The organism is Streptomyces sp. NPDC044044 (genome assembly GCF_056434405.1).
Map to the genome: position 1 here is coordinate 446871 of NZ_JBWKFG010000003.1, position 57048 is coordinate 503918.

Here is a 57048-nt window from a genome sequence, read left to right on the forward strand (position 1 = left end):
GGATCGCCCACTCCGGCCCGAAGATGCTCCGGCGCGCCGGGCGCGAACTCGACGGCTGGATGCCCACGTCCACCACCCCCGAGAAGTACGGCGACGGCTGGCGGCAGGTGGCGGCGGCGCGTGACGAGGCCGGACGGAGCGGTGACGCCGTCACCGGCGCCGTCTATCTGTCCGTCGCGGTGGACGACACGAGACAACGGGCCGAGGACACCCTGTCGTCGTACTTCGGCGCCTATTACAACCTGCCCCTCACCACCATGCGCACCACGCAGGGCATCTTCGGCGGCACCCGCGACGAGGTCGCCGACCGGCTGGCGCGGTACGTCGAGAACGGCGCACGCCACCTCATCCTCCGGCTGCCCACGGACGAGCTGACGGAGCCGAAGTACCGGTCCGCGGTGCACCGCACGGCCGAGGAGCTGCTGCCGCTCCTCCGCGACCTGTGACCCGCCGTGCGGAGGCGCGGGCGTGGGACGTGTGGGCCGCGGCATGGCCGATCACCGTCGTGTTCATGCTGTCCAACATCCCCACCCCGCTGCTCGGTGTGTGGCAGGAGCGCATCGGCTTCTCCACCGGCATGACGACGGTCGTCTTCGCTGCCTACATCGCGGGACTGCTCATCGCCCTGCCGTTCGCCGGAGTCCTGGCCGACCGGTTCGGGCGCCGCAAGGTCCTCGTTCCCGCGCTCGCCGCGGCACTCGCCGCCTGTCTGCTGTTCATGACGGCGGGGCATGTCGTCGACCTCCTCGTCGCACGCGTCCTGACCGGCCTTGCCGTGGGAGCGGCGGTCTCTGCGGGAACCGCGGCCGTCGTGGACGTCGCCGGACCCGACCGCCGGGGCACGGCGGCGCTGGCGGGTTCGGCGGCCATCGGGCTCGGACTCGCCGTCGGCCCGCTCCTCGGCGGGAGCGTCTCGGAGTACTGGGCGGCGCCCACCGTCACCGTGTTCGCCGTCGAGATGCTCCTGATCCTGTCGGCGTTCGCCGTCGTCCTCACCGTCCTGCCCCCGGCCGAAGGGCACTCGGGGCAGCGCGGCTGGGTCCGGGTGCCGTCGGTGCCCCGGGCGAACCGGCGGAGCCTCACGACGAGCCTGTTGGCGTACATGCCGGGGATGACGGGCACCTCGCTGCTCCTCGCCCTCGGCCCGGCCCTGTTGGGCACCCTGCTGCACACCACCGACCGTCTGGTGACCGGCGGCATCGGATTCCTGATGTTCGGGACCTCGACCTGCGTGCAGTTCGCGGTCAGGGCGCTGCCGACGCGACGGGTCCTTGCCACGGCAGGGCTCCTGACGGGGGCCGGGATGCTGGGCGTGGTCGCCGCCGTCGGCACGCGGTCGCTGATGCTGCTGGCCGCCGCGGCGGCCCTCGCGGGAGCCGGGCAGGGGATGGGCCAGTTCGGCGGGTTCTCCCTCCTCAACTCCTATGTCGCCAAGCACCGTCTGGCGGAGGCGAACGCGGCGCTGAGCGCGGGTGGTTACGCCTTCGCGGGCGTGCTGCCCATCGCGACCGGCTATCTGAGCGACGCCACCGGGATCACCACGTCCGCCACCGTGTTCGCCACGGTGACGGCGGCAGCGGCTCTGACCGGAGCCCTGATGATCCGGCAGGTACGGGCGTGACGGCCCACCACACCACCATCCACTGAAGAGGAAGTCATGCCGCTTGCACTACTGGCCCTGGCTGTCGGGGCTTTCGGAATCGGGACCAACGAGTTCCTGATCATGGGCTTGCTGCCCGACATAGCGACAGACATGTCCGTCTCCATCCCCACGGCCGGACTGCTGATCTCCGGCTACGCGCTCGGTGTGGCCGTGGGGGCACCGATCATCATCGCGTTCACGATGCGGGTGAGCCGCAAGCACGTGCTGCTGGGGCTCCTCGGGCTTTTCATGATCGGCAACGCCGTGGGGGCGATCGCGCCGAACTACAGCCTTCTCATGACGGGCCGCATCATCTCGGCCCTGTGCCACGGTGCGTTCTTCGGCATCGGCTCGGTCGTCGCCGCTTCGCTGGTGGCCCCCACGAAGCAGGCGAGCGCCGTCGCGATGATGTTCAGCGGCCTGACGATCGCCAATGTCGTCGGCGTCCCGCTCGGCACGTGGCTCGGCCAGGTGGCCAGCTGGCGGGTCGCCTTCTGGGCGGTGACCGGGCTCGGCGTGATCGGCTTCATCATCGTGGCGGCGCTGCTGCCGAGTCAGCCCGCGGATCCCGACGCCTCGCTGCGACAGGAGCTCGCGGCATTCAAGCGTCCCCAGGTCTGGCTCGCTCTGGCCATGACCACGCTGGGCTTCAGCGGCCTGTTCGCCTCGTACAGTTACGTCACCCCGATGATGACCGACGTCACCGGGTTCGCGGCGGGCAGCGTCATGTGGCTCCTGGTGCTGTTCGGCTGCGGCTTCGTGGTCGGCAACTCGCTCGGCGGCCGGGCCGCGAACCGCAACGCGATGGCGACGATCCTGGTGCTCTTCACCGCGTTGACCGTCGTGCTCGCGACCTTCACCTTCACGGCCCACCACAAGCCGCTCGCGGCCGTCTGGCTCTTCCTGCTCGGCGCGATCGTGTTCGGCACCGTTCCGCCGCTGCAGACCCGTGTGATGCAGGAGGCGCCGGGAGCGGGCACCCTCGCATCCGCCGCCAACATCGCGGGATTCAACCTCGGCAATGCGATCGGCGCCTGGGCGGGAGGCCTGGCCATCAGCGGCGGCCTCGCGTACAACCACACGAACTGGGTCGGCGCGCTGCTCAGCGGCGGCGGACTCGTGCTCGCGGTGATCACCGCACTCACCTCCCGCCGCGGAAAGTCGGATTCCGGTTCCAGCGACCTGGCTACCCACCCGGCTACCGATGCTGCTTCGCAAGATCCTGATGGAATCGAGCAAGAACTTCACCTTCAGGGCGGCCGGTGAAGAATCCCTCTGGTCACTGAGGTCACCTCCTTGGGCAGGGCTGAGGCGCCAGGGCGGGCAGTGGATTCCGAACTGCCCTGGCCTGCTGCGGAGTTGAGGGGCGTGTGCGAAGCGTTGACATTCCTGGGGCGTGCGGCAAATCTGTGCTCCTGTAGGCGCAAGAAATCGACTGGACTCGGCAAATTCCTCATAGAGCCATGCGAGGTGTGAGTTCAGGCCGGGTGGTCCAACCGCCCGTGACGCACGCCCCCGCTCCTCCCCGCGGTGCGTCGGCAAGGCGTACCGCGGTACCGCAGCCCCCGTGGAACAGAGGACGCCCCATGAGATGGAAGCAACGCAGCCGGCGGCTGATCACCGTCGCGCTCAGTGCCGGACTGATGGCCCTCGGGCTCGTGCCCGCCGGTGTCGGATCGGCCACCGCGCGGCCCGCCGCCGAGCCCGTGGCTCGACCCGCGGCCAGACCCGCCGCCGAGCCCGTCAACCTCGCCCTCAACAAGCCGATCGAGGCGTCCTCGTCGACGCAGAACTACTTCGCCCCGAACGCCAACGACAACAGCACGAGCACCTATTGGGAGTCGAGCGGCCATCCGTCGACGCTGACCGTGAAGCTCGGTGCCAACGCCGATCTCGCATCCGTCGTCGTCAAGCTCAACCCCGACGCCGCCTGGTCGACACGTACGCAGAGCATCGAGGTGCTCGGGCGCGAGCAGGCGGCTCAGGGCTTCAAGTCGCTCAAGGCGCGCGCTGATTACACCTTCAACCCCTCCGCGGGTGACCGGAACTCCGTGACCATTCCCGTCACGGGCCGGTACGCGGATGTCCAGCTGAAGGTCTTCGGCAACAGCTCCGGATACGGGGCCCAGGCCGCCGAGTTCCAGGTGATGGGGACCCCGGCGCCCAATCCCGATCTGACCGTCTCGAACCTCACCTGGGATCCCGCCAAGCCCTCCGAGAGCGATGAGATCGGCGTCGACGCCACGGTGCGCAACACCGGCAGCGCCGCCGCGGGCGCCACCACCGTGAACGTCAGCCTCGGCGGCACGGTCGCGGGCACCGCCCCCGTGCCCGCGCTCGGCGCCGGCGAGTCCGCCACCGTCAAGGTCGGCATCGGCAAACGGGCGCAAGGAAGTTACACCGTCTCCGCGGTCGTCGACCCCAGCGACACCGTCGACGAGCAGAACGACGACAACAACAGCCGTACTGCTGCAGACAAGTTGACGGTCGGTCAGAGTCCCGGGCCCGACCTTGAGGTCACCGGCATCACATCGAACCCGGCGAACCCCGCCGTGGGCGCGAAGGTCACCTTCACCGCCAAGGTCCACAACCGCGGCACCACCGGCGTGAGCGCCGGGTCCGTGACCCGGCTGACCGTGGGCGGCGCCACCCTCAACGGCACCACTCCAGCCATCGCCGCAGGCGAGACGGCCACGGTCGGCATCGGCGGCGACTGGACCGCTGCCAGCGGTGGCGCCACGCTCACCGCCACCGCCGACGCCACGAACACGGTCACCGAGACCAACGAGAACAACAACGTCTTCGCGCGCTCCATCGTCGTCGGGCGCGGAGCCGCCGTGCCGTACGTCGAGTACGAGGCGGAGGACGCCAAGTACGAAGGCACCTTGCTCGAAGCCGACGCCGTGCGCACCTTCGGGCACACCAATTACGCCACCGAGTCCTCGGGGCGCAAGTCCGTTCGCCTCAACTCCACAGGCCAGTACGTCGAGTTCAGCTCCACCAGCGCCGCCAACTCCATCGTCGTACGCAACTCCATACCCGACGCGCCGGGCGGCGGCGGTCAGTCGAAGACCCTCAGCCTCTACGCGGACGGCAAGTTCGTGCAGAAGCTGAACCTCTCCTCCAAGCACAGCTGGCTGTACGGCAACACCGACCAGCCCGAGGGTCTGACCAACACCCCCGGCGGCGACGCGCGGCGGCTCTTCGACGAGTCGCACGCGCTGCTCACGCAGACGTATCCGCAGGGCACCAAGTTCAAGCTGCAGCGCGACGCCGGTGACGACGCCGCGTTCTACATCGTCGACCTGATCGACCTGGAGCAGGTGGCACCCGCGGCGAGCAAGCCCGCCGAGTGCACATCGATCACCACGTACGGAGCCGTCCCGAACGACGGCATCGACGACACCACCGCGATCCAGCGGGCCGTGACCGCCGACCAGAACGGCGACATCGCGTGCGTGTGGATCCCGGCGGGACAGTGGCGCCAGGAGCAGAAGATCCTCACCGACGACCCGCTGAACCGCGGGCAGTTCAACCAGGTGGGCATCCGTGACGTCACGATCCGCGGCGCGGGCATGTGGCACTCCCAGCTCTACACGCTGACCCCGCCGCACGAGGCGGGCGGCATCAACCATCCGCACGAGGGCAACTTCGGCTTCGACATCGACGACAACACCAAGATCTCCGGTATCGCCATCTTCGGCTCGGGAGCGATCCGGGGCGGCGACGGCAACGCGGAGGGCGGCGTCGGTCTCAACGGCCGCTTCGGCAAGAACACCAAGATCGACGACGTGTGGATCGAGCACGCCAACGTGGGTGCGTGGGTCGGTCGCGACTACAGCAACATCCCGGAGCTGTGGGGGCCCGGCGACGGGCTCGAATTCAACGGGATGCGCATCCGCAACACGTACGCGGACGGCGTGAACTTCACCAACGGCACCCGGAATTCCACCGTCTTCAACTCGTCCTTCCGCAACACCGGTGACGACGCCCTCGCCGTGTGGGCCAGCAAGTACGTCAAGGACACGTCGGTGGACGTCGGCCACGACAACGCCTTCCGCAACAACACCGTTCAGCTGCCCTGGCGCGCCAACGGCATCGCGGTGTACGGCGGTTACGGCAACAAGATCGAGAACAACCTCGTGTACGACACCATGAACTACCCCGGCATCATGCTCGCGACCGACCACGACCCGATTCCCTTCACCGGGCAGACGCTGATCGCGAACAACGGGCTCTACCGCACGGGCGGCGCTTTCTGGAACGAGGACCAGGAGTTCGGCGCCATCACGCTGTTCGCGCAGGGTCCGTCCATCCCCGGTGTCACGATCCGCGACACCGACATCCATGACTCGACGTACGACGGCATCCAGTTCAAGACGGGTGGCGGCGCCATGCCGGACGTGAAGATCTCCGACGTGACGATCTCCAAGTCCAACAACGGCTCCGGCATCCTCGCCATGGGCGGCGCGCGCGGCAGCGCGACGCTCACGGACGTGACGATCAGCGACTCGCGCGACGGGAACATCCTGATCGAGCCCGGGTCGCAGTTCGTGATCAATGGAGGGGGTGCCAAGAAATCCGCCACCCGGGCGTTCTCCGCCCGGTAGCCCGCCTCGTCCCGCAGGCCGCCCGCACCCCGCACGCCGGGTGCGGGCGGCTCACGCGGGTGGCTTGGCCGGGTACGGGCGGCTCACCCGTTCTCCAGCACCCGCTCCGCCGCCGCCCGCCCCGTCGCGACACAGGCGGCGACCCCCACTCCCTCGTACAGCGCCCCGCACAGTTCGATCCCGGGCAGCTTGCCGACCGCCTCGCGGACCGCGGCGACGCGGTCGCCATGGCCCACCTCGTACTGCGGAAGACCCTGCGGCCAGCGGGTGACCTTGGAGGCCAGCAGCTCACCCAACGGGCCCATCGCGTCCGTCAGTTCAGCTGCCGCGAGCCCGGTCAGGTGGTCGTCGTCGAGGTCGAGCAGGTGCTCTTCGCCCACCCGCCCCACCGAAGCGCGCAGGATCAGTCTCGACGGCGCCTCGTCACGCTGCCAGGCCCACTTGTGGGAGAGGATCGTGGCCGCCTTGATCGTGCGGCCGTCCACCGGGGGTACGAGGAAGCCGTTGAGGTCCGGCGCCGGACCGGGCCGCGTGCGCGTGAACGCCATGGTGATCACGGCCGATCCGGCGTACCGGACTCCGTCGAGCTCGGCCTGTGCGGCAGGGGAGTGCGGGCCCAGGAGCGTGGCCGCGGCGGGCGCGGGCAGCGCGACGATCACCGCGTCGGCGTCCAGCGCCGCCGGACCGTGGCCGGTGGCCGCGTGCACCCGCCAGCGGTTGCCCGGGATGCGCTCCAGGGCGAGGGCGGTGCTGTGGGTGAGGACACGCGCGCCGCTCGCGGCGGCCACCGCGCGGGGAAGTCGGCCGGTGCCGCCGACGATGCCCCTGACCACGCTCGGCCTCGGGCCCGCCGCCGGGCCCCGACTCTCCCGGCGGCGGCGCAAGGTGGCGAGCAAGGAGTCGCCCGATGCGGCGACGGGGGCCAGGAACGGCATGGCCGAGCGCAGGGAGAGCTGGTCGGTGCGGCCCGCGTAGATCCCGCCCAGGAGGGGTTCCACGAGGCGGTCCACCGCTTCCTGGCCGATCCTGGGGACGAGATAGCCCGCGATGCTGATGTCCCGTCCGTCTGCTCCGTCTGTTCCGTTCGCGCCGCCGTCCGCTCCGTTCGCGCCGTCCCCTACGTGCCCTACGTGCCCTACGTGCCCTCCGTCCCCGCCGCCCGTGAGGACGGGGCTCGCGGGGAGCGCCTCCTCCTGGGCGAGCCTGGCGAGCCCTTCGGCGGACAGCAGGCCGGTGCCGGTGAGCGCGGCGGGGTCCGCGGGGATGCCCATGACGTGCCCCGCGGGCAGCGGGCGCAGGGCGTCCCGGGTCCAGAAGGTGACCGGGGCGGGCGCCGGGTCGCACAGGCTGTCCCCGAGACCGACCTCCTCCGCGAGCCGTACGGCTTCGGGGCGCAGCGCCATGACGGACTCCGCGCCCTCGTCGACGGGCGTCCCGGCCAGGGACCCTGTGCGCAGCTTGCCGCCCACGCGGTCGCCGGCCTCCAGGACGGTGACCTCGGCCTTGCCGCGCAGTTCCCAGGCCGCGGCGAGACCGCTGATGCCTCCGCCGATGACGATCACTGAGCGCACGGGGACTCCTCCGGGGACTCCTCGGGGACGGGAGGACGGGCAGGCGGTTCATACGCGCACCACGGGTCCTCGGCCAGGTGGTCGCCCGTGACGGCGTACGCCCGCGAGCGCGAACCGCCGCACAGCGACCGGTACTCGCAGCGGCCGCACTTGCCGCGCAGCAGCTCGGGGTCGCGCAACTGCGTGAAGAGCGGGGACGCGCGGTAGATGTCGGTCAGCGGGCGCTGCTTGGTGTTGCCCGCCGACAGCGGCAGGAAGCCGCTCGGCGTGACCTCGCCCGTGTGGGAGACGAAGACGAAGCCGCGCCCCGACGAGACGTCCATGGGCGGACGGCGGACCGCCCGCCGCTCGCCGTCGAAGAGGCCGAGCGCGGCGGCACGTCCCGTGAGGCGGGCGTGCAGTTCTCCGGTGCGGGGGACCTCACCGCGTTCGGCGATGGCGGTCCGCTGGAGCACGACGCGCCGGAAGGGATGGCCCTCCGTGGTCTTGGTGGCCATGAACGCCCCGCAGTCGTAGAGGAAGTGCAGCACGTCCTCGGTCTCCGCGGCGGTGAGCGAGGCGAGGTCGGCGCCGCGCCCGGTGGGCACAAGGAGGAAACCGGACCAGAGCATGGCCCCCTCCCGGCGGACGAGAGCCGCGATGTCGGCCAGGTCGTCGAGGCTGTGCCGCGAGACCGTGGTGTTGATCTGCACCTTCAGTCCGAGCTCGCGGGCGGTCCGCCAGCCCCGCAGCGTGAGGTCGAAGACCCCGTCGACGCCCCGGAAGGCATCGTGGCGTGCGGCGGTGGACGCGTCCACGCTGAGCGAGAGGGCGACGGCACCCGCGTCGCGCACCGCCGTCAGGTTCTCCCGTGTGAGGGTGGGCGTGCCCGACGGCGACACGGCGACCCGCAGGCCCAAGTCCGCTCCGTAGGCGATGAGTTCGGAAAGGTCCGGCCGCTGGAAGGGGTCGCCCCCGGTGATGACGAACAGCGGGTGGGGGCGGCCGAAGGCGGCGATCTGGTCCATCAGGGCACGGGCCTGCGCCCCGTCCAGCTCATGCGGACTGCGCCGGGTGTCGGCCTCGGCCCGGCAGTGCAGACAGGCGAGGGGGCAGGCCCGCGTCGCCTCCCAGATGACCAGGAAAGGGCGGTCGGCGACCGCGTGCCGAGGCGTGCGCACCAGCTTGCCGGGGGCCGCCGTCCTCGGGGGTCCGAGGACATCGGCCGTCATCGGACCCGCTCCCAGCCGCGCCGGTCCGGGCGCGCGGTGAGCCGCTCGGGATCCCGGCCGCGGTAGACGACGAAGGGCCGGAAGACGTACCGCACCGGTGCGCTGAACATGTGCACGAGACGCGAGTACGGAATGAGCGCGAACAGGGTGAAGCCGAACAGGATGTGCAGCTTGAAGGCGAGCGGCGCGCCCGCCATCAGCGTGTAGTCGGGCGAGAAGGTGAACAGCGAGCGGAACCACGGGGAGATGCCCTCGCGATAGTTGTAACCGTCCGTCGCCCCGGTGGAGTTGAGGATCGTGGCGAGGAGCCCGAGGACGATCGCGCCGAGCAGGAAGGTGTACATCAGGTGGTCGCTGCGCAGGGTGGCCCGGCGTACGGCGGGCACCGTCAGGCGGCGGTGGACGAGCACCCCGATCCCGATGACGGCCGCGGCGCCCGCGACGGCACCGGTCCCGACCGCCACCAGGTGGTATGTGTGGTCGCTGACGCCGACCGCGTCGGTCCAGCTCTGCGGGATCAACAGGCCCACCACATGGCCGAGTACGACGAACAGCATCCCGAAGTGGAACAGCGGCGAACCGATCCGCAGCAGCCGCGACTCGTGCAGCTGCGAGGAGTGGCTCGTCCTGCCGAACCGGTCGTAGCGGGCGCGCCAGACGGTGCCCGAGATCAGCAGCGCGATCGAGACGTAGGGCAGCACGCCCCACAGGAGCAGATCGGTCATGCCGAGGGCCTTTCGGTGACAGTGCTGACGGTGGGCCGACCGGGCCAGGGCAGGTCGACGCGGGACCCGAACGGCTCCAGCGCGGTGTCGATGCCGACGAGCTCCTGCGGCGGCCCCTTGCGCGCCATCGCCTTGGCCTCCTCCCTGGTCCGCGGGGAAGGGCCGGGCAGCGTGGTGCAGAGCGCTTCGAGGACCGACGCGTAGGGGGTGTCCGCCGCCGCGACCGCAAGCCGCAGCAGTTCAAGTCCGACCCGGTGCTCCTCAAGGAGGTCCGTTCCCGCATCCGGGCGGCGGACGGCGAAGTCGAGGACGACGGGCAGGAAGTCGGGCAGTTCCTCGTCGGCGTACCGCAGGCCGTGTTCGCGGTAGATCTGCTTGACGCGTACGAGGGACATGCCGCGCCTGCGGGTGTCCCCGTCCGCCCACCACGTGAGGTAGAGGCAGCGGCGGTTACGGGTGTCGAAGGTGGCCGTGTAGTGCGCGCACAGGTCGAGGGGCTCGGTGGCGGCGACATGGTCGAGGAACCCGGCGAGGAGCGCGGCGGCCTCGGGCGGCGCCTCGTCGAGGGCCGCGCGCAGGGCGGGCAGATCCTCGTACAGCCGGGTCTCGGGGTACTCCAGGCAGCGGCCGACGATGAGCCGCGTGACGTCGTCGGCGGCGACCGGCGTGGTGGTGCGCGGCGGGGCCGGCGTACTCGTGCGGTTGTTCGTGCGGGTGTTCGTGCGGATGCTCATGCGGTCCTCCGCGTGGCCCCGAGGTTGAGCAGCACGCGCGCCGGGGACCCGGCGGCATCGGGGAGCCCCGCGACCGGGCAGCCCACCTGGGCGGGATCCGCTGCGTCCTCCAGGGGATGGGCCTCCACCAGCGCGTCCGCATCCCCGCGCGCCGCGCTCGGCACCACGAAACGGTCCTCCAGCTTGGCGATGGCCAGCAGCCGGAACATGTCCCGCATCTCGACCCCGGTCAGGCCGACCGCCCCGGCGATGCTCTCGTCGGGCTCGTCGCCGAGGTTGATCCGCCGCATGTAGGCGCGCATGGCGGCCATCCGGTGCAGGACGGCGTCGACGACGGCCGTGTCACCGGCGGTGAGGATCTGCGCCAGGTACTCGACGGGGATGCGCATCGCGTCGATCGCCCCGAAGAGATTGCCCGCGTCCTCGCCGTCGTGCCCGGACGCGGCGACGGCCTCGACCACGGGGGAGAGCGGCGGCACGTACCAGACCATCGGCATCGTGCGGTACTCCGGATGCAGCGGCAGCGCGACCTGGTAGGTGGCGATGAGGTCGTACACGGGGGAGCGGCGGGCTGCCGCGAGCCACTCGTCGGTGATGCCGGACGCGCGGGCCGCGGCCTGTACGGCCGGGTCGTGCGGGTCGAGAAAGCACTCCAACTGGCCCGGATACAGGTCGTGTTCGTCCTCGACGGCCGCCGCTTCGGCGACCTTGTCGGCGTCGTAGAGCATGACCCCGAGGTAGCGCATGCGGCCCACGCAGGTCTCCGAGCAGACCGTGGGCATGCCGACCTCGACGCGCGGGAAGCAGAAGGTGCACTTCTCGGCCTTGCCGGTGGCGTGGTTGAAGTAGACCTTCTTGTACGGGCAGCCGCTCACGCACATCCGCCAGCCACGGCAGGTGTCCTGGTCGACCAGGACGATGCCGTCCTCGGACCGCTTGTACATCGCGCCGGAGGGGCACGCGGACACGCACGCGGGGTTGAGGCAGTGCTCGCAGATGCGCGGCAGGTAGAACATGAAGGACTGCTCGAACTCGAAGCGGATCTTCTCGCCCACCTCGTCGCGGATCTTCTCCACGATCGGGTCGCGCGGCCCGTGCTCGGGCGCGCCGCCCAGGTTGTCGTCCCAGTTCGGACCCCATTCGATCTTCTCCATGGGGGCGCCGGTGACCTGTGAGACGGGCCGGGCGGTGGGCAGGTCGTCGCCCGCCGGGGCCTCGGTGAGGTTCTTGTACTCGTAACTCCACGGCTGGTAGTAGTCGTCCAGCCCCGGCAGGTCCGGGTTGGCGAAGAGGTTGCCCAGGCGCTTGGCGCGGCTGCCGGAGCGCAGCCGCAGCTTGCCGGAGCGGGTGCGCTCCCAGCCGCCCTTCCACTTCTCCTGGTCCTCCCAGCGGCGGGGGTAGCCCTGGCCGGGGAGCGTCTCGACGTTGTTGAACCAGACGTACTCGGTGCCCTGCCGGTTGGTCCACGTCTGCTTGCACGTGACCGAGCAGGTGTGGCAGCCGATGCACTTGTCGAGGTTCATCACCATGGCGATCTGGGCCATCACGCGCATCAGTACGTCACCTCTTGGTTGCGGCGGCGGATGACCGTCACCTCGTCGCGCTGGTTCCCGGTCGGGCCCAGGTAGTTGAACGCCCAGGTCAACTGGGCGTACCCGCCGATGAGATGGGTGGGCTTGAGCATCACGCGGGTGAGCGAGTTGTGGATGCCGCCGCGCTTGCCCGTCTTCTCGGTGCGTGGGACGCCGACGGTGCGCTCCTGGGCGTGGTTCATGTAGACGGTGCCCGGCGGCATCTTGTGGGAGACGATCGCGCGGGCGGTGACGACGCCGTTGCGGTTGACCGCCTCGATCCAGTCGTTGTCCGCCACGCCGATCGCTGCGGCGTCCTGCGGGGACATCCAGATCGTCTGCCCGCCCCGGCCGAGCGACATCATGTACAGGTTGTCCTGGTACATGGAGTGCACGGCCCACTTGTTGTGCGGGGTGAGGTAGCGCACGGCGACCGTCTTCTCGTCGACCTGGCCCAACTGCGGTTCTCCGTACAGGCGATGCATGTTGAGCGGCGGTTTGTAGACGGGCAGTGCCTCGCCGACCTCGTGGATCCAGTCGTGGTCGAGGAAGAAGTGCTGGCGCCCTGTGAGGGTGTGCCAGGGCTTGAGGTGCTCGGTGTTGACGGTGAACGCGGTGTAGCGCCGGCCGCCGGACTCGCTGCCCGACCACTCGGGCGAGGTGATGACAGGGACGGGGCGGGCCTGGGTGTCGGCGAAGGTGACCCGCTTGCCCTCGGCCTCGGCGGCCAGATGCGCCATCTCGGTCCCGACCTGCTTCTCCAGGGTCTCGAAACCCTGCGTGGCCAGGCGTCCGTTGGAGGTCCCGGAGAGCGAGAGGATCGCCTCGCAGGCGCGCTGTGCGGTGTCGATGCGGGGCCGTCCGTCGGCGACACCGCCTCGCACGGTCCCGTTCTTCTCGCCGAGGTATCCGACCTCCTCGCCCACGTCGAAGGTGATGGCCTTGGTGGTGACGCCGAGGGTGTCGACGAGCGGGCCGAGCGCGGCGAACTTCTCGCCGACGGCGCCGTAGTCACGCTCCACGACCGCCAGGTTGTACATGGTGCGCCCCGGCACCGGCTCGCACTCGCCCTTCGACCAGTCGAGCGCGACCCCGCCGGGCTGGGCCATCTCCCCGCCCGGGGTGTCGTGTTGAAGGGCCGTCGCCACCACGTCCTTGCGTACGCCGAGGTGCTCGGCGGCCAGCTCGCTGAACCTGCGGGCGAGCGTGAGGAAGGCGTCGAAGTCGGAGCGGGCCTGCCAGGGCGGGTCTACGGCCGGGGTGAAGGCGTGCAGGAAGGGGTGCATGTCCGTGGAGGACAGGTCGTGCTTCTCGTACCAGGTGGCGGCAGGGAACACGACGTCGGCGAGCAGCGTCGTGGACGTCATGCGGAAGTCCATGGCGAGCAGCAGGTCGAGCTTGCCCTCGACGTCCTTGGGGTGCCAGGTGACGTCGCGCGGAGCGCAACGCGGGCCGTCGTCGGGGAGGTTGGAGTGGGTGCCGAGCAGATGCTTGAGGAAGTACTCGTTGCCCTTGGAGCTGGAGCCGAGGAGATTGGCCCGCCACACGGTCAGCACGCGCGGCCAGTTGCCCGGCGCGTCCGGGTCCTCGCCCGCGAACTTCAGGCGTCCCGCCTTGAGTTCGTCGACGGTTTGCTGAACGGGATCGTCGGCGTCCCCCAGTTCCAGAGGGTTGCGGTCGAAGGTGGGGTACGAGGGCATCCAGCCCATGCGGGCGGATGCGGCAAGGCAGTCGGCGCCGCTCATGCCCTCGAAGTGCCCGTCGGCCAGCGGGGAGGCGAGGGACTCGGCGGGCAGGGTGTCGTAGCGCCACTGGTCGGTGTGCAGATAGAACCAGCCCGCGCCGATCATGTGCCGTGGCGGCCGGTTCCAGTCGGAGCCGCTGGCCAGCGTGGCCCAGCCGGTGACCGGGCGGCACTTCTCCTGGCCCACGTAATGGCCCCAGCCGCCGCCGTTGCGGCCCTGGCAGCCGGTGAGGGTGAGCAGGGCCAGGAAGGCGCGGTAGATGGTCTCGGAGTGGAACCAGTGGTTGGTCCCGGCCCCCATCAGGATCATGCAGCGGCCCTTCGACTGCTCGGCCGTCTGCCCGAACTCCCTTGCCACGCGCGCTGCTTGGGCGGCCGGTACGGAGGTGAGGGTCTCCTGCCAGGCAGGGGTGCCGGGCTGCGAGGCGTCGTCGTACGACGTGGGCCACTGGCCGGGCAGTCCGTCGCGGGCGACGCCGTACTGGGCCAGCATCAGGTCGAAGACGGTGGTGACGAGGTGCTCGCCGATCCGCCGCACCGGCACGCCGCGCCGCACGGTGGCGTCCGCGTCCTCCTCGAAGCGGGGAAGGACGATCTCGGCGGTGTCCGCGCCCGCCTCGCCGTGCAGGGTGAGACGGGGGACGGTGTCGCCGAGGTCGAGGTTCCACTCGGGGGTCTCGTTGCTGCCCCAGCGGTGGCCGAGGGTGCCGTTCGGGACGACGGGCTCGCCGGTGGTGTCGTCGACCAGGACGGTCTTCCAGCGGGCGTTCTCGGTGGCCTCGCCGAGGCCGGGGTCGAGGTCGGCGGCATTCAGGAACTTGTGCGGGACCAGCCCTTGATCGCTTTGGCGCAGGGTGACCAGGAACGGCAGGTCGGTGTATTGGCGTACGTAATCGGTGAAGAAGTCCGTCTGCCGGTCGACGAAGAATTCCTTGAGGATGACGTGGCCCATCGCGAGGGCCAGCGCGCCGTCCGTTCCGGGGTGCGGATGCATCCACTCGTCGGCGAATTTGGTGTTGTCCGCGAAATCGGGGGACACGGTGACGACTTTCTGGCCGCGATAGCGCGCCTCCGCCATCCAGTGCGCGTCCGGCGTGCGCGTCACCGGCACATTGGAGCCCCACATCATCAGATACGCGGCGTCCCACCAGTCACCCGACTCCGGTACGTCGGTCTGGTCGCCGAACACCTGCGGCGATGCGACCGGCAGGTCCGCGTACCAGTCGTAGAAGGAGAGCATCGGCGCGCCGATGAGGGAGTGGAAGCGGGCCCCCGCGGCATGCGAGGCCATCGACATGGCGGGGATGGGGGAGAAGCCCGCCACCCGGTCGGGCCCGTGCTCCTTGATGGTGTGCACGTGCGCGGCGGCGGCGATCTCCACCGCCTCCTCCCAGCTCGCCCGGACGAGACCGCCCTTGCCCCGCGCCTGCTGGTAGGTGCGCCTGCGCACCGGGTCGCGCTGGATGTCGGCCCAGGCGAGGACGGGATCCTTCAGGCGCTTCTTCGCCTCCCGGTACATCGTGAGGAGGGTGCCGCGCACGTAGGGGTGGCGCACCCGCGTCGGCGAGTAGCTGTACCAGGAGAAGGAGGCGCCGCGCGGGCAGCCGCGCGGCTCGTACTCGGGGCGGTCCGGGCCGACCGAGGGGTAGTCGGTCGCCTGGGTCTCCCAGGTGATGATCCCGTCCTTGACGAAGACCTTCCAGCGGCAGGAGCCGGTGCAGTTCACGCCGTGGGTGGAGTGCACCACCTTGTCGTGGCTCCAGCGGTCCCGGTAGAAGGCCTCGCCGTCCCGCCCGCCGGTGTGGTGCACCGACCGCAGGTCATCGGAAACGTCGGCACGGCTGAAATACCGTCCGGCCTTGAGCAGCGTCTCCGCGGCGCCGCGCTGATTCTGCCGCAACTTGACCCTCCGAAATGGAAAAGACTCCGGCCGTGACTTGCCGACAACTCGCCGGGAAATTCGGTGGCCTGTTGCGAGCCTATGCCCGCTGACCAGGCAGAACCCGGGGACTTAAGTCCCAGCGGGCAGTGACCTAATTCCGCAATGTGCTTCCCGTGTACGTGACATGGTGGAACTCCGGGCCAAATAGCGCACCGGAAAGGGCTTTTGGCCCGCCGGTGTCCGCTCCGGTCGGGCGCCGGTCGCTCCTGGGAAGGCTTGTCTCTCATGAACAGCAGGGCGCCCGCCCGCTCCAAGTGGATACCCGACCAGCACGGCGCCTGGGCCATGCTCGCCGTCCCGTTCGCGGCAGGCACCTTCCTGGGCGATCCGCGGTGGCTGCACTTGCCGCTCTTCGTGTGCTGGCTGCTGGCCTACGCCACCGCCTTCCACCTCCAGCAGCACATCCGGCTGCGCCGCTGCTCCCGCAACCCCCGCGCCGCCGAGCGCCACGTCCGCCCGTTCCTCACTTTCGCGACCGCGCTGATCCTGCTCGGCACACCGCTCCTCGTGCTGCGGCCCTGGCTGGCCGTGGCGGTGGCCGCCGCACTGCCGTTCTTCGCGGTGAACACTCTCTACGCGCTGCGCAACCGCGAAAGGGCGCTGATCAACGGCCTGGTCGCGATCGTGCCCGCGTGCGCCATGCTGCTGGTCGCGCTGCGCGTCGGCGGCGGGACGCCGGGCGAGGGAATGGCCCCGTTCGCCGCCTGCCTCCTCTACTTCGGCGGCACGGTCCTCTACGTGAAGTCCATGATCCGCGAGCGCCGCAACCGCCGCTTCCGGATCGGCTCGATCGCCTACCACTGCGCGGCACTGCTCTGCGCGACGCTCCTGCACCCGCTGCTCGCGGTGCCGTTCACCCTGTGCCTCCTGCGCGCCGCGCTGCTGCCGGGCCGGGGCCTGCGGATCCGCACCGTGGGCCTGATCGAGGTGGGCCTTTCGGCGGCCCTGCTCGTGACGCTGCTCGCTCTCTGAGAACCGAGGACGACAAGGGTCGAAGGACCCTCCGGCAGGGGTCCTTCGCCGTGGTCTCGGCGGGCGGCAGTGGCCCAGACTGGCTACGGGCGGAACCTACGGTTCCGTAGGTTCCAGAGCTCGAGCAGCGAGGTTGAGCGCTATGCCGAAGACCGTTGTGCGCAAGGCGAGAGTGGGCGGGGCGGAAGTGCGCCGGGCGCTGCCTCAGGTCATCCAGGGCGGCATGGGCGTCGGCGTCTCCGACTGGCGCCTCGCCCGCGCCGTCTCCCGCGCCGGACAGCTCGGCGTCGTCTCCGGCACGGCGCTCGACGCCGTTCTCGCGCGCCGCCTCCAGCTCGGTGACCCGGGCGGCCACGTGCGGCGCGCCCTCGCGGCGTTCCCCGTACCGGAGTTGGCGGCGGAGGTCATCGACCGCTTCTACGTCGAGGGAGGCATCGGTGAGCACGAACGCTTCCGTACGGTGCCGATGCTGCGGGCCGAGCGGGGCCGCCCCGCCGAGCTGCTGACCATGCTCGGCAACTTCGTCGAGGTGTGGCTGGCCAAGGAGGGGCACGAGGAGCACGACGATCGCGAGGGGCGCGACGGTCACGAGGAGCACGACGATCGCGAGGAGCGCCACGCGCACGAGGAGCACGAAGGCCGCGTAGGCATCAACTACCTGGGGAAGGTCGAACTGGGCCTCGCGCCCGCCATGTTCGGGGCGATCCTCGCGGGCGTCGACTGCGTCCTCGTCGGCGCAGGCGTCCCCGGCCACGTCCCGGAGCTGGCCTCACGCCTTGCCCGCGCGGAGCCCGTGACGGTCGCTGTCACGGTGGAGGGGGACGACGAGGCGTACGCCCACCCCTTCGACCCGGGAGCGGCCCTGACCGGCGGCGGCGCCCCGGCCAAGGAAGCCCGCTGCGACGGCGGATCCGGCGCCTGCGCCTGTGGCGGTGAGGGCGGGCCGGGAGACTCCGGGGGAACAGGGAGAACAGGGGGAACAGGGGGAACAGGCAGGGGAACGAGCCGCGTGCAGGAGGTCCGGATCGACGGACTGCGCGCAGGACGCCCCTCAACTCCCGCCCTCCCCAGGGGCGTTGTCGACCCCGTCGTGACAGGCCTCCGCAGGCCCGACGTGCTCGCCATCGTCTCGCTGCCCGTGCTCGCCTCGTACCTCGCCAGGGACGAGGTCACCCGGCCCGACGGCTTCGTCATCGAGACCCACGGCGCGGGCGGGCACAGCGCACCGCCGCGCGGCAGGCTGCGGCTCGACCCGGACGGCGATCCGGTCTACGGCCCCCGCGACCACCCCGACCTGGCCAGGATGGCCGCACTCGGCATCCCCTTCTGGCTGGCCGGCGGCACCGCCCACCCCGACCGCCTCGCGGCGGCCCGCGCGGCCGGGGCCACGGGGGTGCAGGTCGGCAGCGCGTTCGCGCTCAGCGAGGACTCCGGACTCGACCCGGAACTGCGCAAGGAGCTGACGGAGCGGGCCCGGGCCGGGGCCCTCACGGTGCGCAACGACCCCCTGGCATCACCGACCGGCTTCCCCTTCAAGGTCGCGAAGCTGCCGGGCACCCTCTCCGACCCCGGCGTCATCGCGGACCGTCGCCGCGTCTGCGACCTCGGATATCTGCGGACGCCCTACCGCACCCCCAAGGGAACCATCGGCTACCGCTGCCCCGCCGAACCCGAGGCGGCCTACCTGCGCAAGGGCGGCGACCCGGCCGCCACCGAGGGACGGCTGTGCCTGTGCAACGGACTGCTCGCCACGGTCGGACTCGGCCAGCGACGCCCCCACGGCGGCATCGAACCGCTCATCGCCACGCTCGGCCAGGACCTCGGCTTCCTGTACGAGCTGAGCCCGGACGGCGCACCCTACGGCGCGGTCGACGTGGTGCGGTGGCTGGTGGGCTCCGCCCAGCGGCACAGCTGAAAGGGGGGCACGCCCCTAAGAGCGTGCCCCCATTCCCGCCTACCGGCCGAGCACCCCGGCCGAAACCCCCGTGGGCACGGAGGCGTAACCCATCGGCCGCGTCGTGAACGTGCCACGCCCCTGCGTACGGCTACGCAGGCGCGACGCGTAGCCGAACAGCTCGGCCAGCGGCACCGTCGCCGTGACCACGGCAGTGCCGGAGCGCGTGGCCGAGTCGGTGACCCGGCCACGTCGTGCCGCCAGGTCGCCGAGCACGCCGCCGACCGCTTCGTCCGGCACCGTCGCCGTCAACTCGACCACCGGTTCCAGGAGTTCCATCGCAGCCGCGCGCAAGGCTTCGCGCAGCGCGAATCTGCCCGCCGTACGGAACGCCATCTCCGAGGAGTCCTTGGAGTGGGTCGCCCCGTCGGTCAGCGTGACCCGCAGCCCGGTCACCGGGTGGCCGCCGAGGGGGCCCTCGGCGAGAGCGTCCCGGCACCCGGCCTCCACCGCGCGGACGTACTCCTGCGGCACCCTGCCGCCGGTGACGGTGGAGCCGAAGACGAAGGCATGAGCCGCGCCCTCCCGCGCCTCCAGCCGTTCGACGTCCAGCACCACGTGCGCGAACTGGCCCGCGCCGCCGTCCTGTTTGACGTGCCGGTGGACCAGACCCGAGACGCCGCGCACGACCGTCTCGCGGTAGGCCACCTGCGGCCGTCCCACGCCGACCTCGATGCCGTGGGCACGGCGGATCTTCTCCACCGCGACCTCCAGATGCAGCTCGCCCATGCCGGAGAGCACCGTCTGACCGGTCTCGCGGTCAACCCGTACCGCCAGCGAAGGATCCTCCTCGACCAGGCGCGCCAGAGCCGACGACAGCCGGCCGGTGTCCACGCTCCTGTGGGCCTCGACCGCCACCGAGACCACCGACGCGGCCACCGTGGGCGGTTCGAGGACCAGCGGTGCCGTGGGCGAGCACAGCGTGGTGCCGGCGCGGGCCGTCTTCAGGCCCACCACGGCCACGATGTCCCCGGCGGTCGCCCGGTCCAGTTCCGCGTGCCGGTCGGCCTGCACGCGCAGAATCCGGCCGATCCGTTCGCTGCGGCCCGTGCCCGCGTCCATCACTGTCTCTCCCTTCGTGATCGTTCCCGAGTACACGCGTACGTACGTCAGCCGTCCCGTCGCGGTCGCGTTCACCTTGAAGGCGAGCCCGGCGAACGGCGCCACGGGGTCGGCGGCGCGCTCCTGCACGGTGTCGCCATGGGTCCCGCGCACCGCGGGGACATCCACCGGCGACGGCAGGTAGGACACGACGGCCTCGAGCAGCGGCTCGATCCCGCGGTTGCGGTAGGCGGAGCCGCACAGCACGACCACGCCCTCACCGCTGAGGGTGAGGTCGCGCAGCGCGGCGGCCAGGGCAGGGGTGGAGAGCGCCGACGTCGTGCAGTACTCCTCCATCGCGCCCACGTGCAGCTCCGCCACCGTCTCCTCAAGGGTGTGCCTGCGCCGGAGCGCCTCCTCGCGCAGGGCATCGGGGACCGGAACGACGTCGTACGTGTCACGGCCCGTGTGCCAGACCAGGGCACGCATCCGCAGCAGGTCCACGACGCCGCTGAACTCGTCCTCGCGCCCGATCGGCAGCTGCACCACCAGCGGGACCGTGTGCAACCGGTCCCGTATCGACGCGACCGCCGTGTCGAGATCGGCGCCCGCACGGTCGAGCTTGTTGATGAAGGCGATCCGCGGCACGTCGTACCGATCGGCCTGACGCCACACCGACTCGCTCTGCGGCTCGACCCCCGCGACGGCGTCGAACACCGCGACCGCGCCGTCGAGCACCCGCAGCGAGCGCTCCACCTCGTCGGCGAAGTCGACGTGGCCCGGAGTGTCGATCAGGTTGATCCGGTGGCCGTCCCACGCGCAGCTGACGGCCGCGGCGAAGATGGTGATCCCGCGGTCGCGTTCCTGCGCGTCGAAGTCGGTGACAGTCGTGCCGTCATGGACCTCACCTCTCTTGTGGGTGGCGCCGGTCAGGAACAGGATCCGTTCGGTGACGGTGGTCTTTCCGGCGTCGACGTGGGCGAGGATGCCGAGATTGCGTACGTCGGCGGATGGACGGGCGGACAGGTGTCGGATGTTGGTGCGCACGGCCCGGGGCCTTTCGGTGTGATGCGGGGCAGGGCAGCGCGATTTCCGTGCGTACTCAGGATGGGGTCAGAGTTTCGCCACGGATGCTCAGTGACGGCCGCGCAGCCGGCACCGCGCACGCCAAGACACCAGGATCACGTCGAACCGTGACAGGGGGCTGCGGGCAGATGTGCGGCAACGCATGGCCCGGCCCCCTCACTTGACTGAACGGCTGCAACACCTGACATGGCTGCAGCGGCTGACGGGGCGAGTCTAGGGACCCGGACCCCGCGGGGTCACCGGAATAAAACGACTCCGGGGCCGAGCCCTCATGGGCCCGACCCCGGTGTGCGAGTGGCGCGTGACTACTGCACCGAGGGCAGCACGCCCGTGACCGGTGCGGCCAGGTCGGTCAGCTGGTGCAGCTGCTGGAGCTCGTAGAGGCCGTTGAGGCCGTTGAGCTGGCTCGTGACGGACGGCACCTCGGCGCGGTGCTCCTCCGGGATCGACGACGCGGCGAGCGAGTCGATCGTTTCGGTGGGGGAGATGGCGGAGGCGCTCGCGGCGGGTGCGGCCAGGGCGGTGGCACCGGCGGCGAGAGCGAGGGCGGCGGCCATGCGGCGTGTTGAGATCATGTGATGCGCAACGGCTCCGGAGAGCACTGGACACGGGGTCCCGGTCGATTTCACCAATGATGTACCGATGAGTGCCGTTACCTGGTGACCTTGTCGCCGTTGAAGGGACAGTACGGCCGCGTGCATGCGGCGGTACTCGTCAATTCAAAGGAGAACGTGATGTCTCGCATCGCGAAGGCAGCCGCTGTTGCCCTCGGCACGGGCGCCGTGGTGCTCAGTGGCACCGGTATGGCCATGGCGGACGCGGGCGCCGAGGGTGCGGCCGTCGGCTCGCCCGGCGTCCTTTCCGGCAACCTCGTCCAGGTTCCGGTCCACGTCCCGGTCAACGTGTGTGGCAACACTGTCGACGTCATCGGGCTGCTGAACCCGGCGTTCGGCAACACGTGCGTCAACGCCGACGGCGGCCACGGCAAGCCCGGCCACCCCGGTGGTCCCGGCGGCTACGGCGGCTGATCCCCCCTGTGCGAAAGCCCCCGGCGGTCCTGGACCGCCGGGGGCTTTGTCATGCGTAGCGGTAGATGCCGCGATGGCTGAGCAGCTCGTCGGGCTTCGCGCCCCAGGGAGGCATCGGCTCGTGGAGAGAGGCGATGCTGCCGTGCAGCGGGCCGCTGCCCGGTCCCGGCGGCTTCTCGGGCAGGAAGGGCGCGGATCTCGGGTGCCGTGCCTGCCAGCGGTCCCACAGCAGGTCCACGAAGGCGTGGTTCAGCCAGAACACGGGGTCGTTGACCGACGCGCCGCCGAGCATGTGCCCGCCGACCCAGCGGTGCACACGGTTGTGGTTGCGCCACTTGTCGTTGCCGACGCCGGACGTCCACCCCTCCAGCTTGTTGCGGTAGCCGTCCGACGAGGTGGAGTCCCAGGGCGGTGTGTCGTACACCGGGTCGCGCAGGGCCCAGGCCAGCTGCTCCTCGGTGGGCAGCTCGATCGGGTCCTGCGGCCGGCCGAAGTCGCGCATGAGGAAGTCGCCGTCCGTCTCCCCCTCCTTGATGACCCAGTCGCCGTTCTTGCGCGCGAACGGACCGGTCATGACCTGCCGGTCGGAGCGCCGCCCGTTGCCGCCCATGAGGCCGCCGCCCCAGAGCGAGGCGCCTGCTGTCCTGTCCACCGTCCAGTCCCAGTACGGGACGGACACCGCGGGGTCCACCCGCCGCAGCGCCCGCTCGAACTCCAGGAGGAACCTGCGGTGCCAGGGCAGGAACGTGGGCGTCATATGGGCCACCCGCAGTCCGCTGTCCCCGTCGGACACGTAGTGCTCGATGTGCGTCCGGACGAACTCGTCGTACTCGCCCTTGCGTTTGAGCTCCAGCAGCGCGTTGACGAAGCGCCGCTTCTCGGCGCTGGTCAGCCGGGCCTGGTTCTTGCGCGTGTAGACCACTTCGGTTCGCTCCTCCGGTCCGGTGTGCCGATGTGCCGATGTGCGGGGCAGTGATCAGGTGCCGGTGTCGCGCAGCTGCCGGCCGCGGCCGAGTTCGTCCACTGCCCTGCGGGTGGCGATGAGGGGCGTCGGATACGACTGGTAGTGGTCGATCATGCTCAGATAGCCGCCGTCGGCGCGCCGCATGAGATGGAGCGGGCGGCCGTCGACCGTGACGTCCCAACCGGCTCCGGGGTGTTGATGGCCGGGGGCGGCGGCCCTTGCGCCGCGGATGTGCCGGCCCTCGTACATCTCGTCGAACGCGCCTTCACCGAGATCGTCGGACGGAGGCCGGTGAGCCGCTCTCCGGGTCGACCAGAGGAGAGCGGCCGGCGCCGTCACGGCGGCGAAGCCGAATCCGACGAGATTCCACATCGTCGCCCGGCGCGTGAACCGCCCCGCGCTCGGGCCTTCGGCCGCTGCTCCTTTGACCACAGGTGATGCCTCCTTGCGCGTGATGCCTTACGAGAGGCCGAGATCGGCCCCCGGTTGTGCCTGCAACAGCGGTGCGTGCAGGGCGGCTTGGGGAAGAGCCGCCCCCGGAAGCCCGAAGTGCTCGGGCCGCGGCCCTGTCGCCGGGGCGTTCAGCGAGGCCCCCGGTGTCGAGGTCCGCACGTCCGACTCCCGCGTCGCGACGTCCATGCGGTCGAACCCGACCTCGCCCAGGGCGTCGTCGAGCGGGGTCACCACCCGGGTCGCGGGCAGATCGGTGGAGACGGGGAACTGCGGGAGCTCGCGCTCGGGAAGGAGCCGGTCCTCGTCGAACCGCGGCTGGTCGGGCCCTCCGGGGATGGGGATCGGTACGCCCGTGCTGACCTCGGGAGCCTGGGTGTCCAGGGCCCACTCCAGGCCGTTGAGCGGGATGGCCACGGGGGCGTGCTCCGCGGCCTGTGCGGGAGCCGCCGTCGCGGCGGAGACACCGGCCACCAGGGCCGCGAGCGCTACTCGGGTTGTCGTCTTCATGACCGGGAAACGATCCTGTGAGCATCCCAGCGCAGAATTCCACCGTCCGCAGCAATGGTCCGATAGTCGGCATCGTCGGCCCCGCAGCGTCAGCTGGTCCAGAAGTCCCACCAGCGCGTGAGGATCAGCATGCCGATGATGCCGACGTGCAGCACCGGGAACACCCAGGTGAATTCGCCGAGGAACGTACGCAGTCCGGCGGGCGCGGGCAGCAGGCCGTTGCGGACGTTGAACGAGGTCACGTACCAGAACATGGTGATCGTGGCGACCCAGGCCAGGCAGCACCACAGGCACAGCGAGTTGATCTCGTAGAGCGACTGGTACTGCAGCCAGGTGCAGAAGCCGACCCCGAAGAGCGTGCCCGCGTTCAGCGTCAGCCAGTACCAGCGCGGGAAACGCGCCCGGCCCAGCAGGCTCATGCCGACACAGATCACGACGGCGTACGCGGCGATGCCCAGCATCGGGTTCGGGAACCCGAAGGCCGACGCCTGCTCGCTCTTCATGATGTTGCCGCAGGAGACCACCGGATTGAGGCTGCAGCCCGGGGTGAAGTCCGGGTCCTCCAGGAGCTTGAACTTGTCCAGCGTGATGACCCACGCCGCGAGCAGACCTGCCGCACCCGTGATCACCAGAAGCAGCGCGAACGCACGGCTCCCGCCGGTACCACCGGATGGCGGGTCCACAGGCCCTAAAGAGGATTCGGGCGTACGGGCTTTCGGCAGAGGCGTCTTGGTGGTCATCGGCTGGGTCCTCACTGGGTTCGCGGGCGGCGGGGGTCGGCACCCTTTTGCAGTAGTCGTGCATCTCTCGGCAGGACAGGTTCTGTGGGGCTGATTAGCGTCGGTCGCGTCCCCAACGGATCTAGGAGATCCCCCATGAAGATCACGCTTCGTCGTGCCGCGGCGACCGCCATGCTGACCCTGGCCGTGGCGGTGCCGCTGACAACTGCCGCTCAGGCGGCGGAAGTTCCCACGCAGAAGGCGGCGGCCTCCCACCCGTGCGACCACGGTGGCTGCTGGGACCATCACCACCACCACGGCCACGACCACGGCCTGCTGGACCTGGACCTCGGTCTTCTCTGACGCGATGCGCTGAACCACCGCGTCACGGAGCGCTGGGGCCCGCCGGTCCGTCCCGACCGGCGGGCCCCAGCCACGTGCGGGGCCGCCGACGGCCGCTCCTAGCCGCGCAGGCTCTTCGCGGTGAGCAGGCAGTGCGCGGCGTTGGTCATGGTCTCCTCGGCGCCCGCGAAGGCCGCGAGGTCCTCCTCGGCGAGCGGAACGCCGGGCTTGGCATCGGGCCAGGGGCGCGTGGTGAACATGAAGTAGGCGTGCCCACGCTCGCCCACCGCGGCGAGCCACTCCGGCGGTACGACGCACTGGGCGTTGAGGTGCGGCATGTTCAGGACGGCCTGGCCGGCCTCGACGAGGAGGGTGAGGGGCAGGCTCGGGTTGCGGGAGCTCTCCACGACGGGGCCGCCGATGGGGAGCCCGGTGTTGCGCAGCAGGTGCTCGATGGCTTCGGTCGCGGCCTCGGGGCCGCCTTCGCCGTCGCCCAGCGAGTAGGCGAGCAGGAAGGGCATGTCCTTCTCGTCCTCGGGGTGTTCACCACTCCAGGCGACCACGGTGAGGGTGCCCAGATCGGCGGGTCGGAAGGCGCGGGTTTCGCTCGATGTCGAGGTCATCCCGGAACGGTATCGATGCGACCTGGTGTCCCGGACCCGCCTGTCACTTGACTGGGTGAGTGCGGGCGAGCGATCACACGATCGGGGCACGCGCCGGTCGAACTCCGGGACCCTTCAGTCGAACTGAGGCCCTGCGGAGGCGGGAAGGGCCGGGAAGGCCCGAGGGCCGGTTCCGCAGAATGCGTCTGCGGAACCGGCCCTCACTGCTGCGTGCCGTGTGCTCGCGGCAGTACTTCTCGGGGGGGTGTGTCAGCTGTTGACGGCCGTGTTGCCGAACGCCGGGTTCAGGGCGCCGATCAGGTTGGCCGTGTTGCCCGAGACGTTCACCGGTACGTGGACCGGGACCTCGGCCAGGTTGCCGGAGAGGACGCCGGGCGAGCCGACAGCCGCGCCCTCGGCGGAGGAACCGCTGCCGTCGGTGGCGAAGGCGCTGCCTGCGGCGGCACCCGCGGCGAGACCGGCGGTGGCAAGGACGAGAGCAGCCTTCTTGGCAGTGTTCATAATCAAACCTTCCCTTCGGATTTCTTTACCCTATGGACCTGTCAGCGGAAGCCTCAGCAGGAACACGCCCAGGTAATCGCTTCCTTCATTCGGCGCAATGCGCCGTCCGGAAGGAGCAAGAAGAGTTTTACTTCGCGATGGGAAGTCCGCCGAGAAGCTTGCCGGGTGAACCGCCGCCCGCGTGCAGGTCGTCAGCGGCACCTGACACGCTGTTGACGACCGAGTCCTTGTTCTCGGAGTCGAGGGCGTTGGTGGCCACCGGGGCCGCGTCGAGCGTCGGCTGGCTGGTGATCGTGTCCAGGGCACCGTTCAGGCTGGTGGGCGTGAGGTCGGCGGCAAAGGCGGGTGCGGCGGCACCTGCGATGACCAGGGATCCGGCAACGACGGCGGCAGCCTTCAGGGGCTTCATCGTGTTCCTTTCTTCGGCGACGGACGGTCGCCAGAGGGGATTTGCACTTCGCCATGGGTAACGAGCGCTGTGTACGGCGGAAACTCTGTGCGGCGGAAAATCCCGGAACCCACCCGAACGAAGGCGGTGTCTCATTCTCGTATGAGATGGACGCGCAAATGCCCGTCGCGCCGGCCCTGAGGACCGGCGCGACGGGCACTGACAGAGGCTCAGGAAAGCCCGGGTGCCTGCGGCAGGCCGGGCGCGGCCGGCAGCTTGGGCAGGGCCGGCAGACCTGCCAGGTCGGGTGCGGGGAGACCGCCGCCGAGCAGCGTGGCGGCGAGGAGGTTGACCAGGCCGGTGAGCACGGGCGGAACCGCGCCCGCCACCGCGGTGACGTCGCCGCCGGTGGCCGCCTTGACCAGGGCGTCGACCGCGGTCTGCAGTGCCTTCAGGGCGTCGGCCTTAGGGTCGGCGGCCGCGGCCTTGGAGTCGTCCGACAGTGCCTTCGGGAGGGCAGGGGCCTCCGGGAGCGCCGGGGTGTCGGGAGCCGCCGGGGTCTCGGGGAGTTCGGGCGCCTTGGGGGCCGCGGCCGAGGCCTTCGTGATGGCCTCCTTCACCGGGTCGGCGAGCTTCGTGGCGTCCGCGGCGGGGAGTTGGCCCTTGTCGGCCTTGAGCACGGCGGTGAGCAGGTCGGTGACCGGGGTGAGTACACCACCGGCGTCGCCCAGGGTCTTGGCCTGGGCGAGCAGCGCGTCCGCCCCGGGGACCGGCGCGCGGGCCGCTTCCTGGGCGCTGGTGCTGTGAGAGTCGCTCTCGGCGGCGATGACGGGACCGGCCGTCCCGATGAGAAGTGAAGCGCAGAGGACGGTGGTCGCGATACGCCGTACGGGCAGAGCGCGCATGGATGTTCCCTTCGGTGATGCGTCGGATCTTGTGTTCACCGTGAAAGCGGTGGACACCGTCCGCAACCGAGCGACTGCCATTTGGGGCATGGCCGCCGTTCGGGGCACTCGCGGGAACGCACGACGGCCGTCCTCCTCGGGGGAGAACGGCCGTCGCTGACTGCGTGCTGCTGAGGTGTCAGGCGTTGACGCAGGTGTTGCCGAACGCCGGGTTCAGCAGACCGATGACGTTCACGGTGTTGCCGCAGGCGTTGACCGGGACGTGGACCGGCACCTGGACGGCGTTGCCCGAGCCGACGCCGGGGGAGTGGGTGGCGGCCCCCTGGGCGCCGGCGTCGGCGGCGGCGATGCCGGCGCTGCCGGCCATGGCGGCCACGGCAACGGTGGAGAGGGCGAGGGCCTTCGCGGTACGCGACATGGAGAGTTGCTCCTTGGTCAGTTGATGCATCGGCAGGGCGGGGTGCCCGGCCCATGGATCAACGGACTTCGCCCGCAGGAGTTGTGGGCCCAAAAGGGTGATCTGCTGGCGCACGGTTAACGCGGTGGCCCTCGGCCCGTGCTCCGGGCAGGCCCCGAGCGTTACGCACTTCACGATTCCGACACACTTGTCAGCCTTCCTGGATTAATGCGGAAAGCGGCTAGTGTTGCTCTCCTCCTGAAGCCATTTGAAAGAACAAATGCGGGAAGTTACGGGCCGAGTGTGACTTTCGCATTTACCTTCTCCCTCCTGGTTCGGAACCTTTCCCGAAAGGGCAACGCCGGTCATGCGTAATTCCCTGGGCCCCCTTCTGCGTCGCGTGACGCTGTGTGCCTTTTCCCTCGCGGTCGTCGCCGCGCCCGGCGGCCCCGCCGTGGCCGCCGCGCCCGCACCCCCCGCCGCCGAGGCGTCGAGCATCACGTTCGCGCAGCGCTATCACGCCCTCCAGCACGGCGGAATCACCCGCGCCGCCAACACGGCCATCACATGCCGCAAGCCGATGGTGGTCCGCGCGGTGTCGTGCCCTTCCGCGCGCGGGGGCAAGGCGGCCGCCAACAACGACTTCGACATGTTCTACGTCGACGTCGACAAGGACCCGAACACCTACAACTCCAGCCGCGGCGAGGTCCGGATCCCGCGGGGCTCCCGGGTGTCCTACGCCCGCCTGTACTGGGGCGGCAACCTCCGCGTCGGTGAGCAGAAGCCGCCCAAGGACAACGGCAAGGCCCTGATCGCCGAACCCGGCGGCAGCTACCAGGACGTGAAGGCCGACACCCTGGTCGGGCACCGCACCGCCAACGGAGCGGACGCCTTCCAGGCATCGGCCGACGTCACGAACCTCGTCAGGGCCAGCGGCTCCGGGATGTACACCGTCGCCCAGGTCAACGTGGCGATGGGCCACTCCAAGGCCGGGGCATGGGGCGGCTGGACGCTGGTCGTCGCGTACGAGAACGAGGCCGCGCCGCTGCGGCATCTGACCGTGTGGGACGGCTTCGACTCCTTCGACGCGCGCGGGCGCAGCCAGAAGGTACGGCTCGGCGGCATGCCGGTCCCGGCCCGTGCCAAGGGCAGCGTCGGCATGGTCGCGTACAACGGCGACCGCGGAACGGCCGGCGACACGCTCACCGTGTCCACCGGCGGGAGCAGGCCCGTGCGGCTCTCCGACGCGGCCAACCCCGCCCGCGACGTCCTGAACTCGACCATCAGCGAGCCGGGCAGGCAGAGCGCGAGGACGCCCGCGTACGCCAACACGCTCGGATACGACTCCGACATCTTCCGCCTCGACGGGGGCCTCAAGGCCGACCGAAAGGGCCTGCTCATCCGTCTCGCCTCGCAGCGAGAGTCCGCGTGGGCCGGTGTGCTCTTCGCCGCTGTGGACGCGAAGCGGTAGCGCACCACCTCCCCCCTGAGCAAGGCGCCGTGCATGCAACTGTCAGCAACAGACCACCGGCTGAGCGTCCTTCATGTCGCCCAGCCCGTCGACGGCGGAGTGGCCCGCGTGGTCACCGACCTGGTGAAGTCCCAGCTGTCCGCCGGGATGCGGGTCGACGTGGCGTGCCCGGACAGCGGCTGCCTGCCGGACGCCGTGCGCGGCCTGGGCAGCGGTGTCCACCGGTGGGCGGCGACCCGCTCCCCGGGGCCCGGACTGCCGGACGAAGTGCGGCGCCTTGCCCGCGTCGTCGACGAGCTGCGGCCCGACGTCGTGCACGCGCACAGCGCCAAGGCCGGGCTCGCCGCCCGGCTCGCCCTGCGCGGCAAGGTCCCCACGGTGTTCCAGCCGCACGCCTGGTCCTTCGAGGCCGTCGGCGGCGTGACCGCGCGGCTCGCCCTGCGCTGGGAGCGCTTCGGGGCGCGCTGGGCCACGCACGTCGTCTGCGTCAGCGAGGCCGAGCGGCTCACTGGACAGCGTTCGGGGATCGACGCGCGCTGGTCCGTGATCCCGAACGGGGTGGACGTCGAGCGTTTCCGGCCCAGGGCCGCGCAGGCCGCGCGGGCCGGGCTCGGGCTCTGTGAACAGGCGCCGCTGGTGGTGTGCGTGGGGCGGCTGTGCCGGCAGAAGGGGCAGGACGTCCTGCTGCGTGCCTGGGCGGCGGTCGCCGAGCGGATGCCGCTCGCCCGGCTCGTCCTCGTCGGGGACGGACCCGACGGGCCAGGCCTGCGCGAACAGGCGCCCGCCTCCGTGCGGTTCGTCGGAGCCGTCGAGGACGCCACCCCCTGGTACCAGGCGGCCGACCTCGTGGTCCTGCCGTCCCGGTGGGAGGGCATGGCACTCGTACCCCTGGAGGCGATGGCCTGCGCCCGTCCCGTGGTGGTCACCGATGTGGACGGCGCGCGCGAGAGCCTGCCGCCCGCACTCGTGCCCCACGGCCTCGTTCCCGCCCAGGACCCAGACGCGCTGGCGCGGGCCCTCGTCGGACTGCTCGGCGATCCGCCCCTTCGCGAATCCCTCGGCCGTGCAGCGCACCGCCACGTATCGAACACCCACGATGTGCGGCGCACCACGGACGCTGTCGCGGCCGTGTACCGCGAGCTACCGGGCGTGGGGCCCATCAAGTGCAGGGAGTCCATCAACCCGTGAGTGCGGAACGAACTGTCGCCACCCCCGCCGCGCAGCCACGGGCGGCCGACCACGCCATCGCCACCGCCTCGGTCATCCCTCCCCGTGGGGCCGGGGGCCGCCGCAGGACGAGCATCGGATGGGGGACGTCGGTACGCCGCTCGTCGGCCCTGCCCCTGGTCGCCGTGGACTGCAGCGCCGCCCTGCTGGGCACCGTGCTGCTCACCGATCCGCAGCGCCACCCCCTGCTGGTCGTCCTGCTCCTGTCCGCGGTGACCGGCCTGAACGCGCGCGCCGCGCTGTACCGCCCGCTCGCCGTGCCCTCCGCCCTCGACGAGCTGCCGTCGCTCGCCTGGCAGACCGCGCTGAGCTGGGGCGCCGTGGGGCTCGTCGCCGCGAGCTTCTCCGCCCTGAGTCCGCTCTCCCTCACCACCTTGTGCACGGCGGCGGCGCTCCAGAGCGTGCTGTGCTGCACGGGCCGCGGCGCCCTGTACTGGTGGGCGCGCAGAGCCACGTCGCGCCAGCCGCGCCCCGCCCTGGTCGTCGGCCCGGGGCCCGTCGCCCGGCGCGTGGCCGAGGCGGTCCTGCGCCATCCGCAGGCCGGGGTGCGGCCCGTGGGCATCGTGGGCGAGGCGCCCGCCGAGCGCACGGAGTCGGAGGGGGCCGAACTGCCGGTGCTCTCCACGATCGAGGAGCTGCGCCGCGCGGTCATCCAGAACGCCGTACGCACCGTCCTGGTCGTCGGGCCGACGCCGGGACCGGAGCAGATCGGGTGGCTGCGCACGCTGAGCGGATCCGGCTGTGACGTATGGGCGATCGACGCGACGCAGCCGCCGGGCTACGACGCGCCGGGGCGCCAGTCCAGATCCGGGCGGCTCGCCGGGTTCCCCTGCCGCTCGCTCGTGCCCGCGAGGCGCAGGCACTCCAGCATCAGCAAGCGCGCCCTCGACCTCGTGACCTCGGGGATCCTGCTGCTGCTCATCAGCCCGGTGCTCCTCGCGTGCGCCGCCGTCCTGCGGGCCAGCGACGGGCCCGGGGTGATCTTCCGTCAGGAGCGCATCGGCAAGGGCGGGCGGCCGTTCACCCTGCTCAAGTTCCGCACGCACCGCCCCGCCGACCCGCACGAGGCGGCGACCCGGTGGACCGTGGCGGGCGAGCAGCAGATGAGCCCGTTCTGCCAGTTCCTGCGCCGGACGTCGCTCGACGAGCTGCCGCAGCTGTGGAACGTCTTCTGGGGCGACATGAGCCTGGTCGGCCCGCGCCCCGAACGCCCTTATTTTGTGGGCAAGTTCAGCCAGACCTACCCCGGCTACGCCGAGCGCCACCGCATGCCGACCGGCATCACCGGGCTCGCCCAGATCCAGGGGCTGCGCGGCGACACCTCCATCGAGGACCGGTGCCGCTTCGACAACGCCTACATCGACAGCTGGTCGTTCTGGCAGGACCTCTGCATCCTGCTGCGCACCGCCGCCTCTCTCGTACGTCCGACGGGGAGCTGACCCGGTGAACAGTGCCTCGATCACGCTCTTCCCGCCCGGCTCACCGGCCGCCGCGATCTCCTCGGCACTGCGCGGCGCGGGCCCCGTACTGCCCGTCATGGCCCTGGTCGCCCTGCTCGCGCTGCCCGTGCCGCCCAGCGACGGCGGCTCCGGGGGCGGCACGATCGCCGACGCCGTCTCCGCCCTGGTCGTGCTCTGGTGCGTGGCCCGCGCCGTCCGCGGGGCGCGCCGTCCGCTGACCCGGACCGCCGCCGTCGTGCTCGGACTTCCCGTGATCGGCATCGCGGTCGCGGCCGTGGGTGCGAGCACCGCGTCGGCAGGGGCGACCGGCCTGGTGCGCTACCTGCAGATCTTCGTCCTCGTACCGGCCGCGGTCCTGATGCTCGTGCGCGACCGCCGCGACTTCCGCCTGGTGGCCTGGTCGCTCGTCGCGCTCGCCCTGTTCCAGGGCTCGCTCGGCGCCTATCAGTACGTCACGGGCACCGGCGCCACCTACATGGGCGCGGACATCCGGGCCGTGGGGACCTTCGGACCGACGGACGTCATGGGGATGGCGACCGTGGTGTCGTACGGCGTGGTGTGCGCGGTCGCTCTCGCGCTGGGCCCGGCATCCCCGAAGCAGCGTCAGATGGCACTGCTCTGCGCGCTGCTCCTGGTCGTTCCGCTCGCGCTCTCCTTCAGCCGCGGCGCCTGGATCGCCACCGTCGTGGCGTGCGGTGCGCAGCTGGGGCTCGCGGGAGTGCGGCGCGCCCTGCGGTCCCTCGCCGTGGTGGCCGCGGCGGCCGTCGTCCTCGTGGGCGGGTTCGGCATCGGCACGCAGATGCTGCAGGAGCGGATCACCAGCATCACGCAGGTGACCGACGCCCCCGACCAGTCGGTCACCGACCGGTACACCATGTGGGCCGCCGCGGTGGACATGTGGCGCGACGAGCCGGTGTCGGGCGTGGGACTCAAGGCCTTCCCCGACCACCGCGACAGCCACGCCTCGCTGGCCCTCTCGTCGGCCAGCGACACCGGAGGCGCGGGCGCCGAGTTCAGCCGCCAGCCGCTGCTCTCCCCGCACAACATGTACCTGCTCGTCCTCAGCGAGCAGGGGCTTCTCGGCCTGTGCACCCTCGTGGGCAGCTGGGCGGCCTTCCTGCTGCTCGGTCTGCGGCGGCTCGCGCGGGTCCGCGGGGGCGCGGGCGTGGACTGCGCGCTCGTCGCGTGCGGACTCCTCGTCTGGCAGCTGGTGGACTTCGCGTACGCCGACATCGGCGGGCCGTCGACGGTGCTCATGGCCGTGGTCCTCGGGCTCGTGGCCTGGTGGGCGCTGTCCGGCCGTGCCCTCGCGGCGCCGATGCCGGGGGAGGTGCCGCGATGACCTCCACGACGCACTCCGTGGACGCGGGACCGGTCGGCAAGGTGCCCGCGCCGGCCACCGAGGCCGAGCCCGTCAAGGGCTCCGATCCCTCCAACGGCTTCCTCGCCAAGGCCGCCCTGGTCACCGCGGTCCTGACGGTGGCCGGATCGGTGCTCGGGCTCGTGCGCGACCAGGCGCTCGCCCACTTCTTCGGGGCGGGCTCCGAGACCGACGCCTTCCTCGTCGCGTGGACCGTCCCCGAGGTGGCCACGACGCTGCTCATCGAGGACGGCCTCGCCTTCGCCCTCGTACCGGCCTTCAGCATGGCGCTCGCCCGCCGCGGCCAGGGCGCGCGCCGCGACCCGGTCCGCGCGCTCGTGGCCGCGTCGCTGCCCCGCCTGATGCTCGGCTCCGGGGTCGTCGCGCTGATCCTGATGGCCGGGGCGCCGGTCCTGGTGGAGATCCTCGCGCCGGGCCTGCCCGACCCGCGCCTCGCCGTGGACTGCACGCTCCTGACCGCCACCTGCGTCTTCACGTTCGGCCTCGCCGGATACTGCAGCGCCGCGCTGCGCGCCCACCGCCGGTTCGTGGCCCCCGCGGGCATCTACGTCTTCTACAACATCGGCATCATCACCGCGGTGTTCGTCCTCGCCCCCCGCTACGGCGTCCGCGCGGCAGCCCTGGGCGTCGCCGTCGGCGGCGTACTCATGGTGCTCGTCCAGGCGCCCTCGCTCTATCGGCAGCTCACCCGCGACACGGCGGACGCCCCGAACGAGCAGGCGGCAGGACCCTCGGTCCCGGCGCTGATGGGCAGCACCCTCGTCGCCACCGTGCTGCTGTTCGCGCTGTGCCGGCAGTCGCAGGTGCTCATCGAGCGCTTCCTGGCGTCCTCGCTGCCCTCGGGGGCCATCTCGCACCTCAACTACGCGCAAAAAGTGGCGCAGGTGCCGATGATCCTCTCCCTGATGCTGTGCACGGTCACGCTCCCCGTCGTCGCGCGAGCCCTGGCCGAAGGGGACGTCAAACGGGCCAGGTCGCGCGTCGAGCGGGACCTGGGCCTGGCCGGCTGCGTGGTCCTTCTCGGCACCGCCGTGGTCATCGCCTGCGCGCCGCAGCTCATCCAACTCCTCTTCCAGCGAGGTGCGTTCACCGCGGACGACACCGTCGCCACGGCGGCCGTGATGCGCGTGTACGCCCTGGGGCTCCTGGGTCACACGCTGGTCGGGGCGCTCGTCCGCTCGTACTTCTCCGGCGGGCGCGCCACGTGGTTCCCGCTGGGCGCGATGGCGGTCGGGGTCACCGCGACGGCAGGGATCGGCGGCTGGGCGGTGGACCTGTGGGGCGTACGCGGCATCGCGCTCGCCAACGCGGCGGGGATCAGCGTCACCGCCTTCGTGCTGCTGTGCGGGATGGGGCCGCGCAATGTGCCGATCCGGGTCCGCCGTGTCCTTGGCGAACTGGTGAAGCCGGTGGCCGCGATGGTGTGCGCCACCGGCTTCGGAGGGGCCTTCGCGAGCCGCGTCGAATCGCCGTTCCTCGCCTTCGCCGTCGGGTCCTCGACCGTCGCCGCCGTCTTCGTCCTGGTGCTCTGGGCCCTGAAGGCCCAGGCCATCGAACCCGCCGTCCGATCCGTCACAACCGCCGTCACATCCGCCACACGAAAGCTCACGCATGTCCGTTGACACAGCACTCGGTGAGACCCCACGTTCGCGGCGCACGCGGCACTGGCTGCCCCAGGCGCCGATGTGGGTGGCGATGTACCACTCCGTGGACAACTGCGCGGACGACCCCTACAAGATCACCGTCTCGCCCGAACGCCTCGCCGCCCAGCTGCGCTGGCTCCGCCGCCAGGGGCTGCGCGGGGTGAGCATGACGCGGCTCCTCACGGCACGCGCCCGTGGCGAGGGGCGCGACCTGGTCGGCCTCACCTTCGACGACGGGTACACCGACTTCGTCGACCACGCCCTGCCGCTCCTGCACCGCTACGAATTCGACGCCACCGTCTTCGTGCTCCCGGGCCGCCTCGCGGGCGACAACGCGTGGGACCCCCTCGGCCCGCGCAAACCGCTGCTCACCGCGGACGGCATCCGCCACGCCGCCGCCGAGGGGATGGAGGTCGCCTCGCACGGCCTGACCCACATCGACCTCACCCGGGCGGACGACCGGCTCCTGTGGCAGGAGACCAGCGGCAGCCGGGTCGCCCTGTCCGACCTCATCGGCCGCGAGGTGGAGGGCTTCTGCTATCCGTACGGCACCGTCGACCAGCGGGTCGTCGACACCGTACGAGCGGCCGGCTACCGCTACGCGTGCGCGATCTCCCCGGGCCCCCTGACCGGGGTGCACGCCCTGCCGCGCGTCCACATCGGGCAGGAGGACACCGCCCTGCGGCTCCAGCTGAAGCTGCGGCTCAACCGGCTGCGCCGCCGGGCGGTCCGCGAACCGGCGGTGACCGAGTGAAGGCCCTGCACATCATCACGGGCCTCGGGGTCGGCGGCGCCGAACAGCAACTGCGCCTGCTCCTGCGCCACTTGCCCGCCGCCTGCGACGTCGTGACCCTCACCAACCCCGGTCCCGTCGCCGAAGGGCTCACGGCCGACGGAGTGCGCGTCATCCACCTCGGCATGTCCGGCAACCGTGACGTGGGCGCCCTCCCCCGCCTCGCGAAGGTCATCCGCGGCGGTGGCTACGACCTCGTGCACACCCACCTGTTCCGCGCCTGCCTGTACGGGCGCATCGCCGCCCGCCTGGCGGGGACGCGCGCCGTCGTCGCCACCGAACACTCCCTGGGCGACTCGCAGATGGAGGGACGGCCGCTGACCCCGGGCGTCCGCGCGCTGTACCTGACCGGCGAGCGCCTCGGCCGGGCCACGGTGGCGGTGTCCCCGTCCGTCGCCGAGCGGCTCAGCCGGTGGGGAGTGCCCCGGCAGCGCATCCACGTCGTACCGAACGGCATCGAGGTGGAGCGGTTCCGCTTCGACCCGCGGGCCCGCGTCGCCGCCCGCCGTCAACTGGGCCTCCCGGACGAGGCGTTCGTCGTCGGTGGGGTCGGCCGCGTCGTCGAGGGCAAGCGCTTCGACGTCCTGCTGCACGCTCTCGCCGCGCTGCCCCAGGACGTACGCCTGCTGCTCGTCGGCGGCGGCCCCGACGAGGACAGGCTGCGCATGACGGCGGCGCGGCTGGGGCTCGCGGACCGGGTGGTGTTCGCCGGGGAGCGGTCGCATCTCTCCGCGGAGAGCACCGGCCTCCCGGCGCTCCTCGCCGCGATGGACGTCCTCGCGTCGCCGTCGCCCGAGGAGGCCTTCGGTCTCGCCGTCGTGGAGGGACTCGCCGCCGGTCTGCCGGTGCTCTACGTCCGGTGCCCCGCCGTCGAGGACCTCCCGCCGGAAGCGGCTGCGGGTGCCGAGCGCGTCACGGGCGACCCGGATTCCTTCGCGCGGGCGCTGCTGCGGGTCCGGGATGCGGGTGCGCGGCCTCGCCTCGCCCTGCAGGCCGCGCACCACTACAGCATCACCCGCAGCGCAGCACAGCTGATGCATGTCTACGAGGCAGCTGCCTCCGGCTCGACCCCGAGAGTGAGTTCCTGATGACCGATACCCTCAGCAGGCGGCACCGCCCGGCCGGTCACCCGGCCCCGATGCTGGCCCGTGTGAAGCGGCTTCCCGCCTGGTGGCTCCTGCCGGCGGGCGCCGTGCTCGGCGCCCTGGCCGGCGGGGCCTACGGCGTGGTGAAGACCCCCCAGTACACCGCGACGAGCTATGTGATCGCCGTCCCGGAGAAGGGTTCCGACCCCACGGCGGCGCTCGGCTTCGCCACGGCGTACGGCCGGGTCGCCACGCAGGTCGCGGTGCTCGGCGACGCCCAGGTGGAGTCGGGCGTCTCGCCGCAGACGCTGCGCGACAGCGTGCAGGCGGCCACATCGCCCGACGCCCCGATGATCTCCATCTCGGCGACCGCGGCCAAGCCCGGCAAGGCGCGTGACATCGCCAACGCGGTGTCGCGCTCCCTGACCAACAACGCGAACCACACCAAGGACAGCACGCAGGTGCGCCTCCTGCAGCTCTCGCGCGCGGTCAAGCCCGCGGCCCCCGCGTCGGCATCGGCGCCCATGACCGCCTTGGTGGGCGGCTGCGCGGGAGGCCTGCTCGGCGGGCTCGCCCTCCTCGTGCGCCCCCGGCGCGGCGAAGACGCGGTCCCGGCTTCGGTGCCGGGTCCCGCGCAGTCCGCCGATCTCAACCGGGAGAGGTGATGGGGGTGGCCGAAAGCGCCCTGACCGTCGAACTCTGCACGGACGAGGGCGAGTTCGGGAGCCTCGCGGCGGCGTGGGCCCGGCTGCACCGCAGGTGCGGGACGGCGACGCCGTTCCAGAGCCACGCCTGGCTGCACTCGTGGTGGCTCTCCTACGGCACGCGCGGGCGGCTGCGCGTGGTCCTCGTGCGCAGGCACGGCGAGCTCGTCGCGGCGGCGCCGCTGATGCGCGCGTACGTCCCGCTCCCGGCGCTCGTGCCGCTGGGCGGCGCGATCTCCGACTTCACCGACGTGCTCCTCGACGACGCGTTCGCCGACGAGGCCGCGGACGCGCTGGCAGGCGGCCTGTCGGAGCTGGCCCGCAGCGCGCTGATCGACTTCCGCGAGGTCCGGTCGGGAGCCGCCGTGGAGCACATCTACGAACGCTGGCGCGGGCCCCGGCTCCGCCTCGCGGACTCGCTCTGCCTGGAGCTGCCCGCCGCGTCGATGGAGGAACTGCTCGGGCGGCTGCCCGCGCCGCGGGCCCAGCGGGCGCGCGCCAAGATCCGGAAGATGGACGCGCTGGGCGTCGAGCGGCGGATCGTACGCCACGACGAGGTGGACGACTCGGTGCGCACGCTCCTGCACCTGCACCAACTCCAGTGGCAGGGGCGGAAGGTGACGTCCGAACACCTCCAGCCGCGGTTCTCCGAGCACCTGATCAGGTCGGTGGGGCTCATGGTCAGGGCGGGCGACGCGGTGGTCACCGAGTTCCGGCTCGACGACGCCGTGGTGGCCGCCGATCTGACCCTGCTCTCGCCCCACCTGGTCGGCGGCTATCTCTACGGAGCCCACCCGCAGCTGCGGGAGCGCAAGGTCGACGTGGCGACGATGCTCCTGAACGCCTGCACGGAGCACGCCGAGGGCGACCGGAGCCGGGTCCTGAGCCTCCTGCGCGGCAACGAACCGTACAAGCACCACTGGCGCCCCGAGGAGGCCACCAACCACCGGCTGCTCCTCGCCCGCAGACGCACCGCCCCCGTGCTGCGGGCCGCCGCGTGGGACGCGGCGGCCCGCAGCCGGGGCAAGGAGTTCCTGCGGAAGCGCAGGGAACGCCAGGAGCGGTCCTGAGCGCTCCTTGCTAGGGCCGCTTGTACCAGTCCAGGCGCATGCACAGCTTGCCGCCGAGCCAGTGCTCGACCCAGTCGCCGAGGTTCAGCGGGGCGCAGTTCGGCGGAGTCGTGGGCGTGGTCGGCTGCGTCGGCTCCGGGACGGTCGGCTCGGTGTCCTTACGGCCGAAGAGCAGGGACCGATAGGCCTTGGACGACTTGGGATTGTCGTCGCACTGCCACACGCCGTGCGGGCAGTAGTCGGTGACGGTGTTGTACAGCGGTTTGTGCTCGTCCATCCAGGCGAGCATTTTCCGCATGTATGCCTCGTTGTCGCCGTTGCGGAAGAGACCCCACTCCGGATAGGAGATCTCCTTGCCGTGCTCCTTCGCGAATTCCACGTGCTTCTTCAGGCCGTACGGCTCGCTGACCTGCTCGGCGAAATCGGTTCCCGTCGGCTGGTCGTACGAGTCCATGCCGACGATGTCCACGACGTCGTCGCCCGGATAGCACTGCGTCCACGGAATCGCGTCCCGGCCCCTGTTCGGCGTGAAGTCGAACTTGAACTTCTGGCCCGGCACCGAACGCATCGTCGTGACGATGCGCTTCCAGTACTTCTTCCAGGCCTCCGGGTCGGGACCGCATCGATGGGTGTACGTGATGCCGTTCATTTCCCAGCCGAGCACCACGACGGTGTCCGGAACCTTGAGCTTCACGAGCCGTTCGGCGAGGGCGCGGTAATGCTCGTCGAAATCGCCCGCCGCGCCCCGGCGCAGCAGCGAGCGGACCTCCGAGTCGCCGACCCGGTCCTCGTTGCGCTCCATCATGGGGACGTTGAGCACGAAGAGCCGGTCGTCCTGCGCGCGCCGCCACTCGGCCCAGCTCTCGAGGAAGTTCGGGGCCCCCTCGATGTTGCTCCACCGGTCGCCCGGCAGGTAGGTGTGCCCCACGCGCAGCTCGGCGCCGCCCAGCCATTTGCTGAGCTCGGCCATGCGTTCCACGCCCTGGGGCCCGTAGGTGAGGTAGGCGCCGAAGGCGGGCTTCTTGGCGGCCGGGGTGTCCGGGGTGTCCGGGTCGGCCGGGGCTGCCGGGTCGGCCGACGTGTCCGGTGTCGCCGACGTGCCCGGACCGACCGGGGTCGCTGGGGTGGCCGCGGAGGGGGACGGGACGGGCGCCGCCGTCGGCAGCCCGGCGAGGCCGGGCAGCTCGACCGGTGGGTCGGGGTCCTGCCCGGCTCCCCACGCGTAGCCGGGCCCGACGGCGAGCGCCGCCGACATGACGATTCCGCCGGCAATGAATGCCAGCCGTCTACTGGTGGTCTGGCGTCTCTGCAAAGCCATGGCCGCTCCTCATGCTGCTCCTCCATCTACTGACACTCAGTCATATGTATTTCTATTGCGCCAATCGAGCCCCTAATCCTTTGGGCGTGCCCATCGCCCGCATGGGGGATCGAATTGAGAGGATTTGGCCGTGCTAACTCTCGACACCAGAGTCCCCGCGGTTCTGCTGCGGATCGACCGGAATCCTTTTCATCACGGCACACTCGGAGCTGTTCGGTCCCTTGGCCGTGCGGGAGTGGAGGTACATGTAGCGGCATCGGATTCCGCCGAGAGCCCGGTGCGCAGATCCCGTTATCTGCACCAGACGCACCCTCCGCCGCCGCCGGGGGCATCCCTCCAGGAAATCTCCTCCGTCCTGCGCCGCATTTCCCACCGGGTGGCCCGGCCGTCCGTACTGATTCCGATGGACGACGCCGGGGCGCTGGCGATCGGGCGCCTGCAGAAGGTACTGGCCGAGTCCTATCTCCTGCCGGACCAGGCGAGCGGCCTGGCGGAACGGGTGGCCGACAAGGCGACCCTGGCCCAGGTGTGCGCCTCGGCCGGCATTCCCCACCCGGTGACGCTCCTGCCGGAGTCCGCCGCCCAAGCAGCCGCCGCCGTACGCCGGTTGGGACTCCCGGTGGTGGCGAAGTGGAGCCGCCCGTGGCTGATCCCCGCAGGGACCGATCTGCGCAGCACGGTCCTGGTCCGCTCGGCCGCGGAGGCACAGGAGCTCTACCGGCGCAGCGATGAGGCGGGCAGCCGCCTCCTGCTGCAGGCCTTCCTGCCCGACGGCCCCGGCCGCGACTGGTTCGTCCACGGATACGTCGACCGCACGGGCGCCGTGCGCGGCGGCGGCTCCGGCCGCAAGCACCGCTCCTGGCCGCGCGGGGCGGGCCTGACGGCGGTGGGCGAGTGGACGCCCGACGCGGGCCTGCGGGCCGGGGTGGAGAGGCTGGTCGGCACGCTGGGCTACCGGGGCATCTTCGACCTCGACTTCCGGGTGGACGCCGCGACGGGCGAGCACTGCCTGCTCGACTTCAACCCGCGGCCCGGCGCCCAGTTCCGGCTCTTCGCCGACGGGGCCGACCTGGACGTGGTGCGCGCCCAGCACCTGGACATGACACACCGCCCGCTGCCGGCCGCCGCCGTGCTCGCGGGCCGCGCGTTCGTCGTGGAGAACTACTCCCCGCTGGCCGCACTGCGCGTCCTGATGACGGCGGGGCCCGTCTCCACGGCGTCGCACCGCCGCGAGCTGGCCTGGCACGCCCAGGACGACATGGCGCCCGCGCGCGCCATGTGGGTGCTGTGGTGCAGGCACGTGACGCGGCGGCTCCTCGGGCGGCTGCGGCGGACGGTACGTCCCACCGGACCACCGGGGGAGGAGGCGCGGGTGCGGCTGGTGCGCCAGGCAGGAGCGCCCGACGGCTCAGGCCGTGCCGAAGACGCCCGTATCGACGACGAGAGAGCGAGCAGTTGCTGATGTATGACCTGTTGGTTGTCGGAGCCGGCCCCTACGGGCTCTCCATCGCGTCACACGCCGCCGATGCCGGACTCGACGTACGCATCTTCGGCAGACCCATGGCGTCCTGGCGCGACCACATGCCGCGCGGCATGTTCCTGAAGTCGGAGCCCTGGGCGTCGAACCTCTCCGACCCGAGGCGCCGGTACGGCCTCGCCGAGTACTGCACGCGTAACGGTATGCGGGCCAGGCACGGCGAGCCGATCTCCGTGGAGACGTTCGCCTCGTACGGCCTGTGGTTCGCGCAGCACGCCGTGCCGGACGTCGACGAACGCATGGTGGCGTCGGTCAGCGCCTGCCCCGGAGGCTTCGAGGCCGTCACGGAGGACGGTCAGAGTGTCCGCGGCCGCACGGTGGCCCTGGCCGTCGGGGTGATCCCCTTCGTCGAGATCCCCACGGCGCTGCACGGCCTTGGCACGGAGCACGTCTCGCACAGCAGCCAGCACCGGGACCTGGACCGCTTCCGCGGCAAGGACGTCACCGTGATCGGCGGGGGCCAGGCGGCCCTGGAGACCGCGGCGCTCCTCGCCGAGCAGGGAACGCGCGTGCGGGTGCTCGCCCGGTCGCGGCAGCTGCGCTGGAACAGCGTGCCCCCGGCGTGGAAGCGCCCGTGGCGGGAGTCCGCCCGCGCTCCGCACAGCGGCCTCGGCTGCGGCTGGCGCAACTGGTTCTACGCCGAGGTGCCGGGCGGCTTCCGGCGGCTCCCCGAGGCCACGCGCGCCCGCATCTCGGCGTCGGCGCTCGGCCCCGCGGGGGCCTGGTGGGTGCGCGAGCGGGTCGAGTCACGCGTGGAGGTGCTGCTCGGCCACGAGGTCGCCTCGGCGTCGGTCGCGGGGGGCCGGGTGCGCCTTGAGACCGTGGGCAACGCGAGCGGCGGCCTGGACTTCGAGACCGACCACGTCATCGCGGCCACCGGCTTCCGGGCCACGAGCGCGCGCCTCGGCCTGCTTGCCCCGGACGTGCGCCGCGGCCTGGCGGTGAACGCCGCACAGGAGCCGTACGCCTCGGTCGAGTTCGAGTCCTCGTACCCCGGTCTGTTCCTCGCGGGCCTGGTGACGGCGTCCAGCTTCGGCCCGGCCATGCGCTTCGTGCACGGGGCGTCGTTCACGGCGGGGAGGCTGGTGCGGGGAGTCCGGCGGAGCCTGCGGCAGTCGCCGGTGGGGCCCGCCGTCCCGGCGCCGGTCGGTGAGCTCGGCCGCCGTACGCCCATGGGCGCCGTCAAGCGCTGACGAAGAAACCCCGCCTGTCGGGGACCCGATCAGGTGATGCCGTCGGCGAACGGGTGAATCGGTTCTTCGGCGGCGGCGATCAAGTGGTGGACTCTGTCGTCATGGGACGGGCCTGGTTGCCCTCCGCCAGCCGTCGGCGTCTGCGCCGTGGGTGGGCGACACACCCTTCGCGGGCCGGCCCCCCTCCCGTTCTGGCGGGGAAGAGACCCTCGGGTGTCTCTTCCCCGCCAGCGGCATGTCCGGGCTGCTAGCGGCCGGACGACGCGCGCCCGCGGCGGTACAGGATCCCCCCGCCCACCAGCAGAGCGGCGCTTGCCGCCGCCGCGGCCAGGAGGTCCTGGTCGCTTCCGGTCTCGGCGAGCTGAGCGTGCGCGTGCGGCGCCGCGGGGACGGGCACCTGCCGGGCGACCGAGGACGCGACGTGCTGCGGCGGCGCGGCGTGGTGCACCGGCCTGGGGGCGGCGCGCTCGACGGGCGGCTCCGCGGGCGGCTCGACGGCCGTGGGAGGCGTCTCGTGCTGCGGGGGCGTCGGCGCGGGCACTCCGTTGGAGCAGCTGTTGCCGGTGACCGGGTTGAGCACGCCGACCACGTCGGCGGTGTTGCCGCAGGCGTTCACCGGCACGTCCAGGGGGGCCTGCAGGCTGTTGCCCGACAGAATGCCGGGCGACTGCCTGGCGTCGCTCTCGGCCAGCGACTGGGTGCCGGCGTGCGTGCCCGGGTAGGAGTCCGAGTCCTGGCCGTAGCCGTCGTCCGTCCTGGTGGCCGCCCGGTCCTGCGTGGCCGCCCGGTCCGGGGCGCTCGTGTGCTGCTCCTTCGGGGCGGACCCGGAGTTCGCGCAGCTGTTGCCGGTGGCCGGGTTGGCCGCGCCCACCACGTCGACGGTGTTGCCGCAGGCGTTCACCGGCACGTCGAGAGGGGCCTGCACGCTGTTGCCCGACAAGATCCCGGGCGAATCCGCCGCGACCGCGTCCCCACCCGCGGCGAACGCGTTCGATCCGGACAGGGAGAGGATGCTGGTCGCGGCCGCGGTCGCGAGCATCCCTTTACCAATGACCTGTCGCAAGGTAGTTGTCTTCCTCTGAGCAAGTGGAAAGCCGGCCTTGGAGTCGGAGCGACAGTCCAAGGCCGGCCATGAATCAGCCTGGTGGCTGGGTGCTATCAGGTGTTGGCGCAGGTGTTGCCGAACGCCGGGTTCAGCAGGGCGATCACGTTCACGCTGTTGCCGCACACGTTGACCGGAACGTGGACCGGGACCTGGACGACGTTGCCGGAGAGAACGCCCGGCGAACCGATGGCCGCACCCTCGGCGCCGGCGTCGGCGAACGCGGGAGCCGCCATGCTCATGGCCATCACGACACCAGCGATGATCGTTGCGCTCTTCTTGTGCTTCACAGATGTTCCCTTCTCTGTGGTCATGCCGATCTGGCAGTCGAAACCGAGCGAGCACTTCTGTTTACGTCTCGCACCATGACCCGCAGTCTGCAAACGAGTTGAGTGAGCGGAAGAAACCGCTGGTTTCGCCCGTTCGGAAAATTCACCCGAATTACCGCATTCAAAAATGAAGGAGCTCGGGCTGCCACGCCCTGAAGAAGGCAGGCGGCCCGAGCGTCCTCACATCGGCAGATCAGCCGTTGAACTCGCCGTTCCCGGACAGGACCGGGATGTCGTTCAGGATGTGCGACAGCGGCTCGTCGCCCTTGGCCTGCGTCGAGTTCTCGGTGCACTGCTGGTTCTGCGGCGCCGAGAGGACCGGGATGTCCTGGACGGCGATCGGCACGAGACCGACGAGCGAGCCGACATTGCCCTTGACCGGCAGACCGACACAGGGCTTGTTCAGCGAACCCTGGACCAGCGAGAGCTGGGGGCTCATGTTGCCGTGGGTCGCGGAGTTGCCGAACGCCTGCTCGGCGCCGTTGCCGCTCAGGGAGGTGGTGCCGTGGTCGTCACCGATGGCCAGCGCCGTCGGGGCCGCAGCGGCAGACATGCCGACGACCGAAACGGCAACCGCCGCCGTGGCCATAGCCTTCTTCATCATGGTGTGTGTTCCTTTTCTGGGGCAGACGCTCGAGTCACTGCGAGCTGACCAACATGCCGACCGGAGTTTGGGTTTCGGGGCTTCACTCGGTTGGGCCCTCTTCGGTCCCTCTCCGAGCCGTCGTTGGGCCATCAGAGTGAAGCCGAGCAACTATGCGGAGGGCGTGGAGTTAATCAGAGCGCTCCGGCGAACGGGGTTTCTCCAGAAGGGAATTAGTTGTGATCAAGAAGGGTATGGCTGCAGCTGCGGTTGCCGTCTCCGTCGTCGGCATGTCGGCCGCCGCTGCTCCGTCGGCGATGGCCATCGGCGACGACCACGGCACCACGTCTCTCAGCGGCAACGGCGCCAAGCAGGCGTACGGCAACTCCGCCACGTACGGCAACATGAGCCCCCAGATGGCGCTCATCCAGGGCTCGCTCAACAAGCCCTGCATCGGCCTGCCGGCCAAGGCGAACGTCGGCTCGCTCGTCGGCGTCGTGCCGATCTCCGTCCAGGACATCCCGATCCTGTCGGCGCCGCAGAACCAGCAGTGCACCGAGAACTCGACGCAGGCCAAGGGCGACGAGCCGCTGTCGCACATCCTCTCCGACATCCCGGTCCTGTCGGGCAACGGGGCGGGCAACGGCTGATCTCCCCCACGCAGTGCACAGCGGGCCGCCGTTCACCGGCGGCCCGCTGTCGCGTTCAACCCGCCGCGTACGACCGTCGCGTTCGATCCGTTCGCGTTCAACTCCGCCCGGCCGTCAGTCCCGTGGCCATGGATCGCGCGACATGAGTTCTCTCCACTCCCGGTCGGGCCGTCCAGGAACGGTCTTGCCCTGTCTTTCCCAGGAATCCTGCAACGACGTGTAGATGGGGTCATCGACGCGGCGTTCCGGAGAATCCCTGCTCACCGGGATGAGACCTTGCCGCTTCCATTGCTGCTTGAAGTCAGCCATGTTCCCTCGCCATCGAAGGGCGTGTGTGGATCCATGTGTTCCAGCGGTGGAATCAGGCGAAACCGAACGGCTTAGGGCGAACGAGTTGTTGTTCGTGCGCGCCGCGAACTCCCACACACCGCAGTGGCGTCGAGCGGTTTACCTTTTCTTCGTCCCGGTTCCCCCGGCAGCGGAGATCAACTTGCTCACTCACCTTTACTCACCGACCGGATCCCGGCGGGCGCGAAGGCTGCGTCTGGCCATTCCGGGGGTCCTTCTGGTCGCCGCCGCCGCTGGAATGGGACATGCCACGGCTCTGCCGCTCCCTGTTCAACGCGTCGACGTCTTCGGCGACATGAAGAATCGACCGGACGAGGGGAACGGTACGAATATCCTCCTGATGGGGACGGACGGCCGCGACACCATCACCCGCAAGGAGAAGCGGAAGTACTACGCGGGCGGAGTCGCCTGCAACTGCACGGACACGCTCATGCTGGTCCACCTCTCCGAGGCACGGGACCGCGTCAGCGTCGTCAGCCTTCCCAGGGATTCGTACGCCGACATCCCGGCGCACCGCGACGAGGCCACCGGGCAGGAGCGCCCGGCACACCCGGGAAAGATCAACGGTGCGTACGCGGAAGGCGGCCCCGCGCTGTCCGTGCGGACGGTCGAGGCGATGACCGGCGTCCGTGTCGACCGGTATCTGCAGCTCGACTTCCGGCGCTTCATGGACAGCGTGGAGACGGTCGGCGGCGTGCGCGTCTGCACGCCCCGCGCCCTCAAGGACAAGACGACGAAGCTCGACCTCGCCCCCGGCAGCCATCTGCTGGGCGGCGGCCGGTCCCTGCAGTACGTCCGTTCCCGCCACGTGGACAGGAGCGCCGACTTCGGGCGGATCCAGCGCCAGCAGCGCTTCCTGGTCGGCGCGCTGCGCAGCGTGAGCAAGGGGAACGTCCTGGCCGACCCGGTCAGGGCGGCACGGCTCGGCCGGCTGCTGGCCGGCTCGGCGCAGGTCGACCGGGGGTTCAGCACCGAGCAGATCCTGACGCTCGCGTCGGATCTGGGCAAACTCCCCCCATCGTCCATGGAGTTCACCACGGTGCCGATCGGTGGCTTCAGTACGAGGCTGAACGGTTCGCTGGAGTGGGACAGGGCCAAGGCCGACAAGGTCTTCAAGGCCCTCGGCCAGGACCGCCCCCTGACCGCCCGGAACTCGACGGCCAGGCTGAGCGATCCGCCCAGGTTCAGCAGCCCGGCGACCGTCCGGGGGGACACGCTGGAGTGCCGTTGACGGCCGTCTGATTACTGGGCCAACCGGGTCGCAAGTCGCAACCATCGCCCCATCAGGCAGTTGATCATCACGCGGCTCTGCCAAGGGAGCCCGCTCTTGAAGGGAATCAAAATGAAGAAGCTGTGGGCTTCCGCGGCCATTGCCGCGTCCGTCGCCGGAATCTCGGCGGGGATGGCCCCCCAGGCCCTGGCTATCGGCGACGACTCGGGCACCACGTCCCTGAGCGGCAACGGAGCCGACTCGGCGTTCGGCAACCAGGCGACCAAGGGTGACCTCAGCCCCCAGGCCACGCTTGTCCAGAGCACGCTGAACAAGCCCTGCCTCGGTGTGCCGGTCAAGGCGAACGTCGGCTCGCTCGTCGGTCTCGTGCCGATCGCCGTCCAGGACATCCCGGTCCTGTCCGCCCCGCAGAACCAGCAGTGCACGGACAACTCCACCCAGGCCAAGGGTGACGAGCCGCTGTCGCACATCGTGAACGACATTCCGGTTCTGGCCGGCAACGGCGCCAACAACCACTGAGTACCTGCCAGGGGGCCGGCCGCCGTCGTGCCGGCCGGCCCCTTCGGCTTTCCCCGTGTCGCCTCCACCGTGTGGGGGCGACACGCCGGGGGTAGAGGCCCGGGGTGATTGAACTCGCCGAGATGATCGCGCAGTTACGTGGAGAACTAGCCGCCGCCATGGCCGCGGCGGAGGACTCCGAGGACGACGCACTGCGCTTCGAGCTGGGTCCCGTACAGCTAGAGGCGGAGTTCACCGTGCAGCGGTCGGGCACCGCGGACGGCAGGATCCGTTTCTGGGTCGTCGAGGCGGGCGCCTCCGGCCAGCGGACGAACAGCACCACCCACCGCGTCACCCTCAGCCTGGAGCCCCGTGTCCGGGGCTCCGATCAGCGGCCCTGGGTCAGCGGTGACCAGGCCGCGGGCGAGCGCTGAGTCCGGCCACCATGTCCGTTTCGGGGGGACTTGAGGCGGCGCGGGTCGCCGAAGTGCTGGTGGAGAGGCCGGGCCCGGGGCCCGGACGGCGCGGGTCCGGCTACCGCGTGGGGGACAAGGCCGTGCTGACGGCCGCACATGTGGTCACCGGTCCTGTGGCGTCGGTGCGGGTGCGCTTCGACGCCGATCTGCCGGGGGAGTGGAGCGCCGACGTACGCGTCGTGCTGCTCGCCGAGGCCGCGGACATCGCGCTCCTGGAGATCCTGACGACGCCACCCGGCTTCGGGGGCATCGAGAGGCCCCGCTACGCGGCCGTGCCCGAGAGCGATGTGGTGCTGCCCGTCAGTGCGATGGGCTTCCCGCGCTTCAAGCTGCGGGACGACCGCATGCGCCTGCTCGACGACGGCGCTGCCGGCCAGTACCGGGACTCCTGCCATGCGTCGGGGACCGTCTCCGTCCTGTCCAACCGCCGCGAGGGCACACTCGAACTGGCCGTTCTCGCGCCGCGTGCGGACCCCGAACCCGAGCGCTCGCCCTGGGAGGGAATGTCCGGCGCGGTGGTCTGGTCCGGCGATGCCGTGATCGGTGTGATCAGTGCCCACCACCGCTCGGACGGTCTGGGGCGGCTCGCGGCCAGCAGGGTGGAGCACTGGTACGACGTGCTGTCCCCCGCCGAGTTGGCGCACCTCCACCAGGACGCGGGTCTTCCGCTGCGTGGAGGGCTTGGTTCCGCGGGGGATCCGGAGGGTTGGAAGGCCCCCGCGAGCCTGGCCGCTCTCCCCTCTGACCTGCCCTTGCGTGAACTCCTGGGTCTGGTCGACGCGTTGGTGAAGATTCCCTCGCTTGGGGACGCCAACGGGCTGGGTCTCGTGCTCGCCAGCATCGACTCGGAGATCGCCGCGAACCGGCCAAGAGACCCCCGGCTCAAGATGGACATCTACGGCATCGTGCGCACCTGTCTGCGCTACCGAGGCACTCTGGATCAGCTCCTGGAGACTGTCCGGCTCCTGGAGGGGCAGTCGACGGAAGTGGCCGGAGTCGACCGTGAGGCGGCCCAACTGGCCAAGCGATACTGCTGACTTGATGTCGGGCACGGCTCGGACGCGGGGTTTCGCAGCGTGCCGCGCTGGGCCATCATGAGGGGGAAAGGGATGGCGCATGCACGGAATCACGGGAGGGGACTTGGCAGCCGTGGAGCAATCGATGCCTGCCGTCGAGTCCGATCTCGTAGATCTCTCGGGGGTTTCTCTTGAAGCGCTGCTCTCCATGGACGGCAGTGCCATCGCGGGGTCGCTCGAATCCCTGCTGCATCACATCGATGATGCCCAGGCCATCACGAACACGTACGGAGGCCCGTCGCGCTTCGACTGACGGGATCGCCGCGCAGTCGTGGCGGACGACCCATGGCGCGTAGGTCCGCGGGATCGGTGGAGCTGCCGGTCCACCGGCTGTCCGCTGCTGGGTTCCGGGCGCTCGCGCGGGGCGAGGGCGGCCGGGCGGTGGTGGTGGAACTGCTCGCTGCCGAGCGCAGCCGCCGCATGCTGTTGCTGAGGGCGCTGTACGACGGTCTTTCCGAGGGCGGTCCTTCCGGGAACGGCGTTTCCGGGGATGGTCCGTCGCCTGCGGCGGGCGCGGCCGTGTCGTATCGCGAGGCCTGGGCCCTGCTCGGGCGTGCCCAGCGGACGGCTCCGGAGGTGTTCGAGGACATTTTGATGTCCCCGCACACAGGGATGTGGCTCTCTCTGGCGCTGCGTCAGCTCAGGGGCGCCTCCTTCGAGGACGCGCCCCTGTGGGCGGTGGCGGGGCATCTGTCGGCGCTGGCCGCGTCGGCGGGGGTCAGGGCCGGTCTGGACTTCTCGGTCGCCGTGCCGGTGCGCCGCGGCATCGCGTTCCTGCCGACGGTGGGATGTGCGGAGCTCACGGTGAAGGAGCCGTGGAGCACGGCACAAGTCGTCGCCTGCGAGGGGCAGTTACGGATCATCGGGGATCAGAGCGAGGTCGTGGTCGGGTCGGGGCGCGCGGGCGGCGCACCGGGATGGCGTGCCGTGCGCCGACTGTCGTTGGGGGTGGACGGGCCTCAAAAGTGCTTGTCCCTTGAGGAGTTCGACCCCTACCGCACGTTCCCGCAGCCGAGCGAGCCGCTGCTCCTGTCCGAGACGGACGCGCGGGTGTGGCAGGGCATGCTCACCGACGCGTGGGAGCTGCTGCTGCGTGACGAGCCGGAGAGCGCCGAGGCGATGCGCGTCGGGCTGATGTCGGTGACGCCGACTCCGGCGAGAGAGCGGTTCCGGCCGCACAGCGTGACCGCGGGGGACGCCTTCGGCGGTGTCATGGCGTCCCGCCCCGACGATGCGACGCAGCTCGCCGCCACGCTGGTGCACGAATTCCAGCACATCAAGCTGGGCAGCCTGATGCGGCTGCGACCGCTGAACCTGTCCGGCCCGGGTCTTGGTCCCCGTTCCGGTCCCGGTCCCGGTCCTGGCGTCGCGGAGGAGCTGTTCTACGCACCGTGGCGCGACGACCCGCGCCCCCTGGGCGGACTGCTCCAGGGCATCTACGCCTTCGCCGGTGTGACGCGCTTCTGGCGTTCCCACCGGCATTCCGCCGACGCCGCGCAGGTCGGGCTCGCGCACTTCGAGTTCGCGCTGTGGCGTACGCAGGTGTCCTCCACGGTGGACCTGGTGCGTACGCACGAACGGCTGACGCCCTTGGGGCGGCAGGTCCTGGACGCCCTGCGCGAGCGCTGCGCCGAGTGGAGCGACGAGCCTGTGCCCGCCGCGGAGCTGCGGCTGGCCCAGGAGGTGGCGGCCGACCACCGGGCGCGCTGGCGTGCGCACCATCTGCGGCCGCCCGCCGCCGCGGTGGAGGAGGCGGTGCGGGCCTGGCGGCGGCGGGACGACCGTCCCCCGCCCGGTCTTGCCGGTGAGCCCGTCCTCGTACCGGATGCCGAGGCCCGTTTCCTGGACACCGCGGCCGTCCTGGCCCGGCATCGCCTCAGCGGCGCAGGCGGGGACGGGCGGGAGGCCGAGGGGGCCGAGGACGCCGACGTGCTGCTGGCACGCGACGACCTGGCCGGGGCGCGGGACGCCTTCGCCGCACGGCTTTCGGGGACGGGGGCGCCGTCCGGCGCCTGGGCCGGTCTGGGGCGTGCCCTTGCCGGTGCCGAGGCCCACAAGGGCGCCTCCTGGCTGCTGCGGAACCACCCGGAGCGGGCGTGCGCCGTACAGGGCGCGCTGCGGAACGCCACGGGACAGGGAGCGGACCCGGTGCGTCTGGCGGCATGGCTGGCGCGCGACGGCGTGCGGGACGGTGTGGGGGGCGCCGAGTGACGGCGTGAGCGGAACTGGCGGGGCGGGCGGTGCGAGCGGGGCGGGCGGGGCGGGCGGTGCGAGCGGTGCGGGCGGTGCGGATGACATCCGCACCGCCCGCCCATGGTTACAAGGACACCGGGCCGATCACGGCTACAGCGGCACCGGGTCGATGTCGCAGTTGGCCCGCTGGCCCGCCTTGGCCTGCAGGGTCGCCGGGTGCGGGGCGGCGAGCTCCGTGAGGAGCCGGGGAGCGTCCAGGACGCGTTCCATCCGCGCCAGGGTGTCGGCGCGCAGCGCGGCGCCCTCGGTCCCCTCGCCCAGCTCGATCATGTCCATCGCGAGGTTCCCCGCGCACGCCAGCGTGGTGGGGTGGTCCTCGCCGTGGGTGCTCAGGCAGAGCTCCCGGGTCCGTTCGCCCAGTACGCGCGCCGCGTGGTGGTCACCGAGGGCGGCCAGGTCACTCGCCAGGTTGATGGCGGTGGCCAGGGCGATGGGGTGGGCCTCGCCCAGGCGTTCGGTGAGCGAGGAGAGCGCTGCCTCGTCGAGGCGGCGTGCCTCGTCGGGCTGGCCGAGCAGCCGCAGGGTGACGGCGAGGTCGACGTCCGCGGCCAGGACGTGCGGGTGCTGCGGCGAGAAGATGTTGCGGTATTCCTGGCAGGCCTTGACGCCCCGTTCGCGCGCCGCGTTCAGGTCGCCGTTCTGGCGCAGCGCCACCGAGAGGGTCAGGGCGGCGGACAGCGACGAGGGGTGGGTGTCGCCGTACCGTCGGGTGAACTTGGAGTACGCCTCGGTGGCGAGCTCCAGGGCCTGTGCGTGGTCGCCGGCCTTGCGGCTGGCCTCGCTGAGCTGGCGCATCGTGCCGATCGTCGCGGGGTTGCCGCGCCCGAAGACGTCACGGTAGGCGTCCAGAACGGCCTGCTGGCGGGCCCGTGCCCCCACATAGTCGCCTGTCTCGCGGACGTCGATGGCGACGTTGTTCTCCGTCATCAGGGTCCGCTGGTGGTCCTGGCCGAGGACGCGCAGCCGCAGCGCCAGCGTGTGCTCGTCGAGTTCGAGCGCCTGGCGGAAGTCACCGGCCTGGCGCAGGCTCGTGCCGAGGTTGTGGGCGGCGTCCAGGGTCGTGGGGTCCTCTTCGCCGAAGGCCCTGCGCGCCCGCTCGTACACCGTGGCGTCCAGCTGGGCGCCGATGGCGAATTCGCCCTCGACACGGCGCACGGCGGCTTCGAGGCCGATCGCGGCCAGGGCGTCCTCCCGGATGTCCTCGCGGTCCTCGGGGGCGGTACGCCGGTAGATGTCCTGCAGCTTGGCCACCAGGTCGACTGCCTCGCCGTGGCGGCCGAGGACCCAGTAGATGTAGCAGAGCCACTGCCCCATGAGCAGGGTCTGCTGGTCCTCCTCGCCGAAGACGGTCTGCCAGGTCTCCCAGGCCTGCTCGGAGAAGTCGAGCGACACCTCGTGGTCGCCCCAGTAGTAGAGGTACTTGGCGATGTTCATGACCAGCTGGCGCACCCAGGGCTGGTCGGACTTGATGGCTTCCGAGGCGATGACGTGGCCGTACAGCTCCGCGTAACGCGGCCAGTTCGCCGCCGTGGTGGGTGCCTTCGGGTCGGCCGCGGCAAGGAGCGTGTGGGCGCCGTGGCGCATGCGGGACTGCTCCTCGGGAGACATGCGGTTGTTCAGGACGAGCTGGACGAGGCGGTGCATCTCGATGGAGTTCGTACGGTGGTCGATGCGGGCCAGGGAGTAGCGGTTCACCTCCCTTATGGCGCGCGCGAGCCGCATCGGGTCGTTCAGCGTCGCGTCGAGCTCGGGGAAGATGCTGCTGTTGCCGAGGCCGGAGAAGATGGACCGCGAGATCGGGTCAGGGGCGAAGTACGAGCAGAGCTGCAGCAGGCGCAGAGCCGAGGGGCTGCGGGTCTCCAGGTGGTCCAGGGAGACGTTCCAGGCGGCCGCGACCGGCAGTTGGTAGTCCGGGGGCGGGGACGTCTCGAGGAGTTCGGTGCGCTTGTTCTCGAAGAGGCGCAGATACTCGGACGCGGGCATGCCCGTCTCCGCGCGCCACGCGGCGGCCTGCTCCAGGGCGAGAGGCAGATCTCCGAGGGCCTCGGCCAGCTGGTCGGCCTCGTCCTCCTGGAGAGGCGGCCCGGAGTGGCGGAGGAGTTCCTTGCTCTCCTCGCGCGTGAAGACGTCCACTTCGAGTGATCCGCCGACAAGACCCCACCGCCTGTTGCGGGAGGTGACCAGGATCGTGCCGTTGCCCCCGGTGGGGAAGTAGTGGCGTACCTGCTCGGGGTTGTCTGCGTTGTCGAAGATCAGCAGCCAGCGCGAGAACGGACGGCCCTCGCGCAGCGCCTCACGGACCGCGGGACCGGCGATGTTGGCTTCGGTGCTGGTCTCGATGCCCAGGCGCCCGGCCAGTTCCACCAGGGCCTGACCGATCTGGCCCGGCCGTTCGGAGGGGATCCACCAAACGATGTCGTACTCACCCTGATGGCGATACGCGTACTCGATGGCCAGCTGCGTCTTGCCCACGCCGCCCATGCCGTGGATCGCCTCGGGCAGGACCGTGGTCGTGCCTTCGCGCAGGCGCTCCCCGAGCGTTTCGAGCAGCTCTGTGCGGCCGGTGAAGTTGGGGTTGCGGGGCGGTAGGTTTCCCCAGACGCGCGGCTGTGATGTGCGGTCCCCCTCCACCGTTTGCTGGGGTGTAGTCGACATCACCGATGCTCCTTCAGGATCGGGCCGAGAGACAGGGGGGCTGCCGCTTTTCTCCAGGCTGACTGCGTATCGACGATCGTGCCAGCCAAGTACCCCTGCCAGCAGGGCGGCGCGCTGCATGAAACGTCCGGAGAGTGCCCTCAGCGCGGCGAGTTCCACGCGGAGGAAACCGATATTGCGACTGTTCACCCGGGGCATGGCCAGGGTGTCCAGTGGTTCGGCTGGGGAGGGAAGCAGCGAGGGGCTCTGAGCACTGTCCGCACCGTCCGCCAATAACGCGCGTACGTCGTGCAGGATCCGTGCCGTGTCGCTGCGGCGCCCCAGGGCGAGCAGTTCCTCGCGGATGTTGGGGGCGAACGAGAACGCCACATCCGTCACTTCTTCGCCCTGCGCCCCGCTGGGCCGGACGAGTCCGCTCATCAGGAGCTCCGACGCGTGCACCGGACCCGCTCCCGGTGTGGTCTCCAGGACCCTGCGAATGAGGGGGAGGCTGAGGGGTACGGCGGACAAGCGGGTGGCGAGGGTGAAGGCGGTGGGTGACGCTCCTGCCCGGAAGTCGGACACGCGCTCCGATGCGGGCACCGTGCTGCGGGGGTCGGGAACGTCGTCCGTCCAGGGCAGGGCGCGCGCCGCGTCGGGCCGGCGCTTCCACTCCCGCGCCCGGATGGCGGACATCTCGAGCCATCGCGGCTCGGGTCCCATGACCAGCTGGGTCCATACCTCGGCCCAGCTGTTGGTCAGGGCGAGGACCGGCACGAGGACCGCGTCGCCCTCGACCTCGGGCGCGTCCGGGTCGTGCGACTCCACCGGGGCCTCGCGCAGCTCCCAGTCGAGCTCGCTGTTGGCCGCCCAGGGGCGGGCGGCGCGCAGCCTCACCCGGCAGACGTCAAGTCCCGTGCGGAACCACAGCTGCTGGGGAAGCACGTGCACCACGGCGACCGGGCAGGTGCGCCCCCAGGCGCGCAGCAGGTTCATGACGGCGCCGGACCGCCATCCGGCCGCGAGACCGTCGGTCAGTACGAGGATCACGCGGCGTAAGTCCCCGGCGTCGCCCAGCGGTTCGGCCGGCCTGAGGCCTGCCGGGCCCGTCTCGTCGGTCCCGTGCAGGCGCACCACGCGTACGCGGGCGAAGTCCCCTTCGCGGTTCAGCTCGTCGACCAGGTCGGTGACCGCCTGGTCCCACACCTTCATCGTCAGGTGTCCGTCGATGACGAGGACGGCCTCGGCGCGCTCCTGTCTGCCCGACTGGCCGAGTCTGGCGCGCCCGAGCCTGCCGAGGACGGACGCGGCCTCATGGCGTGCCCGCGCTGCCGGCCCCTGTCGTTGACCTCCGTCGTCATGCATATGCGCCCTCAAGGCGTAGAGGTGACGCTGACAATTGTGCGGAGTCCCGCAGAGCGCGGGCGTGCGTGACATCCACATGCGCAGCGTGGCAGTGCGCCCGCTCTGCAAGCAAGGGGGTACGGCGGCATGTGCCGGGGCGCACGGAAATCGTGCTAGAAGTCGCGCCCGGGGCAGACAGAGATGTGGCTCCGGCAGGAGACGCCCGCACGGCGGCGGAGGCCGGCTCGATCATGGCGCGGCACCCCCTCTCGCCGGGTGCGGGAGGTTCACGGACAGGGGGCCGGCGGGCCCGTTCAAGGCGTCACCGGCGCACGGTCGGGGCCGGGCGGCCCGGGTCTGCGTTCCGGATCGTCGACCAGGATCGCCAGATGGCGTCCCACGTGGTTGTCCCAGCCCTCGGGTCCCAGCGCCAGAGCCTCCTTGCGCCAATTTCCGGCGCGCGTCACCAGGCTGGACAGGCCCCTGTCCTGGACCATCTCGGCGACCGCTTCCTTGAAGGCCGGGTCCCCGCAGTCACCCCGGTGCCAGATCATCGCGGGCACCCCTGCCCGCAGCCCGGCCATGAACTCCTGGTGGCCGGCGCCCGAGTCGCCGCCCGGCGGCTGGCTAAGGACCAGACACACCGCTTGGTCGTCCTCCTTCAGCTCGCGCTCCAGGTGGAAGTGCGACTGGCCGGGAGGGTTGAAGTACGAATGGCTGTCGGCGGGCTGCTCCTTGAGCTGGCGCCACTTCTTGTGCCAAGGACGGTGCCAGGCGGCCTTGCGCAGGCGCTCGAAACTGCGGACGAGGACTGCGTAGTCCATCACCAGAGGGGTCGGCGACGAGGAGGAAGACTCCTTGTGCCACCACTCCACCGGCTCCCCCAGTAATTCCCACGGGAGGATGAATTCAAGGACGACCGGTTGTCTCAGATCCGCCCACCGCTCCTCGGTCTGCTCGATGAGGACCTCGACCTCGGCGGGCAGGTCGTCCCGGTGCAGATGCAGGGTCTCGCCCGGTACGGGATGCCAGCCCTCGGCGTCCGACTGGCGCCAGTGGGAGAGGAGATAGCGGTCGGGATCCACTCCGTCGGGCTCGAACTGGATCATCAGATAGGCGGGCACCATCGGGGGCGGGGCCTGCTGCGCGATGCCGCTGCGCTGCCAGTCGGTCATCTTGTCCTCAAGGCCCCACGTCAGGGACTGCTGACGGTTCCAGCGCCGCAGGTCCTCCGCTGCCTCCACCTGTCCGTCCTCCACGAGCCGATCGGCGGCCAGTGCCAGGAACGCCATGCTCACCGGGAGTTCCTTGGCGGCGGAATTGCCGCCGGCCAGTCGCAGGAAGACTGCCCATCCCGTGTCGCACCACGCGGGCAGCTCCTGGGTGCGTGACCGGCTGGCCCGCCGTGCCAGTGTGGCGAGTTCGGCCGACGAACGCATGTCCCGCAGGATCGGCTGCAAGGGACGCAGGTCGGCGCCGTCGAAGAAGTCCACGGCCTCCCATTCGTCCACCAGGCGCAGCAGCGACAGAATGGCGGAAGACTGCTGCTCCAGATACTTCAGGCAGCGCACCAGACAGGGCAGCCCGTCAGGGATCTCCGCGCAGCGCTCGACGAGGTGCAGCAGCCAGGGCCGCAGGGGCGCGTTCCGCGGAGGATCCACGGGCGAGTCCAGCTCGTCGCTCAGCATGCGCACCCAGATGTCGGCGCTGTTCTCCTGTCGCACCGTGGTCGATTCCTGCAGTACGTCGACGATGTCGGCGACCAGTTCATTGCGAACCCTCGCAGGGCTGCGCTCTTCCACCCCCGTGACCTCCCGATCGCCACCGGCAGCCAGTACTCATGCGGCCAGTACTCATGTAATCGATGGTGGCGACAAGGGTACGGGCACAGTCGGGCTCAGGGCAGCTCTCCGGCCATGAGCGCGGTGGAGCTGTGACCTTGGTGGTATGCCGTCAACTAGCCTTGACCAACGCCCAGTTCATGCGCGAGGCCGGATTTCAGGCCTGCCCCG

The 57048-nt window shown here is 71.0% G+C and carries 50 protein-coding genes (2 of these 50 running past the window's edge); 26 read left to right on the top strand and 24 right to left on the bottom strand.

What is annotated here, in order from left to right; genetic code table 11:
- The 4 genes from AC07AG_RS12970 to AC07AG_RS12985 form a co-directional block, all read left to right on the top strand.
- Positions 1–446, top strand: partial view of an LLM class flavin-dependent oxidoreductase gene (locus tag AC07AG_RS12970; RefSeq protein WP_478754611.1) — the end only. 526 nt of this gene lie to the left of the window's left edge; the window shows 446 of its 972 coding nt (coding positions 527–972); the start codon falls outside the window, past its left edge; the stop codon is at positions 444–446.
- A gap of 65 nt (positions 447–511) precedes the next feature.
- Positions 512–1621 (top strand): MFS transporter, encoded by a 1110-nt coding sequence (locus tag AC07AG_RS12975; protein ID WP_478754613.1) that lies wholly within the window; start codon positions 512–514, stop codon positions 1619–1621.
- Between the two features lie 36 nt (positions 1622–1657).
- A complete protein-coding gene (locus AC07AG_RS12980; RefSeq protein WP_478754615.1) occupies positions 1658–2908 on the top strand; it encodes an MFS transporter in 1251 nt (416 codons plus the stop codon).
- A 320-nt stretch (positions 2909–3228) separates the two neighbouring features.
- Complete coding sequence (locus tag AC07AG_RS12985) at positions 3229–6252, top strand: CARDB domain-containing protein (RefSeq protein WP_478754617.1); 3024 nt, start codon at positions 3229–3231, stop codon at positions 6250–6252.
- 83 nt (positions 6253–6335) lie between these two features.
- On the opposite strand, the gene hemG is transcribed toward AC07AG_RS12985, so the two are convergent.
- From hemG to AC07AG_RS13015, 6 genes are read right to left on the bottom strand one after another with little or no spacing between them, the layout of a single operon-like run.
- Positions 6336–7814, bottom strand: coding sequence for a protoporphyrinogen oxidase (gene hemG, locus AC07AG_RS12990; RefSeq protein WP_478755528.1), 1479 nt, complete (start codon positions 7812–7814; stop codon positions 6336–6338).
- A complete protein-coding gene (locus AC07AG_RS12995) occupies positions 7811–9034 on the bottom strand; it encodes a TIGR04053 family radical SAM/SPASM domain-containing protein (RefSeq protein WP_478754619.1) in 1224 nt (407 codons plus the stop codon). Before AC07AG_RS12995 ends, hemG begins: the two co-directional genes overlap by 4 nt.
- A complete protein-coding gene (gene narI / locus AC07AG_RS13000) occupies positions 9031–9759 on the bottom strand; it encodes a respiratory nitrate reductase subunit gamma (protein ID WP_478754621.1) in 729 nt (242 codons plus the stop codon). The genes AC07AG_RS12995 and narI overlap by 4 nt, the downstream gene beginning before the upstream one ends.
- Positions 9756–10493 carry a nitrate reductase molybdenum cofactor assembly chaperone gene (gene narJ, locus AC07AG_RS13005; RefSeq protein ID WP_478754623.1) on the bottom strand — a complete coding sequence of 246 codons (738 nt, stop codon included), beginning with the start codon at positions 10491–10493 and terminating at the stop codon, positions 9756–9758. Before narJ ends, narI begins: the two co-directional genes overlap by 4 nt.
- Positions 10490–12046: a nitrate reductase subunit beta gene (gene narH, locus AC07AG_RS13010; RefSeq protein ID WP_478754625.1), complete on the bottom strand. Its 1557-nt coding sequence runs from the start codon at positions 12044–12046 to the stop codon at positions 10490–10492. The genes narJ and narH overlap by 4 nt, the downstream gene beginning before the upstream one ends.
- Positions 12046–15708: a nitrate reductase subunit alpha gene (locus AC07AG_RS13015; RefSeq protein WP_478754627.1), complete on the bottom strand. Its 3663-nt coding sequence runs from the start codon at positions 15706–15708 to the stop codon at positions 12046–12048. The genes narH and AC07AG_RS13015 overlap by 1 nt, the downstream gene beginning before the upstream one ends.
- A 267-nt stretch (positions 15709–15975) precedes the next feature.
- Between AC07AG_RS13015 and AC07AG_RS13020 the strand changes: the two genes are divergently transcribed.
- Both AC07AG_RS13020 and AC07AG_RS13025 read left to right on the top strand, forming a co-directional pair.
- Entirely contained in the window at positions 15976–16722 is a 747-nt protein-coding gene (locus AC07AG_RS13020; RefSeq protein ID WP_478754629.1) for a YwiC-like family protein, read from the top strand.
- A gap of 142 nt (positions 16723–16864) precedes the next feature.
- Positions 16865–18637: a beta/alpha barrel domain-containing protein gene (locus AC07AG_RS13025; RefSeq protein WP_478754631.1), complete on the top strand. Its 1773-nt coding sequence runs from the start codon at positions 16865–16867 to the stop codon at positions 18635–18637.
- Positions 18638–18676: 39 nt separating this feature from the next.
- Here AC07AG_RS13025 and fusA read toward each other — a convergent pair whose 3' ends face one another.
- Both fusA and AC07AG_RS13035 read right to left on the bottom strand, forming a co-directional pair.
- Complete coding sequence (fusA, locus tag AC07AG_RS13030; protein WP_478754633.1) at positions 18677–20764, bottom strand: elongation factor G; 2088 nt, start codon at positions 20762–20764, stop codon at positions 18677–18679.
- A gap of 344 nt (positions 20765–21108) precedes the next feature.
- On the bottom strand, positions 21109–21378 hold the full coding sequence (locus tag AC07AG_RS13035; RefSeq protein ID WP_478754635.1) for a hypothetical protein: 270 nt from the start codon (positions 21376–21378) through the stop codon (positions 21109–21111).
- Between the two features lie 159 nt (positions 21379–21537).
- Between AC07AG_RS13035 and AC07AG_RS13040 the strand changes: the two genes are divergently transcribed.
- Complete coding sequence (locus AC07AG_RS13040; RefSeq protein ID WP_478754637.1) at positions 21538–21831, top strand: chaplin; 294 nt, start codon at positions 21538–21540, stop codon at positions 21829–21831.
- Positions 21832–21880: 49 nt separating this feature from the next.
- Here the strand turns inward: AC07AG_RS13040 and AC07AG_RS13045 are convergent, their stop codons facing one another.
- The 4 genes from AC07AG_RS13045 to AC07AG_RS13060 form a co-directional block, all read right to left on the bottom strand.
- Positions 21881–22753, bottom strand: coding sequence for a tyrosinase family protein (locus AC07AG_RS13045; protein ID WP_478754639.1), 873 nt, complete (start codon positions 22751–22753; stop codon positions 21881–21883).
- 54 nt (positions 22754–22807) lie between these two features.
- Positions 22808–23227 (bottom strand): tyrosinase family oxidase copper chaperone, encoded by a 420-nt coding sequence (locus AC07AG_RS13050; protein WP_478754641.1) that lies wholly within the window; start codon positions 23225–23227, stop codon positions 22808–22810.
- Between the two features lie 27 nt (positions 23228–23254).
- Entirely contained in the window at positions 23255–23755 is a 501-nt protein-coding gene (locus tag AC07AG_RS13055) for a hypothetical protein (protein WP_478754643.1), read from the bottom strand.
- Positions 23756–23844: 89 nt separating this feature from the next.
- A complete protein-coding gene (locus AC07AG_RS13060) occupies positions 23845–24495 on the bottom strand; it encodes a vitamin K epoxide reductase family protein (protein ID WP_478754645.1) in 651 nt (216 codons plus the stop codon).
- A gap of 135 nt (positions 24496–24630) precedes the next feature.
- Here AC07AG_RS13060 and AC07AG_RS13065 point away from each other — a divergent pair, with 135 nt between their 5' ends.
- A complete protein-coding gene (locus AC07AG_RS13065; RefSeq protein ID WP_478754647.1) occupies positions 24631–24837 on the top strand; it encodes a hypothetical protein in 207 nt (68 codons plus the stop codon).
- 98 nt (positions 24838–24935) lie between these two features.
- Here AC07AG_RS13065 and AC07AG_RS13070 read toward each other — a convergent pair whose 3' ends face one another.
- The 5 genes from AC07AG_RS13070 to AC07AG_RS13090 all read right to left on the bottom strand — a co-directional run bounded on the left by AC07AG_RS13070 (position 24936) and on the right by AC07AG_RS13090 (position 27651).
- Positions 24936–25439, bottom strand: a complete 504-nt coding sequence (locus AC07AG_RS13070; RefSeq protein ID WP_478754649.1) for a DUF5949 family protein — start codon at positions 25437–25439, stop codon at positions 24936–24938.
- Positions 25440–25688: 249 nt separating this feature from the next.
- The gene (locus AC07AG_RS13075) at positions 25689–25940 is read right to left on the bottom strand and encodes a chaplin (protein ID WP_478754650.1); all 252 of its coding nucleotides are present in this window, start codon (positions 25938–25940) and stop codon (positions 25689–25691) included.
- Positions 25941–26067: 127 nt separating this feature from the next.
- Positions 26068–26349: a hypothetical protein gene (locus AC07AG_RS13080; RefSeq protein WP_478754652.1), complete on the bottom strand. Its 282-nt coding sequence runs from the start codon at positions 26347–26349 to the stop codon at positions 26068–26070.
- A gap of 209 nt (positions 26350–26558) precedes the next feature.
- Positions 26559–27233, bottom strand: coding sequence for a hypothetical protein (locus tag AC07AG_RS13085; protein ID WP_478754654.1), 675 nt, complete (start codon positions 27231–27233; stop codon positions 26559–26561).
- 178 nt (positions 27234–27411) lie between these two features.
- Complete coding sequence (locus AC07AG_RS13090; RefSeq protein ID WP_478754656.1) at positions 27412–27651, bottom strand: chaplin; 240 nt, start codon at positions 27649–27651, stop codon at positions 27412–27414.
- A 346-nt stretch (positions 27652–27997) separates the two neighbouring features.
- On the opposite strand from AC07AG_RS13090, the gene AC07AG_RS13095 reads away from it, so the two are divergent.
- The 9 genes from AC07AG_RS13095 to AC07AG_RS13135 all read left to right on the top strand — a co-directional run bounded on the left by AC07AG_RS13095 (position 27998) and on the right by AC07AG_RS13135 (position 38464).
- Entirely contained in the window at positions 27998–29101 is a 1104-nt protein-coding gene (locus tag AC07AG_RS13095; protein WP_478754658.1) for a DUF3344 domain-containing protein, read from the top strand.
- 33 nt (positions 29102–29134) lie between these two features.
- Complete coding sequence (locus tag AC07AG_RS13100; protein ID WP_478754660.1) at positions 29135–30289, top strand: glycosyltransferase; 1155 nt, start codon at positions 29135–29137, stop codon at positions 30287–30289.
- The gene (locus AC07AG_RS13105; RefSeq protein WP_478754662.1) at positions 30286–31767 is read left to right on the top strand and encodes a sugar transferase; all 1482 of its coding nucleotides are present in this window, start codon (positions 30286–30288) and stop codon (positions 31765–31767) included. Before AC07AG_RS13100 ends, AC07AG_RS13105 begins: the two co-directional genes overlap by 4 nt.
- Before the next feature lie 97 nt (positions 31768–31864).
- Positions 31865–33130: an O-antigen ligase family protein gene (locus AC07AG_RS13110; RefSeq protein WP_478755530.1), complete on the top strand. Its 1266-nt coding sequence runs from the start codon at positions 31865–31867 to the stop codon at positions 33128–33130.
- Positions 33127–34791, top strand: coding sequence for a murein biosynthesis integral membrane protein MurJ (murJ, locus tag AC07AG_RS13115; protein ID WP_478754664.1), 1665 nt, complete (start codon positions 33127–33129; stop codon positions 34789–34791). The genes AC07AG_RS13110 and murJ overlap by 4 nt, the downstream gene beginning before the upstream one ends.
- Entirely contained in the window at positions 34781–35566 is a 786-nt protein-coding gene (locus AC07AG_RS13120) for a polysaccharide deacetylase family protein (protein WP_478754666.1), read from the top strand. Before murJ ends, AC07AG_RS13120 begins: the two co-directional genes overlap by 11 nt.
- On the top strand, positions 35563–36693 hold the full coding sequence (locus AC07AG_RS13125; protein ID WP_478754668.1) for a glycosyltransferase: 1131 nt from the start codon (positions 35563–35565) through the stop codon (positions 36691–36693). Before AC07AG_RS13120 ends, AC07AG_RS13125 begins: the two co-directional genes overlap by 4 nt.
- A complete protein-coding gene (locus tag AC07AG_RS13130; RefSeq protein WP_478754670.1) occupies positions 36693–37355 on the top strand; it encodes a YveK family protein in 663 nt (220 codons plus the stop codon). The genes AC07AG_RS13125 and AC07AG_RS13130 overlap by 1 nt, the downstream gene beginning before the upstream one ends.
- Positions 37355–38464, top strand: coding sequence for a GNAT family N-acetyltransferase (locus AC07AG_RS13135; RefSeq protein ID WP_478754671.1), 1110 nt, complete (start codon positions 37355–37357; stop codon positions 38462–38464). The genes AC07AG_RS13130 and AC07AG_RS13135 overlap by 1 nt, the downstream gene beginning before the upstream one ends.
- A gap of 10 nt (positions 38465–38474) precedes the next feature.
- On the opposite strand, the gene AC07AG_RS13140 is transcribed toward AC07AG_RS13135, so the two are convergent.
- Positions 38475–39782, bottom strand: coding sequence for a glycoside hydrolase family 26 protein (locus AC07AG_RS13140; RefSeq protein WP_478754672.1), 1308 nt, complete (start codon positions 39780–39782; stop codon positions 38475–38477).
- A gap of 130 nt (positions 39783–39912) precedes the next feature.
- On the opposite strand from AC07AG_RS13140, the gene AC07AG_RS13145 reads away from it, so the two are divergent.
- The gene (locus tag AC07AG_RS13145; protein WP_478754673.1) at positions 39913–41244 is read left to right on the top strand and encodes a carboxylate--amine ligase; all 1332 of its coding nucleotides are present in this window, start codon (positions 39913–39915) and stop codon (positions 41242–41244) included.
- Positions 41244–42512 (top strand): NAD(P)-binding domain-containing protein, encoded by a 1269-nt coding sequence (locus AC07AG_RS13150; RefSeq protein ID WP_478754674.1) that lies wholly within the window; start codon positions 41244–41246, stop codon positions 42510–42512. Before AC07AG_RS13145 ends, AC07AG_RS13150 begins: the two co-directional genes overlap by 1 nt.
- A 247-nt stretch (positions 42513–42759) precedes the next feature.
- Here AC07AG_RS13150 and AC07AG_RS13155 read toward each other — a convergent pair whose 3' ends face one another.
- From AC07AG_RS13155 to AC07AG_RS13165, 3 genes are all read right to left on the bottom strand, one after another.
- Complete coding sequence (locus AC07AG_RS13155) at positions 42760–43551, bottom strand: chaplin (RefSeq protein ID WP_478754675.1); 792 nt, start codon at positions 43549–43551, stop codon at positions 42760–42762.
- 119 nt (positions 43552–43670) lie between these two features.
- Positions 43671–43928 (bottom strand): chaplin, encoded by a 258-nt coding sequence (locus AC07AG_RS13160; RefSeq protein ID WP_478754676.1) that lies wholly within the window; start codon positions 43926–43928, stop codon positions 43671–43673.
- A gap of 208 nt (positions 43929–44136) precedes the next feature.
- A complete protein-coding gene (locus AC07AG_RS13165; protein WP_478754677.1) occupies positions 44137–44547 on the bottom strand; it encodes a rodlin in 411 nt (136 codons plus the stop codon).
- Between the two features lie 218 nt (positions 44548–44765).
- Here AC07AG_RS13165 and AC07AG_RS13170 point away from each other — a divergent pair, with 218 nt between their 5' ends.
- The 7 genes from AC07AG_RS13170 (at position 44766) to AC07AG_RS13200 (ending at position 51016) form a co-directional block, all read left to right on the top strand.
- Positions 44766–45176: a rodlin gene (locus tag AC07AG_RS13170; RefSeq protein ID WP_478754678.1), complete on the top strand. Its 411-nt coding sequence runs from the start codon at positions 44766–44768 to the stop codon at positions 45174–45176.
- Between the two features lie 688 nt (positions 45177–45864).
- Positions 45865–46755: an LCP family protein gene (locus AC07AG_RS13175; RefSeq protein WP_478754679.1), complete on the top strand. Its 891-nt coding sequence runs from the start codon at positions 45865–45867 to the stop codon at positions 46753–46755.
- 111 nt (positions 46756–46866) lie between these two features.
- Positions 46867–47274: a rodlin gene (locus tag AC07AG_RS13180; protein WP_478755532.1), complete on the top strand. Its 408-nt coding sequence runs from the start codon at positions 46867–46869 to the stop codon at positions 47272–47274.
- A 104-nt stretch (positions 47275–47378) separates the two neighbouring features.
- The gene (locus AC07AG_RS13185) at positions 47379–47687 is read left to right on the top strand and encodes a trypco2 family protein (RefSeq protein ID WP_478754680.1); all 309 of its coding nucleotides are present in this window, start codon (positions 47379–47381) and stop codon (positions 47685–47687) included.
- A gap of 11 nt (positions 47688–47698) precedes the next feature.
- Complete coding sequence (locus tag AC07AG_RS13190) at positions 47699–48766, top strand: effector-associated domain 2-containing protein (RefSeq protein WP_478754681.1); 1068 nt, start codon at positions 47699–47701, stop codon at positions 48764–48766.
- A 124-nt stretch (positions 48767–48890) separates the two neighbouring features.
- Entirely contained in the window at positions 48891–49058 is a 168-nt protein-coding gene (locus AC07AG_RS13195; protein ID WP_249587986.1) for a hypothetical protein, read from the top strand.
- Between the two features lie 32 nt (positions 49059–49090).
- Positions 49091–51016 carry an HEXXH motif domain-containing protein gene (locus tag AC07AG_RS13200; protein WP_478754682.1) on the top strand — a complete coding sequence of 642 codons (1926 nt, stop codon included), beginning with the start codon at positions 49091–49093 and terminating at the stop codon, positions 51014–51016.
- Positions 51017–51148: 132 nt separating this feature from the next.
- On the opposite strand, the gene fxsT is transcribed toward AC07AG_RS13200, so the two are convergent.
- From fxsT to AC07AG_RS13215, 3 genes are all read right to left on the bottom strand, one after another.
- Positions 51149–55057, bottom strand: coding sequence for an FxSxx-COOH system tetratricopeptide repeat protein (gene fxsT, locus AC07AG_RS13205; RefSeq protein WP_478754683.1), 3909 nt, complete (start codon positions 55055–55057; stop codon positions 51149–51151).
- A 293-nt stretch (positions 55058–55350) separates the two neighbouring features.
- Positions 55351–56838, bottom strand: a complete 1488-nt coding sequence (locus tag AC07AG_RS13210) for a VMAP-C domain-containing protein (RefSeq protein WP_478754684.1) — start codon at positions 56836–56838, stop codon at positions 55351–55353.
- 155 nt (positions 56839–56993) lie between these two features.
- Positions 56994–57048 carry the 3' portion of a threonine synthase gene (locus AC07AG_RS13215; RefSeq protein ID WP_478754686.1) on the bottom strand. Its footprint extends 1070 nt past the window's final position, so the window shows 55 of its 1125 coding nt (coding positions 1071–1125); the start codon falls outside the window, past its right edge — the gene reads right to left on this strand; the stop codon is at positions 56994–56996.

Excerpts from the sequence above, each read along its gene's own strand:
- AC07AG_RS13165 (WP_478754677.1), bottom strand. The coding sequence starts at position 44,547 with ATGATGAAGAAGGCTATGGCCACGGCGGCGGTTGCCGTTTCGGTCGTC.
- AC07AG_RS13025 (WP_478754631.1), top strand. The coding sequence starts at position 16,865 with ATGCCGAAGACCGTTGTGCGCAAGGCGAGAGTGGGCGGGGCGGAAGTG.
- AC07AG_RS13100 (WP_478754660.1), top strand. The coding sequence starts at position 29,135 with ATGCAACTGTCAGCAACAGACCACCGGCTGAGCGTCCTTCATGTCGCC.
- AC07AG_RS13035 (WP_478754635.1), bottom strand. The coding sequence starts at position 21,378 with ATGATCTCAACACGCCGCATGGCCGCCGCCCTCGCTCTCGCCGCCGGT.
- AC07AG_RS13095 (WP_478754658.1), top strand. The coding sequence starts at position 27,998 with ATGCGTAATTCCCTGGGCCCCCTTCTGCGTCGCGTGACGCTGTGTGCC.
- AC07AG_RS13200 (WP_478754682.1), top strand. The coding sequence starts at position 49,091 with ATGGCGCGTAGGTCCGCGGGATCGGTGGAGCTGCCGGTCCACCGGCTG.
- AC07AG_RS13060 (WP_478754645.1), bottom strand. The coding sequence starts at position 24,495 with ATGACCACCAAGACGCCTCTGCCGAAAGCCCGTACGCCCGAATCCTCT.
- AC07AG_RS13075 (WP_478754650.1), bottom strand. The coding sequence starts at position 25,940 with ATGAACACTGCCAAGAAGGCTGCTCTCGTCCTTGCCACCGCCGGTCTC.
- AC07AG_RS13065 (WP_478754647.1), top strand. The coding sequence starts at position 24,631 with ATGAAGATCACGCTTCGTCGTGCCGCGGCGACCGCCATGCTGACCCTG.
- AC07AG_RS13195 (WP_249587986.1), top strand. The coding sequence starts at position 48,891 with ATGCCTGCCGTCGAGTCCGATCTCGTAGATCTCTCGGGGGTTTCTCTT.
- AC07AG_RS13040 (WP_478754637.1), top strand. The coding sequence starts at position 21,538 with ATGTCTCGCATCGCGAAGGCAGCCGCTGTTGCCCTCGGCACGGGCGCC.
- AC07AG_RS13140 (WP_478754672.1), bottom strand. The coding sequence starts at position 39,782 with ATGGCTTTGCAGAGACGCCAGACCACCAGTAGACGGCTGGCATTCATT.
- AC07AG_RS13085 (WP_478754654.1), bottom strand. The coding sequence starts at position 27,233 with ATGCGCGCTCTGCCCGTACGGCGTATCGCGACCACCGTCCTCTGCGCT.
- fxsT (WP_478754683.1), bottom strand. The coding sequence starts at position 55,057 with ATGCATGACGACGGAGGTCAACGACAGGGGCCGGCAGCGCGGGCACGC.
- AC07AG_RS13175 (WP_478754679.1), top strand. The coding sequence starts at position 45,865 with ATGGGGACGGACGGCCGCGACACCATCACCCGCAAGGAGAAGCGGAAG.
- AC07AG_RS13130 (WP_478754670.1), top strand. The coding sequence starts at position 36,693 with ATGACCGATACCCTCAGCAGGCGGCACCGCCCGGCCGGTCACCCGGCC.
- narJ (WP_478754623.1), bottom strand. The coding sequence starts at position 10,493 with ATGAGCATCCGCACGAACACCCGCACGAACAACCGCACGAGTACGCCG.
- AC07AG_RS13090 (WP_478754656.1), bottom strand. The coding sequence starts at position 27,651 with ATGTCGCGTACCGCGAAGGCCCTCGCCCTCTCCACCGTTGCCGTGGCC.
- narH (WP_478754625.1), bottom strand. The coding sequence starts at position 12,046 with ATGCGCGTGATGGCCCAGATCGCCATGGTGATGAACCTCGACAAGTGC.
- murJ (WP_478754664.1), top strand. The coding sequence starts at position 33,127 with ATGACCTCCACGACGCACTCCGTGGACGCGGGACCGGTCGGCAAGGTG.
- narI (WP_478754621.1), bottom strand. The coding sequence starts at position 9,759 with ATGACCGATCTGCTCCTGTGGGGCGTGCTGCCCTACGTCTCGATCGCG.
- AC07AG_RS13020 (WP_478754629.1), top strand. The coding sequence starts at position 15,976 with ATGAACAGCAGGGCGCCCGCCCGCTCCAAGTGGATACCCGACCAGCAC.
- AC07AG_RS13190 (WP_478754681.1), top strand. The coding sequence starts at position 47,699 with ATGTCCGTTTCGGGGGGACTTGAGGCGGCGCGGGTCGCCGAAGTGCTG.
- AC07AG_RS13160 (WP_478754676.1), bottom strand. The coding sequence starts at position 43,928 with ATGACCACAGAGAAGGGAACATCTGTGAAGCACAAGAAGAGCGCAACG.
- AC07AG_RS13150 (WP_478754674.1), top strand. The coding sequence starts at position 41,244 with ATGTATGACCTGTTGGTTGTCGGAGCCGGCCCCTACGGGCTCTCCATC.
- AC07AG_RS13135 (WP_478754671.1), top strand. The coding sequence starts at position 37,355 with ATGGGGGTGGCCGAAAGCGCCCTGACCGTCGAACTCTGCACGGACGAG.
- AC07AG_RS13080 (WP_478754652.1), bottom strand. The coding sequence starts at position 26,349 with ATGAAGCCCCTGAAGGCTGCCGCCGTCGTTGCCGGATCCCTGGTCATC.
- AC07AG_RS12975 (WP_478754613.1), top strand. The coding sequence starts at position 512 with ATGCTGTCCAACATCCCCACCCCGCTGCTCGGTGTGTGGCAGGAGCGC.
- AC07AG_RS13180 (WP_478755532.1), top strand. The coding sequence starts at position 46,867 with ATGAAGAAGCTGTGGGCTTCCGCGGCCATTGCCGCGTCCGTCGCCGGA.
- AC07AG_RS13120 (WP_478754666.1), top strand. The coding sequence starts at position 34,781 with ATGTCCGTTGACACAGCACTCGGTGAGACCCCACGTTCGCGGCGCACG.
- AC07AG_RS13070 (WP_478754649.1), bottom strand. The coding sequence starts at position 25,439 with ATGACCTCGACATCGAGCGAAACCCGCGCCTTCCGACCCGCCGATCTG.
- AC07AG_RS12985 (WP_478754617.1), top strand. The coding sequence starts at position 3,229 with ATGAGATGGAAGCAACGCAGCCGGCGGCTGATCACCGTCGCGCTCAGT.
- AC07AG_RS13055 (WP_478754643.1), bottom strand. The coding sequence starts at position 23,755 with ATGAAGACGACAACCCGAGTAGCGCTCGCGGCCCTGGTGGCCGGTGTC.
- AC07AG_RS13155 (WP_478754675.1), bottom strand. The coding sequence starts at position 43,551 with ATGCTCGCGACCGCGGCCGCGACCAGCATCCTCTCCCTGTCCGGATCG.
- AC07AG_RS12980 (WP_478754615.1), top strand. The coding sequence starts at position 1,658 with ATGCCGCTTGCACTACTGGCCCTGGCTGTCGGGGCTTTCGGAATCGGG.
- AC07AG_RS12995 (WP_478754619.1), bottom strand. The coding sequence starts at position 9,034 with ATGACGGCCGATGTCCTCGGACCCCCGAGGACGGCGGCCCCCGGCAAG.
- AC07AG_RS13110 (WP_478755530.1), top strand. The coding sequence starts at position 31,865 with ATGGCCCTGGTCGCCCTGCTCGCGCTGCCCGTGCCGCCCAGCGACGGC.